Here is a 57671-nt window from a genome sequence, read left to right on the forward strand (position 1 = left end):
GTCCCTACAATATGCGCTTTATAATTGTGTCTAATTTGTGACATTTTTATACTAATTCTCTTTTAAAGCCTCAGTTCCTTCTTCTTTTTATAAAAAGACAGAATTTTCAATTTTATCAACAAAAAAAACGCAAAGAACTAAAATTCTTTACGTTTTCTTGGCTAATATATATAACTTGCATTAGTGTCCACTTTGTTGTTCTATCGTTTTCGAAACATCATATAATCCCGTCAACACTTCCGCCCTCATTTTTACAAGCTCAGGGAACTGATAGAAGAACGCAATTTTTTTATACTTTAACTCCGATCCTTCTTTCACCTTTTTGGAATCTTGTAAAATAAACGCTGTAAACGTATCTGCAATATCTTCCGCTACATTTGTCGTTCCATACTGTGATACAAACTCATCATGCCTTTCTTTAAAAAATTCAATTTGAGTTTCTTCACTTTCTTCTACTTTCTTTTCTGTCCACTCCTGCTCAATAGGCTTCCAGAAAGAGTTATAAAATTGATTAATATAAGATTTTCCCCTCGCACATCCCTCTTGTAAGAAAAGCGTTTCACATTTATTTCGGTACGTTGCAATATCTTTATCTTCTTCAAAATCCTTTACATAGTTTTCATCTACTGGTATTTGCTTATGCCCGAGCGTCAACACGTGAGCCGTCTCATGAATTAATGTTTTCATCACTTCATCGATATTTACCGCAGAATCAAGCGTATCTAAGCTAAGAACCCAATCTTTCGGATTCTCCATACTAGGCATAACGTGGGCAACAACACCGTCATAACCATCCGTTATTAGATCAAATTCTGTTATATTCTCGCGATATTTAGCCGGAATGAGCGTACGATACATATCCCATAAGTCTTCATGATAACCTCTATCTTGACGCTGTTGTAGCACCTCTTCTTTCGCTTCTTTATCTTCAGCGAATACTTTATTTAAACGTTTCCGTTCTATTTTTTCAAAATAAGGATCTACAATTTCATCACCATCAATATAATAAGAAGCTAAAAAGAAATAACTTTCATCATCGTCTTTCTTCTGCTCTGCCTCTTTCATATTCGCACTTTCATGCTCTTCTATATCATAATCTTCTACTGCTTCAAGCTCAGATAATCCATCTATTTTTTCATATACTTTTTGAAGTTTCTTATCTCCTATTTCCACGCATTCTTCTTCTGTTTTACAAATTTCTTTTTCTTTCACACTCTTCATAGAACTATCGCATCCTGCTAGTAAGCCGATTGCAACGATACCCCCTACTAACTTGCCATACAGTCTCTTCATACAATCCTCCATTATTCCATTCTACAAAAATATAATAATCTCTTTTTAACGAATATGCGATAATTAATTATATAAACTGTAAGGAGGTTTCCCATGATTCGAGCAGTGTTATTCGACTTAGATGGAACTTTATTAGATCGGTGCCAATCTCTAGAACAATTTATTCATGATCAATATAATCGCTTTTCCTTTCACTTAATGAACATAGAAAAATCCGAGTATTGTTCTCGATTTCTCGAACTAGATAATAATGGCTATACGTGGAAGGATACAGTATATGCTACTCTCCTTTCCGAATACAACATTACCACTTTAACACCAGAGCAACTGCTGCACGACTACATTACAAATTTTCAACATCATTGTATCCCTTTCCAAAACATGCATGAATTACTTCAACGTTTAACACAAAAAAATATTAAAATTGGTATTATTACAAACGGCTTTACTGACTTTCAAATGAACAATCTTCGCGCACTAAACATACATACGTATACAAATACAATTCTCGTTTCCGAAGCGGAAGGAATTAAAAAACTGCATCCTGAAATTTTCGAACGAGCTTTAAAAAAGCTAGATGTTAAGGCAGAAGAATGTCTTTACGTTGGGGATCATCCTGAAAATGATGTACTTGGTTCTGAACAAGTAGGGATTCTTGGTGTGTGGAAGAGAGATTCATTTTGGGATGACTTTGAGCATCCACGTGTAGTGAACGATTTGTTAGAGGTGCTTTCGTTTTTAGAGGTGAAGATGAAAACAATATGATAGTACAGGGGATTTTATTAGCGATATGGCAAGAAATATTAACTTATCAACAAAAAATCATAAGGGGAGGCCGTTATTCAAAAACGCCTCCCCTTCCTTTATGATTCATATACTGTAAACTGCGGTTTACTCGGATGATCTTTAACTTGCGCATCATCTGGAAACTTTGACACTTTTTGATATAAGGCAATGTCACCGATGCAACCTGCTGTTAGTAAAATCCCTAAAAATGAGATGGATTGCACATTCGTAGCTAATCCAATTACAATTGGTAAAATTCCAGTCGGTAAAAACGGCAACATTAATACTTTCTTCATTTGCTTTACTGTAATTTCTTTTTTAGAATGAGCGTATGCTACACCTAATTTCCAATTAACGCCCCATTTCAGTTCACTCCACGGAACGCCTCCGATATAGCGAAACCCTATTAAATGTATCGCTTCATGAATACAAACGAGAACAATCATTGCGATAATAAAAAGAAACAAGGTTGGTAACGTAATTTCAACTTGAATCCCGCCTGAAAGAAGTGAATGTAAAAAACTAACTCCAATCGCCAGAGCGAATGCTATACAACATGAATAGAAATTTAATTTAAACATCGAAACAGTAACAGTCGTTTCTTTTCTTTTATCCATCTTTCCCCTCCTAAAATGTAAATATATCTTTACAAAATTGTATAATATACCCAAAAATACATAAAGATATATTTACATTTATTTTTACGCAAAAAAAGAAATCGGCCACTTTACTTCGTAAAACAGCCGATTTCTTCTATATGTTTCATCGTACGCGCCAATACATCGTCGCGCATTATAAAGCTAAATTTTCTATCCGTTTTAATGTTATCAGGAATGTCTGTTAATAAAACAGATCCTTTCGTTTCTTCGTAATGCGTATGTTCTTCTACCGCACTAATCGTTGCAAAATAAATGTTTTTAATGATTATTTTGTCTTTTCCAGATACTTTATATTGTCCTAAGTAAGTTAAATCAGAAACTATGCCGCCGGTTTCTTCATGAACCTCTCGAACTGCCGCTTCTTCCGGTGTTTCCCCTAGTTCTACTTTACCACCTGGAAATTCAAGACCGCGACGTAAATGATGCGTTAATAACCATTGATCCCCGTACCGGCATACAACCCAAACATGCTTTGGCTCAGGAGAAAATGGATAACGTTCAAACGATAATTGTACAGTGTTGTGGTAATAATCTTTAAATTTGTACATGCCATTACTCCCCTATTGATGGTTACAAGTTTTTCCTACCACAAATTGTAGCATATTCTCGCTTTTCTGCATAATATTATCCAATTACAATCCATTGATTATTCCCATTTGCGCGACTAATTCTTTCGTCTCATGATTTCCTAAATCGTAAATCATTTTATATGCTTTTTGTAGTTGTTCATCATATCGGTCATTATTTGAATCGTGATGATACTCAACAAATGGAACGTGAGAACGTACAAATGAACCTAAATCCTCTACATATGCTTGATCAAAGTACTCTCTTAACTCCGTAATTTCCTCATCACTTGCGGAAATCTCAAAATTATACGTATCTGCCGTCTTCACTTGTGAAATTTGACCGTTTCCTATTGATATATAATATGTTTTTTTCTGCTCCATGTAACACCCTTCTTTCATCCTTTTAATTTCTATTGTTTTCATCAATTACAAAATTATGTAAAATAAAGAAAAGGAGGGATTCCATGTTCAAAATATTAATTATCGGTATTATCATCGTCCTAGTCATACTAGTACTCTCCGTCATGACGATTAATAAAGGATACGCTTATAAACATTCTGTTGATAAGCCAGAAGATAACCCTTATACAAAAAATAATAAGGAAGGTTCATAATACGCGTCATATACTACTTATTTTAACCCACATCATATCCAGCATTCGTTTACTGGCAGTTCAACATAAATTTCTACTACTTTCACAATTTCTATTAGGGACTTTACTATCCCTCATTGCCCTTAAACAAATAAAGAAAAAAGATTCAAGAATCGGATTTATTTAGATTTTCCTCATCATTAGCTATATAAAATAACAGGGGGGATATATATGCTAAAAGGATTACAGATTACTTTTGCACTCATTGCATTATGTATAGTAATCTATGGATATTTTACTGGTAATAGAGAAATGATGCCTTATATGTTCATTTTCTTAGGGTTGATGGCTTTCACTATAGGACTAGAAGAAATAAAAAAAGATAGAAAATCTAGTGGTATATTTGCTTTCATAGCTGGAGCTGGTGCTTTATTTCTTAGCTTCTCAGAACTATTCCGATAAATAGTCTATTTAAAAGGGGGATTTCCATGCTAACTGGATTACGGATTGTTTTAGGACTTCTCACGCTTCTCATAGTCTCGCTTTGCACTTATGCTCTTATTACCGATAATTTCACACTTCTCCCCTACACGCAATTCATCCTTAGTTGTTCATTTATTCTTCTAGGGATTAACGAACTGAAATCCGGACGAAAATCAATGAGTATTCCGTTTTTTTTCGTTTCTAGTCTTATATTCTTCTTTCTCATATCTAACTACTTTCGCTACATGTAGAATGAAATTCCAATCAATTTAGCATTTATAATTATTTTCTTTCTACTAAGGAAGGCTAAAATGCATATTAGACAAATACAACTCATCATCGTTTTTATTACTTTGATTTTATGTTTATACAGCACATTTACAATGAACTTTCAAATCTTTTCACCTATCATTTTGTTCCTCTTTAGTTTATATGACATTTTAGTAGGAATTGAGACGATTCAAAAACAGCAAAAGCAAATTGGAGTCATTAGCATCGGTTTAAGTTTTTTTATAATTGTTTTTGTTATTCCATTTATAATGTTCTTTTAAAAAAGGATTATATGTTTAAAAACATACGAGTTATACTCGCAACGATTGCCCTCATCCTCGCTATATTTAGCCTCTTTGCAAATATCCCTATACTTTTGTCATTCGTATTCATCCTTTTTGGAATTGATGAAATAAAGAAACAGGAAAAAGCATTTGTTTATTTTCTCGGTTCTGTCTTTGTTTTATATGTTGGGGTGTCTAGTATACTTTCATAACAAAAGAACATGGTCGCTCTTAACAAATAAAAAAACTGCCCTTTCACAGGCAGTTTTTCTTTTTATCCAAACACTTTCTCAAGTTCATCTTTATCTTGGCTTAACCAGAAGTTCATTAAGCGTTGTGCTCCTTCTAAGTCGTGAAGCTTCGCTTGGCCACATTGTGTTTCATTTGCAGCTGGAATTTCTGTAATTTGAACTGCATCTTTTAATGTTAGTTCTAATAAATCAATGATTTCTCGAACTGTTGGTGTTCCGCTTACTACAAGATAATATCCTGTTTGGCAGCCCATTGGTGAAATATCGATAATATCAAAATGCGGATAACGATCAATATATTTACGTAAATTAAATGCTAATAAATGTTCTAACGTATGAATAACATCTGGTTTCATTGCTTGTTTATTTGGTTGGCAAAAACGAATATCAAATTTATTTACAATACCGTCACTACCTACGTTGTGAACTCCGCAATGTCTTACATAAGGCGCCTTTACAATCGTATGATCTAATTCAAAGCTTTCTACTGATGGCATACAACATCTCTCCCGCTTTTAATTTAATTCCGTTATATCCAATATGATATAACGGAAATCAACATTAGTAAAGTATTATGTACAGTCGTGCTATAATACTTTAAGACTATGCTGAAAAGGAGACCATTATGAAACAGATTTTTATTGGGATTATACGCTTTTATCAAAAATTCATTTCACCAATGACACCACCAACATGCCGCTTTTACCCAACTTGCTCTCATTATGGATTAGAAGCATTTCAAAAGCATGGTGCCCTGAAAGGATTTTGGCTAACTTGTAAGCGTATATTAAAATGTCACCCTTTCCACCCGGGAGGATTTGATCCTGTCCCAGATAAAAAGGATGACAAAGTAAATTCTTAATTGTCGTAACCATTCACAACTAAATCTAATTTTCCTGTGTCAGGATCTATAACAAGACCGTGAACAGGTACTTCTTCAGGAAGTAACGGATGGTTGCGAAGTATTGATACGCTATGTTCTACACTTTCTTCTACACTAGAGAACCCTTGTAAGAATCTTTCTAAATCGATTCCAGAATAACGAAGTGTATCTAATTTCTCTTCTGTGATACCGCGCTCTTTCATCTTCTCAATCGTACTGCTCGCTTGAATTTTTGCCATACCACAATCGTGGTGACCAACTACACAAACTTCATCAGCACCAAGCTCGTATACAGCAACTAAAATACTACGCATAATACTTCCAAACGGATGTGAAATAACAGCGCCTGCTACTTTAATAATTTTCACATCACCGTTGCGCATATTCATCGCTTTCGGTAATAATTCAACAAGGCGAGTATCCATACAAGAGATTATTACCATTTTTTTATTTGGGAATTTTCCCGTTTCGTACTCTTCGTATTTTTTTTCTTCAACGAATTTTTCATTGTATTGTAAAATCTCTTCTAATGACTTCATAGTAAAGGACCCTCTTTTCTCTCATTTACATTACTTATATAGTGTACCAAAATATGAAAAACACAAAAAGTATATTGTATTATTATAAAATCAATATATTTTCAGATAACCGACATAATTCTTTCAAAATATACACACAGCTTTGTAACATGTATCACATACTCCACTCCTATTTTCACTATAAACTAATTGTAGATAATGTAAAAAAGGAGTGAGTATTTATTATGTCCGACGTTCTGTTACTGAGTCGTTTTCAATTTGCAATTACTATTTTTTATCACTTTTTATTTGTACCTTTGACAATCGGACTTGTTATTTTGGTAGCATGTATGGAAACTCAATACGCCCGCACATTGAATCCAACATACCGCAAAATGGCAAATTTCTGGGGTAAATTATTTACAATTAACTTCGTAATGGGGATTATAACCGGGATTACGATGGAATTCCAATTTGGAACAAACTGGTCTGAGTACTCCAAATATATGGGAGATATTTTCGGATCACCTCTCGCAATCGAAGCACTCGTTGCATTCTTCTTAGAATCTACTTTCATGGGAATATGGTTATTCGGTAAAGACAAAATTTCACCAAAATTCCGTGCCTTCTGTATGTGGATGGTTGCACTTGGAACAAATATTTCCGCCCTTTGGATTATTACAGCAAACGGTTTTATGCAAAACCCAGTTGGCTACGTCGTACGTAACGGCCGCGCTGAATTAAATGATTTCTGGGCACTTGTTACAAATCCATACGCTTGGAACATGTTCTTCCATACTGTAATTGGTTGTTATATCGTTGGTGCTTTCTTCGTTATGGCAATTAGTGCCTATCATTTATTACGCAAAAATGAAGTGGAATTCTTCAAAAAATCATTTAAGTTTGGTTTAATGTTAGGCTTATTCGCCGCAACTGTTACGCCGTTTATGGGACATCAATCTGGCGTATCAGCAGCTAAATATCAACCAGCTAAAGGTGCTGCGATGGAAGCAGTTTGGGAAACTGGAAAAGGACAAGGCTTCTCAATTGTTCAAATTCCTGATGTGAAAAACGAAAAGAACTTTGAATTCCTTACAATTCCGAAACTAGGAAGTTTCTTCTACACAAATTCATTTGATGGAGAAATTGTTGGTTTAAAAGATATTCCGAAAGAAGATCGTCCAAACGTTAACCTCGTGTACTATAGCTTCCGCTTAATGGTTGCACTTGGTATGTTCTTTATGGCATTAACTTGGTATGGCTTCTATTTAAACCGAAAAGGAAAACTAGAAAACTCAAAACGTTATTTAAAAATTACAATGTGGTCTGTTTTACTACCATATATCGCAATTAACGCTGGTTGGATTGTTGCCGAAGTAGGTCGTCAACCATGGACAGTTTATAAATTAATGCGTACAGCAGAATCTGTATCACCTATATCTGTTCCACAAATTTGGTTCTCATTAATTAGTTTAATCTTGTTCTACACTTTACTTTTAATCGCAGACGTATACTTAATGCTGAAGTTCGCGAAAAAGGGACCAGCAGCATTAGAAGAGCCTGCTACTAAGGGGGATGCAGCTCATGTCTCATGATATGCTTGCAATCATCTGGTTTGGTTTATGGGGCGTAATTTGGACAGTTTACTTCATTCTTGATGGGTATGCACTTGGTAACGGAATGATTTTTCCTTTCGTTGCGAAAGACCGACAAGAACGAAATCAATTACAAGAAGCAATTGGCCCGTTCTGGGGTGGTAATGAAGTATGGTTAATTACAGCTGGTGGCGCAACATTTGCTGCCTTCCCAATCACATATGCAAATATGTTTAGTTACCTATACACACCACTATTTTTAGTATTACTTGCACTGTTTGCTCGTGCTGCTGGACTTGAATTTATGCATAAAGACGATTCACCAATTTGGCAAAAAACTTGTAAATGGGCATTTACAATTGGTAGTTTCCTAATCGCCTTCTTATTCGGGGTTACGTTCGCTAACCTTTATTACGGACTACAAATCGGAAAAAATGGCTATGAAGGAAATTTACTTAGCTTACTAAACCATTACGGTATTTTGGGAGGTCTGTTCTTCACTGCTATATTCGTCGTATCTGGTGCCCTTTGGGTTATGATTAAAACGACTGGTGAAGTATCTGATCGAGCTTATAAAATCGCAAGACCATTTTCAATGGCAGCTGCTATCATTTTAGCTATCTTCTACGTAGCAACTGCAAATCGTACAAACTTATTCCAAAACTTTACGGAATATCCGGTACTATTCATCCTTCCAGTACTCGCAATGTTAATGAGTGTACTCGCACTTATTATGGTGTATAAACACAAAATCGGCCTTGCATTTACATTCGTTTGCTTAACAATCGCAATGTTTATGACAACTGGCTTTGCAGGTATGTTCCCAAGAATGTTACCATCTCGTATTAACGACGCGTATAGTACAACATTATACAACGCAGCTGGTAGTCAATTAAACTTAAAAATTATGTTCTTCGTTGCAATGGTTATGGTACCAATTGTTATTGGATATCAACTTTGGAGCTACAGTATCTTTAAAAATAAAATTCATAAAGACTCTGCTAAAGGATATCACTAAGATAAAAAAAGACACTTCGTTTGAAGTGTCTTTTTTGTACGTATGATTTTCGATAAGATGTTATATTTCCAATCTAACAACTATAATACAGAAGAATCATTAACAGCTCACAGTTAAATTGTATCACAGGACAAACGCATTACTTTATGCAACTTTGCATATAAAAATTATAACGTAGATTGGATTACTTGATCATACACATCGTTATCCCTTACATCCGCTGTACTAATACCACTAAACGTCCTCACATTAAATCCTGTATTCGATGATCCCGATCCATTATAAGCTTTCGTTTTTTCAATCGGCTGCACGTTATATTTATCCCCTAAATTAATCGTTCCATTACAGTTTTCAATAATAACCCCTTCCACAACTGACGGCATTTTGTCACCTACTTTCATCTCCTTACTTTCATTTTATGAAAAGCGCCTAAAAAAATAGCATGTTTCAATAAGAAAAAGCACTCAGTTTGAGTGCTTTTTCTTATTTACCTTTTTTCTTTTTCTCACAAGCAATTCCATCGCCATCACGATCTAAATGCTTACCATAATATGGACTATCTCTTGTAATGTCATAATATCCAGCATCGTTTGCTTCTTTACAATTAGCAAAACGTTTCGGATCTGGTTTCGGTTCTGGTTTCGGTTCTGGTTTTACTTCTGGTTTTGGTTCTGGTTGTTTTGCTCCTGGTCTTTCTTCAAATGGTAACGTTGCATTATATAAGAACTGAACGTATTGCTCACGACTTACATGCATTTTAGGTGCGAATGTACCATCACCAGTTCCAGCTGTAATATAATTTGATTTAATTGCAGTAATCGCAGGATTCGCCCATCCATTTCTATCTACATCCGGGAAATTATGATCCCCTCTTATTTGCAATTGGAATCCTCTTGTCAAAATTTGTGCCATTTCTTCACGAGTTAACGCATCTTTCGGTCTAAATTTTCCTGTGTTATCTCCAACGAATACACCCATCTCTGTTAAAGCAAGAATCTCTTTTTTAAACATAGTTGAACGATCCGTAACATCTTTATATGGATTGTTATACTGTTCTTTTACTGTCGGTTTTAAATGACGGAACATAAGAGCTGCAACTTGCTCACGTGTTACATTATCACCAAATCCAAAAAGCCCATTTCCGTATCCAGCAACAACATTTTTATTTGCTAAATCCATAATTGCCTTATAAGACCAATGATTGTTTGGAACATCTTTAAACTCTACACTTGCCTGCGCTGTTCCAATTGAAGTAAATGCTGTAGTTGCAACAAGTGCACCTGTTAAAATTAATTTTTTAAATCCCATAATTAAGTCTCCTTCTCTTTACCATAATAACCATTTAACAATATAACAAATTATAAAAATATAATTTGTCATATTCTGTCGAAAACAAAAAAGAATCCAGTAGGATTCTTTTTTGCTAAGCATGAATGGCAATTTTGGAGACAGTTGACTTCTTCAAAAATTTATTAGGGGTAATATTTTGAAAAAGAAAGCCTTTCATATGTAGGTTAACACCACTGGAATATATAGTAAATTGATAATATTTATACGGAAGATTGCTAATGTTTAGTATAGATAGTTTCCACTATGCAAACAGTAAAAACAAACTATACTAAACAACAAAAAGGTGCCTTTAAAGAAGACACCTTTCATAAACAGACATTATAAAACAGAATTATTTATTGTTATACGATTGTTAGATACAAAAAGTAGAGGGAAATGTTTGTACGAAATTCTGCTTTATATAGTCTGCCTGCCATTTATATTTTAATCCTCTTCACTTGAAAATAAATATAATATGCATAATTACATACCAAAAAGAAAAGACACTCCATAGAGTGCCTCTTCAACCATTTTACTTTTAATATATCGCTTTAAATACATTGTAACATATGTATCTATATATTTTATTGAGAAAATTCAAAATCCTTTTTCTTTCATATCCAATTATAAAATCATGTAATATAAAAGGTATGTCAAATTCTTATAAATATTGAGGTGTACTATATTATGTATTTTGGAATCATTCCCCTTATATTATTTATTATTTTTCTTATCTCCTATTTAAAAGATCCACGAAAAATAATAAACGGCTTTTTATTTAATGCCTTTTTCTGTTCATTTCTAATATTTTGCGCTATAGCCTCTTATGAGTCTGGTAGTAATTCTTTACATTTTATCGTTATTATTCCGATGTTAGCGCTAATTGTAATGATACCTTTTGCTATAGTCGCTTTAATGTTTGGACTATTTCTTAATGCAAAAATTTTAATGCAACGTGAAGGAAGACGCTTCACAAACTCTTTAACTTTACTTGCTGCTTTAGGGATTTTATTCTTTATAATGCTCCCTATTATAAATCCAGCAAGTTTATTCTCAGCGCATTTTCAATTTATTTTTGCTGCTATATCTCTTATAACTATGTATTTCTTTGTGCATTTATCTAACTTCTTAAGCGCGTATTTTTTATACCAATTCAATAGACCAAGACGTAATCAAGATTTCATTATCGTTCTTGGTAGCGGCTTAATTAATGATAAGGTACCGCCTTTACTTGCAAGTCGCATTAATAAAGCAATCGACTTTTACTGGAAACAAGCCGCTGTAAATACACCACCAACAATTATTTTCTCTGGTGGACAAGGTCCAGATGAAGGCCTTCCTGAAGCAGAAGCAATGCAAAAATATGCTGTTGAAAAAGGCATTCCGATTGAACATACAGTGCAGGAAAATCGCTCTGTCAACACATATCAAAACATGTCGTTCTCTAAAGAAATTATGAATTCTTTAAAACCAGAAGGTAAGTATAGAAGCATCTTTACAACGAACAACTTCCATCTTTTCCGCGCTGGTATATATGCAAGACAAGCTGGTCTTAATAGCCAAGGAATTGGATCAAAAACAGCATTTTATTACTGGCCTAACGCAATGATTCGTGAATATGTCGCAATTGTCGTTATGGGACGTAAGCGCCATATGAAAATATGTGGAACTATTTTAGGCTTTGCTGTATTCCTAACAGTCCTTAGTTTTATTCTTTCTTAACATTCTCCCATCCTTCCATAAGGATGGGATTTCTTATACTCATTTCAAAAATATTTTAAAGATAATATGGTGATAATATTCCCTGCATACATCCATTAAAGGAGAATTTTTTCAGATTAAATGTTAAAATGGAAGTTAGGTGTGAATTACGTAACAAATAAGAAACTAGTTTGAAACGAGGAAATTACATGGAGAAAATTATCAAAAACAAGCCCAATAAGCTAAAAATCGCTTCAAAAGCTTTGATGATTATTATTGGGGCATTTATCACAGCGTACGGATTAGAAGCAGTATTAATTCCAAATAACGTATCAGACGGTGGTGTGACTGGTTTAAGTATCGTTAGTTCAAGATTATTTGGATTACCATTAGGAGCTCTAATCGCAGTTATTAACATTCCTTTCGTTTGGTTAGGATATAAGCAAATCGGTAAAAGCTTTGCGATTTATTCCATTATCGGGATTGCTTCATTAGCAATAGGTACCGTTGTCATGCACGGAATACCAGCTATTATTGAAGGCGATACATTATTAGTTACAGTTGTTGGTGGTATTATTATCGGGTTTGGTATGGGACTAGCATTACGTAACGGTGGGGCATTAGATGGAATCGATATGCTAGCTGTATTGCTTTCTCGTAAGTTACCATTTGGAACGAGTGACCTTATTTTATTCTTAAACATGTTCGTATTTATTTTCGTATCAACAGTATTCGGCCTTCAAGGAGCTATCCTTTCGGCAATTGCTTACTTTATTGCTTCGAAAGTGATTCATATCGTTGAAGTTGGTTTAAGTGGTTCGAAAGCATTTAAAATCATTACAAAAGAGCCTGAATTAATGGTAGAAACAATTCGCGATCGTTTAGGCCGAAGTGCAACATATAACGAAGTATACGGTGGTTATTCAAGAGAGAAATTTAAAGAAATTTCTTGTGTAATTAACCGTTTAGAAGAAAGTAAAATGAAAGAACTTATTAATGAAATCGATCCAAATGCCTTTATTACAGTTTATGATGTAGCAGAAGTAAAAGGCGGTAACTTTAAGAAACGTGATATTCATTAATCATTATAAAAAAGAGGGTGCGCCAACAATTTGGCACACCCTCTTTTTATTATTACGTTGCGGTCGTTGTCAGTTTCTGTCGGTAAATCGATATGTTTCAGTAATCGCCGATATAATTTTACTTCCCCCATCTTCCTCCTCTCTTAATCCATGCTACGTATTTTTGAAAGGCGGGCACTTCATATTGAAAGCAGAGCGGAACATACAGAAAAAGAGTATATGTACATAGTATCCATAGAATACCTACTACAAAATGAAATTACATCGTTGCGCTAATAAATAAACTGAGAAATAAGACGAGGAACATAATTAAACTAAACCTTTTATATATAGTCATAATAATCTCCTCCTTATAACTTAATTCCAGCTACAAGGAATTAATTTCCATAATAAAAAAAGACCGAAAAGCAAATTCTACTTTTCGGTCTCTATCACTACCTTCTTTTCGTAATCTTTCCTGAACCACCAACCCTCGTTTTTGGGGGAGATGTATTCTTTGGCGGCGTTTTAATAGATGATTTCGGCTTCACATCTGAGCCGCTCGAGCCACCTGGTGTTTTCGTAATTTTCCCTTTGCTTCCGGTAGAAGGTGGAGGCGTCGTATTACTTCCTTTTTCCGTAATACTTCCCTTATCACCTACTGATGATTTCGGATCTACATTATCTCCTCGCTTAATGATAGATCCTTTCCCTTCCTTCGTAATTGGAGGCGGGGTTTTCTTTTCTTCTTTCGTAGGTGGTCTCTCTGGAATAACTGGTTTATGATTTTGTCTGTCATTATATCCTCGGTAATCACCGGATGATGATTTTCGTGAACCGAATATATCGTTTAATATACTTCCCATAATATACCCTTGCAGGAAGGATGGTTGGTAATTTTGACGGACGAATTCTTCATTACTCACTTCAATTAACGTATCAGATGGTTTCTCTTTATCCTTTTGCAAATTATACATTTTATCAGAATAAACGAGGAACATTTGATTTTCGTCTTCTTTAGATGCTTGCTTCGGTTTCCTTTCGGCTATAAGTTCCTTCGCGACTTCAGGAACTGACCGATTGGCGGCCCTATACACGTAAGATTCTTGTTTACCTTCTTTTGCGACAGACTCAAGCGGATAACGGTCTTGAATTGACTTCGCTTGACCACTTTGACAGCCTGATAAAGCATAACCAGCAATAACAAGTAATGTAACGATAGCAAGTATAGGGATTACGAACGATTTAATCATGGTAAACAATCGGTTTGACATGATTACGCCCCCCTTATGTTGCTCTTATAATTTGTACATCAGCAGGAATAATTGTTTCTCCCTCATACATCATTGTGCGACCATTCTGCCATTCAATACGTAATAATTTTCGGTTATCAGATTGGAATTCCCATACGTGCTGTTCTTCTGAAGCAGCGAATGGTGTTTTCCCCATGACAACAACACGTCCGTTATATTGCTCTTCCATATGGTACTCTGTATCATCCATTTCAATTGTCGTCGGAATTTCATCAATTGAATCTAAACGACCATCAATCGGTGTATATAATTTGTAATACGTATTTTCACGGTCTTCAATTTTTAAATAACGAATATCTTTCCCATCCTGCAGCGTTAAAACAATTTCTTTACGAGAATGCATACTCGTTTTCCCAGTTAATTCGTACATGACTAATGAAACTTCAATCATATCGCCAGGAGCTAACGTTAACAAACTTTTCTCTGGTTTCGGCGGCTCTGGGCTCTTCATTATATTTTTAATTCGTTTAAATAAACTCATGATTTACCCCTCCTTCTCTCTTTATAAACAAGCACCTAAAATAAGTGCACCAACGATATGTAATGATCCGGCCAACATCGCGTGTGCAACACTGCCTTCTTTCGTACCTTCTTCTAAATCTAAACCAGCCATTTTCTTTAACACGAATTCGATAAACATTTCTACTACTAACAAAATAACGAAAGAAACTGCTGATGCAAGTAGCGCTTGCCATAAATCATTTGCTTTCGTAATCGACTGAGATAAAATGTACCCTTGCGCGAATAATTTCATGACGAAACGAGTTGTTACAGCTGTATTCCCATTCTTTATTTCTTTTAAATCATTGTATTTAGTAAAAATTGAATCAACCCACATAATTGCAAATAAAAGTACTGCACTCGCTCCAGTCCATACAAGCATGGCCACTACATTCATCCATGTCATTGCAAAACCTCCTCTAAAAAATAATAGAAAACCGACATGAATTCTCTTCAGACATGTCGGTTTCTTTGTCTATTCTATATTATTTCTCATACTGCTTCATAATACGAGCTAATTCATCGTCAACAACAGAATTTTTGTTTAAGCTTGCGAATTCATCATCTAATGACTTTTCTTTTTTATACACTTCGCCGCTTGCTTCTGCTTCAGCCTCTAATTGAAGAGCTTTCTCTTCCATACGGCTTAAACCAGCTTTTGCTGAGTTTGAATCAAATCCAGACATCGCCTGATTAATATTCTTTTGTGCTTTCGCCGCATTTACACGTGCTACAAGTGTTTCACGTTTATTTTTCAGCTCTGTTAATTGCTTACGCATTTCTTCTAACTTCAGACGAAGATTATCAGCAGCAGCTTTGTTTTGCTCATAGCTTGCTTTATACTCATTCATCTTTTGCTCTGCATTTTGTTTTTCTTCAAGAGCGCGACGCGCAAGGTCAAGATTGCTTGCTTGAACAGCCATATGAGCTTGCTCTTCACGTTTTTTCACAAGTGCTTCTTGCTCTTCAAATAATATTTTGAATTTCTTCTCAAGCGCGATTTGAGCTGCTACACTTTTCTCAGCTTCTTGTACATCTGCTTGCATATCGCGTAAATATTGATCCGTCATCTTAACTGGATCTTCCGCTTTCTCAATTAATGAATACACATTCGACATTGTTAAATCTCTTAATCGTTTAAATACAGACATTCAAATTCCTCCTATGATATACCTCATATTTCAAATTCACTACTTGGAAAACTGAAAAATCTCCCTTTACAGTAAAGAATATTCATTTTTACAACCTATGTGTTTATTATAACAAAACTAAGATATCCTTACATGTTATTTCCAAAATACAGCCAATATAATATGACATTCCATATAAAACATTGTATTCCTAATATATTCTCATTCATTCTCTTTAGAATTGACTTATTTTTATGCACTTTCACTAAATTACATTATTGTAATGTTACTGTAAGCTAACTCGATAGTTACGTTTCCATATTTCTTATACACTAATACCAGAAGCAACAAACAAGCTTCTCATCATTTCAAAACTAATACAAAAAATGTATTTACTATAAAACATATAGAAGGAGAAATCATCATGAAAAAATTAATAGGAATCGGATTAGCAGCAGCAATTTCACTTGGAGCGCTATCAGGTTGTTCTTTATTAGGAGAGAAAGCGAACGGCTTTGTACTGTATGGATCAGAAGAGCAAGTTCAGCAAATTACAGATAAAAACAAAAAAGAAGTGAAAGAAAAAGACTTCTATAAAATGAAAATGACAACATTAGAAGGTAAAAAAGTTCTTGTCATGGATAAGAAAACTGGTGAAGAACTGGTGAAGAAAGAGTTACTGAGCAAAGTTTCTAAAAAAGACGACACAAAACCACTTGATAAATTACCAGCTGTAACAACAGAACAAGGTGTATTATTTGCAAAAGAAAAAGTAGAAAATGCTACACTTGATGGGGCTAAATTAAAATACGAAGGCAACACAATCATCGGAAGTGGCCGTGCATATGCCGACATGTTCGCGATTGTTGATGATGCAACTTACGGAAATGTAAAAGGTGAAGAGAAATCTGTTGGGGTATTAAAATTTGATAAAGATCCTAGTAAAGAATTCCCTGGTTACAACGGCATAGAAGCTTCTCAACTTGTAAAAATTAAAAAGTAAAACAAAAAAAGCTTTGCGAAATTCGCAAAGCTTTTTTCTATTTATGAGCAACTTGCTCCATATCAGGACTACAAGTTTGCGATTGACAGGACTTATTTAAAGAACATGCTGCGCATTTTCCCTTTTTACTTCTCTTTACAAAATTAACTAACGTGTATGCTGCATAACCAAAAATGATAGCTCCAATTATAATATTGACCATCATCACAATACATCTCCTTCTAGAATCCGAGTAGGGATCCAACTTGGTATATAATGAGCGTTAATACATAAGCAACAACAAGTGGATACACGACAGAGAAAATCGTCCACTTCGCTGAACCTGTTTCACGTTTAATAACGGCTACTGTCGCTAAACACGGAACATATAATAAAACAAAGAACATAAATGCATATGCTGATAGCGCCGTATAATGTGCTCCCATTACATTTCCTAGCACATCTTCTTTCACCGCATAAATAATTGCCATTGTAGAAACGACAACTTCTTTCGCTAAAAATCCTGTTAACAGGGATGCCCCAGCTTGCCACGTTCCAAAGCCGAGCGGTGCAAATAGTGGTGCGATAAATCCACCAATCATCGCTAAGAAGCTGTCTCCCATATCAACACCAAATCCTGATGGACCTGCATAATTTAATAGCCAAATGACAACAGAACCACCGAAGATAAATGTACCTGCTTTACGAACAAACCCTTTCCCTTTCTCCCACGTGCTTAGCCATAACGTTTTCACTTGTGGCACGCGGTAAGGAGGTAGTTCAATAACGAAAATAGATTTTTCTGCTTTTAAAATTGTAAGAGACATAATTTTTGTAACAAGTAACGCAAGAACAATACCTGCAACATATAAAGAAAATACAACAGTTGCCTGACTATTAGGGAAGAATACTCCCGCAAACAGTGCATATACAGGTAAACGTGCCGAACAAGACATAAACGGTGTTACAAGAACTGTAAGTAAACGTTCTTTTTCTTGTTCAATCGTTCTCGCTGCCATAATACCTGGAACATTACATCCAAAACCGATAATCATCGGAATGAACGCTTTTCCGTTTAAACCGAAGAACTCCATAATTCGATCCATAACAACTGCAATTCGCGCCATATATCCTGAGTCTTCTAGTAATGAAATGAAAAAGAATAGTGCAAAGATTTGTGGCACGAATACTAATACAGCACCAACACCAGCAATAATCCCTTCTGTAACGAGTGCTTGAATAAAATCAGAAGCACCAACACTTGTAAGTCCAGCCGTTACCCAATCCGTAAGCTGTCCACCAAAAAAGCCATCTAGCATATCCGATAAAGGTGTACCAATCCACGTAAACGTAACCTGAAAAATAAAAAACATAACTGCTAAAAAGATTGGAAGTCCTAAAATTTTATGCGTAATTAGTCTATCAATTTTTTCCGAAAAAGGAATTTTTCCTTCTTTCTCATGCTTCATAACATTTGTTTTTAACTTTTCAATATACGCTTCACGAGTTTTGTAAATGTGCTCTTCCAACGTACAATCAAGTTTTCCTTCTAAGCGAGATCGAACGGCTATGAGTTCCTTATAAATTGGTAGTGCTTTCATTTCTTTTTCTACTACTTCGTTATTGCTTAAAAATTGAAGGGCTAACCATCTTGGATGCTTATAATTCGCTGTCTCTAAAAGAGCTATAACCTCTCCAATTCCTTCATCCATTTGTACACCATATGAAATAACGAATGGTTTTTTCTCTTTTTTGTCATTTTCTTTAAGAGTCGCAAGTAGTTCTTCACAGCCTTTTCCGCTTCTTGCAACGACAGGAACAACTGTTACACCTAATAATTCTGATAACCGTTTTACATCAATTACAATTCCTCTTTGCTTCGCCACATCAACCATATTTAAACCAATCGAAACTGGTTTACCAAATTCAAGCAATTGTAATGTTAAATGCATATTTCGCTCGAATTGCGAAGAATCCACTATATTTAACATATGATGAAATTCGTCTGTTAGTAGAAAATTCGTAACGACACCTTCATCACGTGAAACTGGATTTAAATCATAAACGCCTGGTAAATCAATTAATGTTCCTTGCTTATCTTTTAATTTACCAACCTTCTTTTCTACTGTTACACCGCTCCAGTTTCCTACATACTCATAAGAACCAGTAAGTGCATTAAATAATGATGTCTTCCCTGTATTTGGATTCCCTAGCAAAGCAACCTTATTCACGCTAATTCCACCTTTATCATTTTCGCGTCACAATGACGAATACTAATTAACTGTCCACGACACTCCAATGTACAAGGACCTTTGAACATCGCTTTCTGCTTCATACGAAGTTCGCTTCCTTCAGAAAGACCAAAAGCAGCCAATCTTCTCTTTAGTAAATGATCTAAAGACTGAATACTTTTCACTAACACTTTCTCACCTATTTTAATATCTACTAAACTCATAACCTTCCCCCTCAGAAGAGAATGATAATTATTTTCAGAAAAATTATATCACACTCTATTTCACTTGGACTATATCTTTTTGCTTCATATTTATTAACATTTCAATACAATTATATTTCAATAATTGTCATAACAGATTCGTTTGCCATTCTCATCCATTTCGCTTACAATAAACAATAGCAAATAAAGAATCTCGTTATCACAGGGGGAGCCATGCCGCTGAGAGGGAACACTTCGTTCCGACCCTTCGAACCTGTTAGTTAATGCTAACGCAGGGATTGTGCAAACGTCCGAAATACATACCTCTTTTTTATTTACGTATTTCGTATCCTCCTATGATAATGTTCTTTTTTGTACAACTTGGATTTAGGGGGAAACAACATGCGTAACACCAATTTACAAGCGATGATCGAATCTGCTATTCTTGCAGCCTTCGCCCTGGTCATCGACATTTTTCCATTATTATCAATCAAACTTTCAACAGGCGGTTCCATTTCATTTGCTATGATTCCTATTTTTATTATCGCATACCGCTGGGGCTTCAAAATGGCTTTCTTAGGAGGCTTAATTTGGGGATTACTACAAATTGTCGTAGGCGATGCCATTATCGTCACACCAATTCAAGTACTCATTGAATACTTCGTTGCTTTCGCATTCATTGGATTTGCTGGACTCTTTTATAAGCCAATTCAGCAGACCTTAATTAATGGTGAAAGAAAGAAAACAATTTCCTATATTATCCTTGCTACATTTATCGGTAGTCTAGCTCGCTATTTCTTTCACTTTATCGCCGGTATTATTTTCTGGGGACAATATGCACCGAAAGGTCAATCAGCAGTTCTATATTCTTTAATATTTAACGGTAGCACAATGATTGGTTCCTATATTCTATGTACCGTTTTACTTATATTTTTATTTATCACTTCACCACGTTTATTCAAAAGCATCAATGCTTATCAACTAAACTCAAACAAAAAGAGCGCTTAATGAGCGCTCTTTTTTTCATATCGTAATATCAATTAAAAAAACAATAAATGCACAAAAGAAAATAAATACCATCACACCTAGCCAATTGCTATGCACGGTTCATCGACTCCTTACATAACCTCATTTTCTAACCAGATTATATCGCTTAAAAATAAAGATTAAGTAAAGATAATATGAAAATAATTTAAAAAAGCGTAGATCATATTGTCTACGCTTTTTTCGGTAAATAGAAGTAAAATAACACACCTTCTTCTGTATTCTTTACTCCATATTCAGCACCGTGTAGTTCTAAAATATTCTTTGAAATAGCAAGCCCAAGACCTGTTCCGCCTTGTGAACGCTGACGAGCTGCATCCACGCGATAAAAACGATCCCAAATTTTATCTAATTGCTCTTCTTCAATGTGAGTGCCTTTATTTTCAATACATACTTTTATACGATCTTTTTCATCTATTGTAGAAATAATAATATCTTCTTTATTTGGTGTATAACGTATGGCATTCGTAATGAAGTTCACGATGACTTGTTCAATCCGGCCTTGATTTGCGGCTACTTCAAATGGACCTATATTTTTATGAACACGAAGTTCTTTTTTCTCTATTTCTACAGAAAGATGTTCACATATATCTTCAATTACTGTATCGATATAAAATGAATCCATTTTCATTTTATATGTGCCTGACTCAAATTTAGCTAACTCAAGCATATCCAAAATTAACGTATCCATTTTGTCTACTTCTCGTTCCATCGCTTGAAAATAGTACTCTTTTTTATGCTCAGCTACTCCATCTTTTAAAATAGAAATACAGCTTTTCATAATACTCAGCGGTGTTTTTAGTTCATGCGAAACACCAGAAATAAATTCTTTTCGCGTATTTTCTAATTTTCTTTCCTTTTCAATATCTTGTTCTAGCTGCCCAATATGCGAATGGAGTTTATTGGATAATACATTAATATTTTTCGATAAATCACCAATTTCATCTTTTGAAGTAATTGGTATTTGTTCTGTGAAATCTAAATGCGCTATTTTCTTCGTTGTATCATTTATTTTTAATAATGGTTTTGCAATTTGTTTAGAGTAATAGAAAGAAGCTAGAAAAATGAGAACGACTACAAATGCAATGATGTAAATGTAGTAATCTTGCACCATTTGTACAGCTTCATCTACAGGTTGTAAGGAAGCCATCGCATATATATATGTGACCGATCCGTCTTTTTCTTTTATCGGTTTGATTAATAATTTATATTTTATATCATTTTTTTCATAGTCCATTGTCTTTGTTGAATACTCTATTTGATTACTCTCTTTTAGTACTACATCCGTTTGAAATTCTTTTATACTATCCAAAAATAAAGTGTTTTTATAAATTGGATTTACGGGACCTTTTACATCAGGGAATTGTACTTTCGTAACACGCCCTTCTATGTAAGCATCTGGTTCTTGGACAGCTTGCTCCTGAACTGCCGGCTTCTTTTCCTTACCAACTTGTTCCCCAGCTACTTTCTTTTTCTCCTGATCTAATTTACTCATTTTCTCATTAAATGCTTTTTCTAACGGTTTATTAGATCCGCTTAAATTCCGCTTAGATAATGAGAAAGAGAATGGAATAAAACTATCTTCTTTTTTCACTCCAGAAAAATAAATTTCTTGGCCTAAAAACTGATTTGATGGTTTATTATCAATCTCCTCTATATTGACGAGATTGTATAGGGGGATTTTGAATAGTTGTTGTCCAAAGCTCTTTTGTTGCCAACGATTTATCGTTACCTCAAAATAAAAATCATCTGCATGCTTTAAATTCCCGTTCTGATCTAATGTCGTAATCCACGTATTATTTTCTCTTAAAAAGTCTTGCTCCAGCTTCTGAATTCCTTCTGCACTTCCCGCATAGTTCAAATAATTCTTTTCGAAGGAATTTAAATTCACTTTAATATCTTCCACTTTTCGATTCGCATAATATTGTTTAAAAAATATCGTTTGTCCAATAAATATCGTCGCTAAAATTAACATACATAATGCTGTTGTGAGGGTAAATAGTTTTAGTACAATCCCTTTTCTCATACATTTCCCTCAAATTTATAACCTGTTCGTACTACAGTTGTAATGTACTTTGCTTTCTCTCCTAATTTATTTCTTAAATTACGAATATGACTATTAACCGTTCGATCGTCACCAGCAAATTCATATCCCCAAATTCTTGAGATGAGTTGCTCTCGTGTTAAAACAATCCCTTGATTTTTCATAAAATACGCTAATATTTCAAATTCTGTATGTGTTAAATTAATGTCTGTTCTATCTACCGTAACAGTGCGCGACGGAAAATGAACGTGAATACCGTGGATTGATAATGTATCATCTTCATTCTCTAAAAGTTGCTTTGTCACTTTTCTACTTTCTAACAATCTTTTCGCTCTTGCTAATAAAATTGGAGGACTGTATGGCTTTGTCACATAGTCATCCGCTCCAAGTTCAAATCCAAGTAACGTATCATCTTCATCTACACGTGCCGTCAGCATAATAATAGGAACCTCAGATGTTTTACGGATTCTTCGGCAAACGGACCACCCATCAAGTTCCGGCAACATAATATCTAAAATAACTAAATCAACCTCTTCTTCCTCAAATACAACTAAAGCTTCTTTCCCGTCTCTCGCTTCAAACACTATATATTGCTCACTTAAAAAATAATCTTTTAATATTTCACGTAATATATCTTCATCTTCCACAATTAAAATATTTATTGCCATAACTTATATATCCCCTCCTACTTTCAAAAACTATCACTTCATTTTGAATAACTAGCAGTTAACTCCGCCTCGATAATATATCTATCCGGTGCATCCCCTATATAATCAAATGGATAGCAAGTCGTCAGTGTTAATATTGGTTCTTCTTTTTTTATAATAACAGTCCGATCATCCGCATGGGTAATCCATATCTTTTGAATTTCATATGTGTAAGTTTTATTATCATACTCTAAAACAAGAGTGTCTTTTTCATTTAACTCTCCTAAATCTGTAAATACAGTATCCCGGTGCCCACTTAGTACAGTATGCCCCCCTCCAGATGGCGTTGTCGTTAAATCACTAACGAACATACCAACTCCCTTTTTCAGCGTTGCATCATTTGCTCCCCAATATATAGAAAACTTCTTTTTTATTTTCGGTATATTTAACATTGCTATCTTTTCTCCTTCTTTATGCTCTGTTTGAGAAGAAGGCACTTGAGAAGTTACGGGGGTCTCATGTGAAAGTTGATTATGTTGTATATTGGTAAGGCTCTTTATTTCTTCTTTCGTTAATTGTTGAGCAGAGCTTTTTCCTTTATACCATTCCATAGCGTAATATGATCCCATGAATAGCCCGACGGCCATCAATATGATTCCGATATAATTAAGTAATTTCACATTTCATCCCTCCATGACAAAAATGGTAGGAATAACCTACCATTTTTAATATATGAAATTATCCCACTCTTTATAGGACAATATTTTATTTACGCCTTAATTTTATTACGACGATTCAAACCAAATAATGTACCTATTGCTACAAGACATGCGCTTAATCCCATCATTGCTACATTATTTGATGCTGTATTTGGTAATTTTTCACCTTGTACAACTGGCTTCGCTACTTCTTTTTTTGCCGCATCATTTTTTGTTTGTACTTGTGCTTCTTCTTTTTTCCTTACTTCATTCTTTTGTTGCTCTTTTATCGCTGCTTCTTTTTTAGCCATATCACTTTTTTCTTGTACTTGCGCCGCTTGCTTTTTCTCTTCTTCACTTTTTTGCTGTTCCTTAATCGCTGCTTCTTTTTTCGCTTTATCTTGTTGCAGTTGCGCTGATTCTTCCTTTGTTACTGTTCCAGTATCCGCGCTTGCTACTGAAGAATATCCTACTGTTAAAAGTGCCATTGCACAGATTGGTAATAGTTTCTTTTTCATTTTATATCTCTCCTTTTATACGTTTTACATCACTTCGCATCGGATGTATCACTAGAATAAACAAGAGATATAAATATAAGATGCAGATGAAATATATTTCATTTAAAGATTTCATTGTAAAAAAATAAAAAAACATCGCAATATATACGATGTTTTTTCGGGTGTGTGTCTCAATATTTACATGTTACTTTCGCGTGATTTAGAAGTAGAACGGGCCGGAGCGATAACTAATTGTCTCGGCTCAGTTTTCTTTAAGTGATTTTTGACGTTACACTTACGACGTTGAACAACCCATGCTTTAATAGGGTTTGTCAAAATAATCTTTTGCCCTTCGTTAGGGGTCTCTTCTTCAAACCTACAACTTTCGCTCCATTTATTCCATCTCATTGTAAATTTAGAAGAAGAATGATCATCTTCTCGATCAAACAAGTGCAAAAAATCCATTTCGCCAGCTAGCATTACGGTGTTGCTAGTTGCTAAAAAAGAAAAGGTTGTCCAACGTTTCTCCATGCCCTCCTACTCCTTTTTCACATATAGAGTGCCTAAAACTTAATTTACCTAAAATATGCTTGCCTTTTACCTTACACCCATAGTGTATCCAAAATACTTTTATGCAACTATCGATTTGCCTTACAGCTACCTTACATTTTTGTAAGAAACGAAAAAACCTTCACTCAATATACGTGAAGGTTTCTTATTTCTCATCTATATGATCTTTCATATGATTCACTCCTGCTTCTTGCAGCTGCGACATCATACCATGGGAAATTGCGCCTAATACTAAAGTCATTCCAATTAGTGAAATCCGAATCGCTGGTACATCAATTATGTAAGCCAAACTACCAAGAACAATTGTTAAAAGTAATGCTTTTATAAATGTTGCACTTGTGTACTGTTTCTTCTTCATTATCATCACCCTTTATGGAAGCGTTTTCTTAATATGATTAGTATATCATATCATCAGATGATTTTGTGGGGATTTCTGTAAAAAAACTTATATCTTCTTTGACTTTTTCCTTCCTATCCTTTACAGTCGAAATGTTCACAAGTTTTACACTGTAGGAGGACTCCAATGAATATTGAAATAAAAGACACTTTAATTTCTGAAGAACAATTACAAGAAAAAGTAAAAGAACTAGCACTTCAAATCGAACGTGACTTTGAAGGAGAAGAAATCGTAGTAATCGCTGTATTAAAAGGATCTTTCGTATTCGCTGCTGATTTAATTCGTCACATTAAAAACGATGTAACAATCGACTTTATTTCTGCATCTAGCTACGGCAATCAAACAGAAACAACTGGGAAAGTAAAACTATTAAAAGATATCGATGTAAACATTACTGGAAAAAACGTAATTGTTGTAGAAGACATTATCGATTCTGGTTTAACACTTCACTTCCTAAAAGATCACTTCTTTATGCATAAACCGAAGGCACTCAAATTCTGTACGTTACTTGATAAACCAGAGCGTCGTAAAGTGGACTTAAAAGCTGAATACGTTGGCTTCCAAATTCCAGACGAATTTATCGTTGGCTACGGTATCGACTGCGCAGAAAAATATCGTAACTTACCATTTATCGCTTCAGTTGTAACGGAATAATATAATAGAATAAACTTTCATCAATTACTGGTGGAAGTTTATTTTCTATCACGATTCGTAAAAGACAAAGGGAGAGAAAAAAATGACAAAGACAAAATTTGAAAAAGTACTCCTCATCGTAAATCCACAAGCAGGGCAAGGCGATTTACATACGAACTTAACGAAAATCGTACCACCTCTTGCGGCAGCTTTTCCTGACTTACATATCCTTCATACGAAAAAGCAAGGTGATGCAACAAAATATTGCCAAGAGTTTGCTAGTAAAGTAGATTTAATTATCGTCTTTGGTGGTGATGGAACAGTATTTGAATGCACAAACGGCTTAGCACCTCTTGAAACTAGACCTACACTTGCAATCATTCCAGGGGGAACTTGCAACGACTTCTCTCGCACACTTGGTGTTCCGCAAAATATTGCAGAAGCAGCAAAACTTATCACAAAGGAACACGTAAAACCAGTTGACGTCGCAAAAGCAAACGGACAGCATTTCTTAAACTTCTGGGGCATTGGACTTGTCTCTGAAGTATCAAACAATATTGATGCAGAAGAAAAAGCAAAGCTTGGAAAAATCGGTTATTACTTAAGTACTATTCGAACTGTCAAAAACGCTGAAACATTCCCAGTAAAAATTACGTACGACGGACAAGTATATGAAGACGAAGCTGTCCTTGTTATGGTTGGAAATGGTGAATATCTTGGCGGTATCCCGTCCTTTATCCCAAACGTAAAGTGCGATGACGGAACACTTGATATTTTCGTAGTCAAATCAACAGGCATTCAAGCGTTTAAAGATTATATCGGAAAGAAACTATTTGAAGACTCAAATGAAAATGATATTTTCCACGTAAAAGCGAAATCCATTCATATTGAAACCGAAGAAGAAAAAGAAGTAGATACAGATGGAGAAAGCTCGCTTCATACACCTTGTCATATTGAATTATTGCAAGGGCACTTTACGATGATTTATAATCCTGCGGTTGTATAAGAAAAAAACGAGTGATATCACTCGTTTTTTCTCTTCTAATCTAGTTATGTTGTTGAATCATTTCTTGTATTTCTTTAACTCTCTCCAAAGTAATTCCATTTCTTTGTTCTATCGCTAAAGGGTGTTCGGTTGGTTCCAATTCAACATACGGTGCCATTCCTACTTCTCTTATATGTACATTTGTCTTCAAATTTAGTGTTTCCAGATAAACTGGTATTTCTACAGATAACCAGCCGAAATAAGGATCACTATTTTCTCGTCCTCTCTCATCCCACTTTTCTAGCACTTTATCATAACTTTCTTTGCTAAGTGATACCCACACAGTCCATATGAAATTTTCGTGATAATCAATGATAGGAATCTCTAAACATCCTCTAATAAAGTAATGTTCATCGTCCATTACGCAAAGATCTGATGTTAAATGGAAGCGTTCCTCTCTTTCATGAGACGCTACCTCGTAATAATAATATGGTGCTTCACTTCCGTAGCATAGAGGAAGTGTAAAGCGGTTCATTTGTATCTTTTCTCCGGATTTTCTTCTTCTTTTCATTTATTATTCTTTCTCCTATCCTTTTCAGTCACAATCAAACTCTACCCAATTTCTCCAATGCGTATTAGAATCCTTCTTCACAATAACACTTGGATCTTTCTTCTCTATTGCAGCGGCTACTGATTGGAAGAATTCATTTTCACTTACTTTTTCGTCTTCAACATGTTTCCATTCTTCCGTTTCATATGCTACTTCCCAATTACCTTCTAAACCGAACTCTTCCAAAATCTCTTCTTTACTCCACCATAATAATGTTCTAACTTCTTCATTAGTAGCAAGCATACGCATAAAGTATGTTGGATAATGCTCTGTCGTTTGTACTTCTATTCCATTATCTCCATACTCTTCTTCTGTAAATTCATATTCAAAATGATGCTCACGTATTTTTAAACTGCCAGTATAAATATCTGGTATAAAATTACCTTCATCATCAAATAGTTCATAATCTCCATCATTTAATTGCAAAATACCATCATCACCCATTGAATGAGTAATTCTATCGCCATATACTTGAATATCATTAAATACACCTAATGAACCTACACCAACAATTTGAAACACCATTAGCCAATCCTTAGTATCTTTAAAGAAAAGAGAGAATTTCACTTGTGAAATATCCATATATTCATTATCAAAGGCAGGAAATTCATAGTTACATTGTTTTTTATCTAATATATTTAAAATATCTTTTGGCATATACATCACCTTTTCCTCAATATAATCATGTTTTAATTTCACTAGAGTATAACATAGACATACTTGCCTTTCACTTTCTAATAATACTACTAACAAAATAGAAGAATGACCTGTTTGCATGCCCTATTTCTTTTTAGGTACAATGAAGGAAAGTAGCAACCTGATACAAGGGAGAGGAAAAGCTGTGTTCAACCAACAGTTAGTTAATTTACGCATTGATTTTGCATTTAAACAATTGTTTGGTACGAATGGTAGTGAAGATATTCTAATTGCATTTTTAAACGCTATGTTACAAGAGTCTTTAGAGTCACCCATTGCTTCTCTACAACTTGAAGATCCACATTTACACAGGGCATATGAAGAAGATAAGTTATCTATTTTAGACATTTCAGCGACATTAAACACAGGTACAAAAGTAAATGTAGAAATACAGCTCAATAATAATCACGATATGATGAAACGCAGTTTATATTATTGGGGAAAATTATACACATCTCAATTACAAAAGGGCATGCCATACAGCGCACTTCATAAAACCATCACCATTAATTTATTGAACTTCATAATGTTTTCAGATCACAAAGAATTTCATACAACGGGAACATTATGGAATACACAACAACAAAAACTCCTAAGTGACGACATAGAAATCCACATTGTAGAAATTCCAAAGTTAACCGAACAATGGCATGAAGAAAAAGTCAATCCGTGGAAAGACCCGTTTGCTCGTTGGCTTTTATTACTTTCAGCAAATGAGGATGAGCACTTAACTAAAACATTGGAGGATATTGCTATGAACCAAGATCCTATTTTACAAAAAGCGATAAATAATTGGGAACGTATGAGTCAAGATTCTTCTTTCCGACAAGCCTATGAAGCACGGGAAAAAGTTTTAATGGATGAGGCTGCAAAATTTGCCCACGCAGAGAAAGAAGGAATAAAAAGAGGAATGGAACAAGGCATTAAAAAAGGGATTGAACAGGGCATTGAAAAAGGTCGAAAAGAAGGGATTCAACAAGTAAAGACACAAATGATTAAAGATATGTATGAACTTGGTATGCCACTTGAAACGATTGCTAAAGCAAGTAAATTAAGTGTGCATGAGGTTGAGCGTATTTTAGGACATAAATAGTGATAAAAAAGAGCTTGAATTGTTTCAAGCTCTTTTTTATCAACTTTCTTCAATATCATCTAATTGAGTCTTATAATATCCATCACACTCTAATACATTCGGAAGAATACCTCTTTTATCTGGTAATAAAACTCTTAAAACCTCCCGATTTAGCTCTATGAAAGACTTCATACTGACTGGATAACCTTCAATAATATTTGTGTACTCTATTCCTTGTTCAAACTTTTTTCCGCTCTTTATTTCTTCTATTACTCATTAATAACGAAACTACAATTTCATAAGAGATAACTATTGCTAATACTTTTAGCGCAAATAAAATGCGCTAAATTTCAACTACTACTGGATATACTCAGCAATTACTCATATTAAATCTATTTTAATTCAGTTTTCTTAATTTTTTTTGGGGAATAGTATACTTATTGGCATTCAACGATGATTTATAATCCTACTTTTGTATAATAACTATTTCGATATAACTTAAATAATTACTAAACTTCGCATTTTTCAAAAAAATATAGTATGATGAATAAATAAAAGGTTGTTAACAAAAAACGTTAACAACCTTTTTTATTTGTTCTAAAAAACTTTTCAATTTAAAGGAGCGATCACATGTATTGGAGAAAAAATGATAAACCTGTAGAAGAACCCGAAGCAATTGCTGTGTGGGAATGCGAAGCAGACGACTGCCTTGGATGGATGCGTAAAAATTTTTCTTTAGAAGATAAGCCGCAATGCCCATTGTGTAAAGGTGACATGAAAAGCGGCGAACGATTACTACAGAAGTTATAATACCTTTCCCTCTTTATCTTTTATATACTGAAAAAATAGAGGATTTTGTTTCTCCTTATCTACAGTACAAGTTGCTTCCTGATTATAAATAACGAAAGAAGCAGCTATTACGTAGAATAGCTGCTTCTTTGAATTTATAACTTCTTCATCGCTATAAATTCCATATGATATTCCCAAAAATTTGTTTCTATTCATCGTCCCCCTTACTCACTACGTGCTACATTTCTTTCGGAAGAACAATTTTTTTATACAGTTGAACTGTAATGAAATAATAAACCACGTAAATGAATAAGAAAATAATAATCGGCAGCCAAATACGGAAATATGGATTATCTATTAAGAACGAGAACATGTTCATTCCGACTAATACATGCATTATACCTACGATCGCTGGGAACAAGAAAACTAAAAGTAACTCTTTATAAATTGATTTCGTTAATAGCTCATAACGCACACCAATTTTACGAAGCATTTGATAGCGAATAATATCTTTTGAAGCTCCAGAAAGAATTTTAAACATTAAACAGCTTGCCAGCATCGCTAAGAAAGCTATACCTAAGAAAAACCCCATAAATACTGTTCCACTGTAAGTACTGTAATATCCTTCGTATAGCATATATTTACTCAAAAGATGTACGTCCTTCATATCTTTATATTTAGCTAGCTCTAATTCATCAATTTTTTTCCATTCTTCTTTATACGTTATAAAATTGTCCGTTTTCCCCAGTATTATAATTTCTTCTTTACCTTGTATCCCGTCATACATCTTTTGATCTACAATTTTTATCTTTTGACTAGCATTCATATATGTCTTTTGAAGAGACCTTAAAGCATTTCCCCACTCTTCTGGAATTACATTGGTATTATCCACATTTCTTTCTTGCCTATGGCTTAAAACGGCTCCGACAATTAGCTCCCCCGAAACAGGAACGAATCGGCTACTATTCTCGGCTTTTCCAGTAGGTGTTAGCGGACGGTTTCTTTCTAAATCTTCTTTCAATTGATAAATAAACTGCTCATCTACTTTGTATCGATATTCATTCTTTTCTTTAAATGTAATACTATCTAATATTTTCTTTTCTTCTGCTGTGGGATTTTTAATTTCGACATCATAGTATGCTGCATTCTCCACCATATTTGTGACATTATTTTTTAACGCCATACCACTGGAGATTGCCCCCGCACCGAGAGCCACTAACATAGCAACTGTCGCTAATACTTTCGTTAAACTATTAATAGAAAAACTTAACTGTGCAAACGTAAACGCATTGATTCCTTTTTCACTACGATTTTTATTCGCTTTTAGTTTGTTAATAATAATGGGAAGGAATGATGCAAATAGCATGTAAGTTCCTAATGTTACTGTAATTGTAGCAATGATAAACCCTGATTCCTTTAACTCTTTCATATAAATCATCGAAGCATAACCAACTGCTAATAAAATAATTGATAAAAGTGCTACTATATTCGTTAGTTTTCCTTTAGTAGGCGTACGCTCTTTGTGACCATTGGAGTGAACGAGTTGTAATAACGAATTACGCGCTAGTTTCATACCATTCATAATTGCGGACAACATAAATAATGCGATGAAAAAGATGAAAGTAACAATGATTGATGGTACATAAAATGCATGATAACCACCACCAGTAAATTCTAGTTCCTTCATTAGCAAATGGCCAACACCTTGCGCCAAGATTATACCGACTATCACACCTACTATAAGAGATACTATTCCTAATACGATGGTTTCAATAAACATGAGCAATGTAATTTTATGCTTTTTTGCCCCTAATACCATATACATACCAAATTCTTTTTGCCGAAGTGATAATAAAAATGAATTGGCGTATAAAATATAAAACAATGTAATAGACCCTAATAAAAATGAGCCCGTTTGGAAGACCGAAAAAATCCCATCCATAGAATTCCCTTCGATAAATGTTTTATTTAACGCTAACGTTTGAAACATATAAAAAATTGAAATAGACATAATAAGCCCAACGAATAAGACCATATAGTCTTTTCGTTTACTTTTTAGTCCTGACATGGAAAGTTTGAATAACATGTTGAACCTTCTTTCTTATCCTTTTTGTGTGCCTAAATCTGCAAGCACATCTAAAATTTCTTTATAAAACTCGTCACGAGTACCTCTGCGATGGATTTCTTTATACAATTCTCCATCTTGGATGAATAAAATACGTCGGCAATAACTTGCGCTTAACGGATCATGTGTAACCATCATAATTGAAACATCCTGTTCTTCATTTAAGTTGGTCATCGCCTCTAATAAACTTTTCGCATTTTTAGAATCAAGTGCCCCTGTTGGCTCATCTCCTAAAATAATTGCTGGCTCATGTACAAGTGCACGAGCCGCTGCCGAACGTTGTTTTTGTCCACCAGATACTTCGGACGGATATTTTTGAAGAATCTCTGAAATCCCTAACATCTCTGCTACCTTTTTCACCTTTAATCCAATTCTTTTCGAATGAACACCTTGCAGGGAAAGCGGTAATGCAATGTTTTCATAGATTGATAAATTTTCAAGTAAGTTAAAATCTTGAAAGATAAACCCTAGTTTCTCTGAGCGAAAATCAGATAATTCTCCTTGCTTCATTTTCGTAATATCCGTTCCAGCAATTTCAACAATTCCATCTGTCGTTTTATCTAATGTAGAAATTACATTCAATAATGTTGTTTTTCCTGAACCAGATGGTCCCATAATCCCAACGAATTCACCCTCTTGAATCGAGAACGATACATTCTTTAGTGCATGCGATTGGCTCTCACCTTTTTTACCGTATACCTTCTGTACATTCTTTACTTCTACAACTGATGCTGTCATTTATATCCTCCTACATTTCTTTTTCCTATTTTTATTTTCCTTACATATTTTCCGAGCGTTTCTTAACCCATTTCTAAGTATAGATAGCATTTCTTAATAAATAGCAGCGGATATTCTTAACATTTCTTTAAGAATATGAAAAAGCCCCAAAGCTAATCTCTTGGGACTTTTTCATATTCTATTTTTACTCGTTTATAGAAATCTAATTTCTCTTTGTTATTTTCTTTTGTATATCCATTAAAGCTCTCTTTTGCAAGAACTTCTTTTCCTACTAATTTTTCACGATTAGCACTGTTTTTTATAGATTGCAATTGCTTCGTTACTATCTTTACCATCCTCTAATTACTTTTAAAATCCATTACTTATTTATACTAAAATGAAACATCACTCTAGTTTTTCAAGCCTTCCCCGTTATCTATTCTATCTTTCCTTTGGAAGGACAATCCTCTTATATAATTGAACAGTAATCAAATAATAGATTCCATAAATGATTAGAAATATACAAATCGGAAGGACAATATTCACATATGGATTCACAAAGAATTTAACAAATGTAAATATGTTCATTCCTACCAAAACATGTATGAGCCCCAATATTGCTGGGAAAAGGAATACAATACCTAATTCTTTATAAATAGACTTTATAAGTAATTCTTTACGTACTCCAATTTTCCGAAGCATTTCATACCGTCCAATATCCTTCGTAGCCCCAGAAAGAATCTTAAACATTAAACAACTCGCCATCATAGCTAAAAATGCGAGTCCTAAGAAAAACCCCATAAATGAAGTCCCTTTCGAAAAGACGAGCATAGATTCATAGTCACCATAGTTTGTCATTAAAGATATATTTTCTTTCGGCTTATTAATAGAAGCAGCTACTTTTTCAATTTGACGATTATCCATCTCTTTTAACTCTGTTTTATACCGTAAAATATTATCGACTTTAGCGATAAAAAACGTATGCTCATTCCCTTGAATTGATTCATACCGGTTTTTATCTACGATATATACAGGTTTACGATTGTATACAGTAATATTAGATTTAAAGTCACTATCCATAATCTTACTCCACTTCATCGGTAACTTAAAACTTGATGGATCAACTTCTTTCCCTTCAAACATCGTATAGCTCGAAGATGGAAGTTGTTCAGTGATACGAGTTGTTTCTTTCTTTCCAAACAAAAGTGGTGGATTGTCTAATAATTCCTCCTTTGAATAGTAAACGGCTTGATTATCAACTTTATATTGATACTGCTTTTTATCTACAATTTTCATTTTTTCCATAGCTTTATAATCCGTTACATCTGGATCATGAAGTGTAATATCATATCCTGGCATTCTTTCTGCTGTAAGAATTACATTTTTCTGTAAAGACATACCACCAGCCATCGCTCCTACACCTAGTCCAATTAACATTGTTACCGTACCTAATATTCTCGCCAAACTACTTACACGGAACTGCAGTTGTGCAAATGTAAATGCATTTAATTTTTTCTCATTTAAATAGCGCATTTTCTTTAGTCTCTTAACAAACACAGGCAAAAGCGAAATAAATATAAGATATGTACCCATTGTAATCGTAAATAATGGAAGCAAAATGGCGCCAGCACCCTTTATTCCTACAAAGATTACGAAATAATACCCTACAGCTAGTCCTAACAAACTACATACGGTTAACAGTGTTGCCACAGGGCCTTTTAATCGTATACGCTCCGTTTGCTGTTCTATACGAATTAAATCTAATTCTGTTTTAAGTGCTATACGAATCATATTCACAACGGATGTAATCAGAAACAACACACTAAAGAATATAAATGTTATTTTGAATGCAGGACCATAAAATGCTTGGTAACCCTCCGCTGATATTTCTAATTGCTTTGTTAAAAATTTGCTAACGAGATTAGAAAGAATAGCCCCGCATACGCTACCTAGCACTAGTGAAATCATTCCCATAATGAACGTCTCAAAAAATATAAGTTGACTAATTTTACTCTTTTTTGCCCCTAATACAAGATACATGCCAAGTTCTTTCCGCCGAAGTGAAAGGAGAAAAGAGTTTGCATAAAAAATATAAAAGAATGTAATAAGCGCCACCAAACCAGAGCCTATTTGAAATACAAATACAATTGAACCAATGATACTGTTATTCATTGTAAATTCTTTATTTAATGCAAGTGTTTGAAACATATAAAATATAGAAATAGAAATTACAAGACCTATTAATAAAACAATATAATCCTTACTCATTTTTTTCATGCTGGAAATAGAAAGTTTGAATAACATACTTTACACCTACACTTTTCTACACTATGGTGTAATACGTTCATTCTTTTACGATGTACTTTTTGTACAATGTTCACATCAAATATTGAAATTTTCATATTACCTCCATACTATTTTTATAGCCACTAATAATCATTTTATCTTTTATTTACAAATCGAAATATTGATTCCTCTTACATTTTCCTTACATTTTTGTAATGGATGAATGGACTAAGTCCAAAAAACAATATATAAAGTTTCAAAGATTAGAAGCGCGTTTCATCTACTCTCACACTAAGATGACATCCACGCTACTTTCGAATAACCATTATTCTCACACTGAAATAATGCATTACAAATACAAAGCATGTTGTGCCCCTCTATCAAGAGTGATTCCCCCATACCAATCTTCTGCTACATGCATTACTACTGTAGCTTGAATTAAATTGTATTTTCCTTATTCCTTTACTTCTCTCTTTTGTTGATAAGTTAAGTAAGGGGTTCTTTCTCCTTACTTAACTTATGTACGTTACTCTTTAACGATTCTTGATGTTCGATTGTTTCTTTCAATAATTGATTCTCTTTATATACCTTATAAACGTCTTCTATATTGTGAATAATATTCTGTACATGCCTATTATTCATACATCATCAATACATTCAGAAGAACAATTGAAAGAAATAATACTATTTTCTTCTTAGAAAACTACATAATTATCCCGCTACTCTTTATCATTTTTTATCTACATACTAAAGAGTGCTAGTGATTGTATACAGAATAAATGCAGCTTAGATAAAGTTCAGCTAAACTTTATCTTCTTTATAAAAAATTTTAAACTTATCATATACTGCCACTATATCTGAAACTTGCTCGTTACTTTGTTCATTGAATGTAACTTATAATTTCTATAACTAATTATGTGTTATTATTACTTGCTCTTTGACTTTAGTAGGTATTTCATCTACTTGCACTTCTTCCCATTCCATACCATAACTTCCTTTAGATCTGACTTTTAAATATGCCCCTATCCTTAAATGTTTTGAAGAAGTCATCGTAATCTTTTGCTCTTGACCGGATTCATTATATCCTTTGAATTTATATTCCCATCTAGCAAAACCTTTGTTTTCAGCCCCATATTTCCCATCATTATCAACAACGGCATAATAAATATCTTCTTTAATAAACGGATTGAGTTGATCTACAATCGGTCCACCTTTTACCATAAGTAATGTCATTCCAACTATAATCAATACGATAAACGCACTTATTTTTTTCATGAAACTTTCTATTCCCCTCTTCTCAAATACATTAATTAACTTCCACTTAAAGGACCTGTTCTAAATCAATCGCGCGCTATCACTTATTCTTATCTATTAAAATGTAACCAAAATTCCTAATGCTCTTCTAATTCAATTGGCAATAAGATAATAAATTGAATAACCCCATTTTCATATTCCGCTCGAATTTCTCCTTTGTGCAATTCAACAATACTTTTTGCAATTGCAAGACCCAAGCCTGAACCTTCTACAGCTCTACTTCTAGATTGATCTTTTTTATAAAAACGCTCAAATAAGTTCTCTAACTCTTTTTTTGTAAATTCTTCACTATGATTTGTTATTGAGACTTTAATATGACGTTCTTCCCTTTGAATGGAAACTTTAATTTCTCTCTTTTCTATACTATATTTGATTGCATTTATTAAGAGATTTTCAAACACACGTACCATTTTTTCCGAATCTACAACAGCATATATACGGTTTCCCTCAAAATTTTTCACAAAAGAAAGATTATGTTCCTCCGCTTGTGGTACTAACTCTTCTATTAATTGATCAAGTAGTTCATTCATGCACACTTCTTGTAAATCTAATGCCTTATTTTCATCTGTTAGTTTTGTATACTCAAACAAATCTTCTATTAACATCTTCAACTGTTCTGATTTTGAAAAGGCAATTTTTATATACTCATCATGCTGTTCTTTATTTTCATATTTCGCATCACCTAGTAAACGTAAATATCCCATAATTGAAGTAAGTGGTGTTCTTAAATCATGTGATACATTTGTAATCAATTCACTTTTTTGTTTCTCTATTTGTTTTTCTTTTTCTATATTAGCCAAAAGCTTTTCTGCCATTTGATTAATATTTGAAGTCAATAAACCTATTTCATCTTGACCCGCCTGTTTGATTTTGTATTGTAAGTTCCCTTTCGAAAACTCCCTTACTCCTTCTGCCATCGCTTCAATCTGATTCATCTTCCTTTTCGTTACATAAAAAAATGAAAGTAGAAAAGTAATGAAACCTAGTAAAGATGGAAATGGGCTATTATCCTTCACTATATACTTCACATTTCCTTGTGGTATACCACTTGCAATGATATACATATTTTTCGTATTAACAGTAACCGGATAAAAGGTTGTAAACTCCTTACGCGTTTGTTCAGTTCCGTCTTGAATTAAATTCTGCGCCTCTACATATCGTACTTGATCCATTTTAAAGTCCATCACATTACGCATCGTCTCATGAAGATTAATCTGTTCTTCCGGTGCTCCCTTTGTTTTATAAACGACTTTCCCATTCTCATCTATTATTAAAACCTTCAATTGATTTTGATGATTTAACTGATCAAGCAGTTCTTGTATATTAATTTCCTTGCCTTCTTCTGTCATACTTTCAACAAGCCTTTGTGTCTGTCCATCAATGGCTTCCATACCTGATGCATAATCAATGATAGACATTTTATTCGCATCCTCGAAAAAGGAAGTTGAAGACCAGCCTACTAATACACCAAGTAATGTACAGAAAGTAAATGTAGTAATTAGCTGTACCCGTATGCTCCTTTGCAAATAACTCACTGTTTTACCTATCATTTTTTTAAAAACTTGATTCATCCATACTATCGGTTTAAATATCTTTCTCAATCTTGTAGCCAACTCCCCATACCGTTTTAATGTAACGAGGCTTTCTTGGAATTGCCTCTATCTTTTCACGTATTTTCCGAATATGTACCATCACAGTATTATCGGATTGGAAAGCTTGCTCTTTCCATACTCTTTCATAAATTTGCTCTGCATTTAATACCATTCCTTGATTTCGTGCAAGCAATTCTAACACCTCAAACTCTCTCGGTGTCAATTTCACCTCTTCATTTGCAATAATGACCTGCCGTGTTACTATATTGATTTTCATATCCCCAATTTCAAATACATTTTCATCCTGTACACTTGCCCCACTCATTTTCATATATCTCCGAAGTTGTGATTTAATACGAGCGATGAGTTCAAGTGGATTAAATGGCTTTGCCACATAATCGTCCGCCCCAGTTGTTAATCCTAAAATCTTATCCATATCTTGCGTTTTCGCTGATAGCATAATAATGGGCATTTCAGCTATTTCTCTTACTTTCATACACATATGGATACCATCTATTTTCGGCATCATAATATCAAGTACAATTAGATGCACGTCTCTTTTCCTTACTATTTCTAACCCCTCTTCACCATCTCCAGCTTGTAATACTTCGTACCCTTCATTCTTCAAATAGATGGCGATAAGTTTTCTAATTTCCTTCTCATCGTCCACGATAAGTATCGTTTCTTTACTCACAAAATCTCCTCCAGCATCATTTACCAAACTATGAATGTTGCTTTACTTCACTCACTACTGCATTCTTCTTATGCATATACACATAAGAAATACTAGAAACTATGATAACGATGCCACCAAAATATATACCATACTCGGTCACAAGGGTTACTATCATTTCTATGTGCTTTCCAAATATAGATCCTAGTACAAAGTAAACTAACGTCCAAACAAATCCTGTCACATAAGAATAAATCGCATACGTTTTAAATGACATGTTATTCATTCCTACTAAATACGGTACGATATGTCTCACAACGGGGATAAAATAACTTATTACTAATGCATAATGACCATATTTCCCTACTATCTCTTGTGATTTTAAAAGGTACTTCGCCTTTTTCTTTTTCCTCAATTTTTCAATTACTTTTATGCCAAATATTTTCCCTAGTATATACCCTAAAGAAAGACCTGATACAACACCTAAATATGTTAATAAAAAAGCTGGAATCACACTTAATATACCCATCGATGATACAAACCCACCACTCATAACAATCATTTCATCAGGAATCGGCATACCGACGATTCCGAGCCATAAACAAAAGAATAATGCCCAATAACCGTATTGCTGAATGTACGATAATAATTCATGTAATTCCATTATGCATACGCTCTCCTTAGTTCTTTTTTACAACTAAAGACATAAGCTGGTGGGAAATTAAGCCACACTTTTTCTAGTGTAATTTCAGGGAAGAAATGCTGTATAAATCCTTTTTTCACAAGTGAATATTGAAATGTAATAAATTCACCTTTCTCATGTATCGCTTCCATTACATTGTTTAAAATGCACTTTGAAACTTCTTCTGGTAAAGAAGTAAAAGGTAATCCCGATAAAACGTAATCCACGCATTCTATATGAAATTCTTCCATATACTTCTTTATATTTTCAGCTGAACCGTGTACAACAATGACGTTCTGTTCATCTTTAAACTTTCTTGTTAACTCTTTGCAAAACACTTCATTAATTTCAATAAGAAGAAATATTGTCTCCTTCTTCTTTCTCTTCATAATTTCTTTCGTAAAAACTCCTGTACCAGGCCCTAACTCTACAATGCATTTCGCTCTATGAAAATCAATTACATCTACCATTTTCTTTGCTAATATTTTTGAACTTGGCGCAATAGCGCCAGTATGTTTCGGATGTTTAATAAATTCATGTAAGAATGTTATGAGTTGCATGTAAACCTCTCCCCATTCGTTCAATAGTTTTTAACTTGTGTCTAAGTATAACTATCGTTTCTTAACAAAAATTGAGGAGATTTCTTAAGATTTTATGAAGAATGTATCATTTATTCTTATACATATAATATTTATTGTTCAGTATATAAAAATACATTTTATATTCATTAATTTGGTATAATGGATATAAAATGTATTTTTATGTAAGGTACCATCACTACATCTATTTTCATACAACATCTGTGGAAATTAATCTGTAAATCACCTTTCACTCTTATCCAATATATGTAATCATTTTCATGTGCGCGAAAAAATTCAAATAATAAGGAATTTACACCTTATAGAGACGAATGTATATTTAAATATTAATATTTAGTATTTCAAAACTATTTAAAAGGAGAAGGTAATGAATAACTCCATCGACCTACAGCACTTATGTGACCTTGTACATATCACTTTTCATGTACCTGTTCAATTTTTATCTACTGATAGAAAAATTGTGTATGAATCTACTTCTCATACGAGTGGTAGTCCGTTTTATTCTTCTAAAGAAGAACATCTGAATGAACTTTATCAAGAAAACGCTCCTTGTAATTTTCCAGTTTTCAAAGGGAATAAGTATCTTGAGAATTTCATTAGCATCCATATAACAGATCATGAACATATAAAAGGAACAATTATAATCGGACCTACTACCTATCCAAAAGTATCAGATGAAATGGCGATTAAACTTATGAAATATTTCAACTGTAATAATAAAATGCAACAAGGAGTAGACTACTATCAATTTCTACCCGAGATAAAGAAAAGTACGCTAATTGATATAAGTATTTGGTTACATTACGTAATTTTCAATGAAAAATTAGATCGCGATATTGTTTGGGAGAAAAATAAATTACTCGAAGACGTTTCTTATAAAATCGTAAATCCTGATCTATATATTTCCAAACGTCGCCGGCATGATCCGCAAAATTATGACATATCATTGGAACGTAAATTTTTTTCAGCAATTAAAGAAGGCAATAAAGAAAAGGTCATACAATATGCATATTCATTCCCTCAAGAAGATGCGGCAATATCATCCAAAGGCAATCAACTGAGAAACCAAAAAAATAACGGTATTATCGCAATTACGCTAGCTATTCGATATGCGATAGACGGTAATCTTCCATCACATATTGCTTTTTCACTCGGTACTTTATATATACAAACGATTGAAAAGTTAGATAACATGTATTCCGTAAATAGATTAATTGAAGATGCATTATGTACTTTTGCAGAACGTGTAAAAGAATATAGTAATCAAGCATATTCTAATTCCATTACTACGTGCCTAAATCATATTCACAAACATATTTACGATGAAATATCTCTTAATGACCTTGCTAACCTTTTACATATCTCCCCTACTTATTTATCAAAATTATTTAAAAAAGAAGTGGGAATTCCTTTCATTGAATACATTCAGAGAGAACGAGTAGAAGAAGCTAAAAAATTATTAACATTAACAACCTATCCATTATCAGATATTTGTGCCTGGCTTAATTTTAATGATCAAAGTTATTTCACAAGAGTCTTCAAAAAAATTACTAGTATGACGCCTAGACAATATCGTGAAAATCATACTGTCATATAAAAACGCTTTCCTAATAGAAGGTGAGATAGTTGTCATACTATCTCACCTTCATCAAATCCATTTATTCTCCTTCAAATTCACCTTAATATAGTTTTAATCCCATTCAAAAAAGTACAAGAATGACAAATAATTACTATAAATAAGTTATTAACTTTGGTAATTTTTTAGTACTAAGCAAATTTGACTCCCAATCATACATAATAAAACGAACATAAGGTACTTCTGCATGATCAGTAGTACCTACTTCCATAGTGATTAACCTTCCTATATAGAAAATATATTGTTAGGAGAATAGAAAGTATGAGTAGTACAAATATATCAAAACCGGCTGACATGAAAGAATCGCGAAAAGTATCACCATACGATGATAGAGAAAGAATTGAAGATACTTTATTACGCTCATTCATTTCAGAAAGAGAAATATTGATCACTTATTATAAAGATGGTTATTTCCCTACAATCTATATGACTGTAATTGAATTAAATCCTTTGAAACGTTCTTTAATATGCATAGATGCCTTTGACCGGAAACATACTTTTAGTTTTATAGATATAATTGATGCGCGTTAATTATTTCTATAAAACTAAAAATAGCCATTTACCTCATAAAAAATGAGGGAAATGGCTATTTTATTTCCTTACAGCTTCACTTATTATTTCGCACTCACAATCTTATAATAAGAACGAACTGTGATAAAGTAATATCCAATATAAATAACACTATATACTCCGATACTAATTAGAAGGGGAATCATAATTTCAAATGGTAGTATGTTCCCTAAACCTTTTAATGCAAACAAGCTGTGCAGGATTCCGATTACTAATGGAATCGCAAAGATAAAGCTTACTTGTTTTGCAATAGCTTTTTTCATTTCTTGTTTTGTGACCCCTATTTTGTGAAGGACAACATAACGCTCACGATCAGCATTTGCTTCTGTTAATTGTTTAAAGTAAATGATGGAACCTGTTGCTAGTAAGAATACAAGACCTAAGAACATTCCAATAAACATCATTAATCCTGTTCCTTCAAGCCCCATATGGAAACCAGTGTAGAAATCTCTAAATGATGGCACCATTTCTGATTCACCAGCTGGCATCACTTTTGTTAATTTTTCTGTTAACACTTTACTATCTTTTTCATTTTTCACATCAATATTTTTTACAACGCGTGTTCCAAATGCTTGCTTCGCTTGCTCATACATTTCATCTGAAACAACAACAACTAATTCACCTAAATTTGTCATCGCAACGTCATTTGCGCCTTGGATTTTTAATTGCTTCGTTTCGTTTCCAATTTGGAATACTGCTTTATTTCCTTTATATTGTGGACTAAACTCATGCCCTTCAATATATGAACTATCATATATAAATGCTTCACCAGCAGCTACATTTACTGTTTCTGCGTCGATTTTTTTAGCAAGTTTATTAAATTCCGACTGAGACATAAACTGATATTTCTCTGAAATCGTATAGTTCATATTTAGAATGAAATCAACTTTTTCTCCGTCAAACTTCCCTTTTACAGGAACTGTCTCAATTTCAAATTGATCTTTGATTGGGTGATTTTTCTTCTCTTCTGCAAAAATTGCATTTACTTTCTTATCAAGCGCTGCATCTTTTTTCTCATAAGAATAGCTATATGGTGCAACTGCTTTTGATTGCGTAAATGTGTTGTAATACATCGTAACTGATGTACCAACCGCTGTTAATGTTACCGCGCTTAAAATAGAAATTGTCGCAAGTGACTTTGCATTTCCTTTAATACGATATAGTAGCTGTGACGTCGTTACCATATTCATACCGTTATAAAACGATGATTTATTAGTTCTGGCACGTTTCAATACGAATACTGTAAAGAACATAAATAGTAAGTACGTACCTAATACTGTCGCCAGTAAAATATAAAGTGCAACTGCCATAAAGTCTGCATATTTAACTGCCTTCATGAACATTAATGCTAAGAAATAACCTGAACCGATTAAAACAACTGAAATTAATGCCATCACTACTGACCCTTTCGGCATTGCTTCTCCTTCACGTTCTGCACGGAAAAGTTCAATTAACTTAAATCGATAAATTAAACGATATCCTTGAAGTGATGTATACAAAATAATCACAAAGAAAATAAGTGCTGTATCGATAATGGCAGCCATCGGTACTTCAAAATGAACATTTAAGTTTAATCCCATCATATTTACTAATAATTCAAGGAATAATTTTGAAAGGACACTACCAATCGCAATCCCGATTACTAATGACATTAATCCCATTAACATATTTTCATAAAAGAGCATTTTACCGATTTGTCTTTTTCGAATACCTAATAAGGAATATAATCCAACTTCTTTTTTACGCTTCCTTGTAAAGAAACCGTTTGAATATATAATGAACACTGCCACGAAAATAATTAGCATGACACTTGAAACTTGAAATGCACCGCTAATTTTTTTAGAAGCTTCCGCAGCTTTTTCCATTTGTGAATTATACTGCAACGCCTTAAATGTAAAATAAATAACGATACTAAAGATCATAGATGCAAAATATACAAAGTAGTCTTTAAAATTCCGCTGTATGTTGCGGAGGGCAATGCTAGATAAGGTCATCAGCCATACCTCCAGAAATAGAAGACATTACGTCAACGACTTGTTGGAAGAACTGTTTACGCGTTAACTCGCCGCGGTGCAATTCTTTATATAACTCACCATCTTTAATGAAAATAACTCGTTTACAATAACTCGCCGCAAACGCATCATGCGTTACCATTAAAATTGTAGAATTATCATATTCATTTAACGACTTCATACTTTCAAGTAAATCTGTTGCAGATTTAGAATCAAGCGCTCCAGTTGGCTCGTCCCCGAAAATCATACTTGGATTCGTAACGATTGCACGTGATGCCGCGCATCTTTGCTTCTGTCCACCAGATACTTGATATGGAAACTGACTCAAAATATGATCAATACCAAATTTCTTTGAGATTTCAAGAACGCGGCGATCAATTTCATTTGCCTTTACTTTCGATAACGCAAGAGGTAACGCAATGTTCTCTTTTACCGTTAACGTATCTAATAAGTTATAATCTTGGAAAATGAAACCTAAATGATCGCGGCGGAATAACGCTAACTTATCATCATTCATTTTCACGATATCTTTTCCATCAATTAAAATTTCACCGTTCGTCGCATTATCAATTGTAGAAAGAACGTTTAGTAAAGTCGTCTTACCCGAACCAGAAGGTCCCATAATTCCAACAAACTCACCTTCTTTTACTTGTAAGTTAATACCTTTTAACGCTGCAAATTTATTACCACCCGTGTCATATACTTTTTCAATATTTTTTGCTTCTAACACTGTTTTCATCTCGACATCCCTCATTTCTTCTATTCTCTATCTTCAACTATATACACTCTCTACTCTTGCCACTATCGATGTTTCTTACACAAACATGACAGTTATGTAAGGCACATAAGTAAAGACATCAAAAAGTTAACGTAATGTATCAAAGTACTTTGTTACTATAACATTGGGATATCATGCCATCCATTCATTCTCCTTACAGGAACATTACAATTTTGTAAGGTACAAAATGTACCCTACAAAGTTGTGCACGAAATGTCGGATGGAGCTATTTCGTTCCTGCTATTCTATGTACAGAGGAGGTCATAATATGGATTCACTTACAAATATGAATGCGGCAATGCAGTATATTGAAGATAAACTTACACACGAAATTCATTTTAAAGAAGTGATAAAAATAAAAGCAGCTTTTCCATGAAAGGAAAAGCTGCTTTTATTTACATTTTTAATTCTTTTTTATAAGCAACATATGAATAGCCCATCGTTAATCCTACCGCCCCAATAATAATTCCTATCATTAAGAAGGCTTTCCATGCTGCCGGTGCAAAAATACTTAAAATCATAATAACACCTAATACAACAAACACCTTTCCACTAAAACGGTGCGTCTTTCTCCACACTTCTTCGTTACTTAACGTCCACGGTGTTTTTATACCTACAAAGTAATTTGGTTTACATTGTGGTAAATAGTTTCCGATGACTATAAATAAAAGGCCAACAAGAATATACGGTGTACTATTCATCGGAATGTCATAACCTAATCCTACCCCAATCACAAGCATGTTTACTAAAAATAATACCACTAATACGCTATAATTCATTATCATATAACTTCTAGAAAACTTATCGTAATTCTTTTTCTTAGGATCAATTTTAGGGGTAACTGTCAATAAAACATAAGTGAAAATCATAATTCCAAGTAGCAACAGCATTGCATTAAATTTGGAAGCAAAGCCATTCACACCTTCAGTCCCCCAATGAACTGCCATTGTGCCAGGCAAATTCGGCCAGGCAAATGCCCAAGCTAAACAAGTTATAATAATTAATAAGATTGCAAAAAGATGTTTTCTCATTTCCCCTCTTCCCCCTTATTCGTAAACGTAAACACCCAAGTCAACAAATCTTGAAATACAGTTGTATTCAAAGAGTACATAACGAATTGCCCTTTCTTTTCATCTTGAATAAGTTCAGCATTTTTAAGTGCGTTTAAGTGGTGTGAAATACTTGGCTTTGTCATATTAAAATGTTCAGCAATTTCCCCAGCGGTTAAATCACTTTCTTTTAATAAATCTAAAATCTTTCGCCTTGTTGGATCTGCTAATGCTTTGAATGCTTGATTCAATGTCTTTCTTCCTTTCACTAATTAGACATTTAGATATTTATCTAAATCTTAAAATGATTTCAGTTAATTGTCAATTATACATACGCCCTTTTTACTTTTCACGCTTTTGACCTATACTGTTTACTAGCTTATCTTTCAACATAATGAAAAGACTTGAAACACATGATACACTATAGCTACAATTGTTTTTTTAGGAGGAATATACATATGTATAAAATTTTAATCGTTGAAGACGATCCAAATATTTCATCATTACTACAATCTCACATTCAAAAGTATGGCTATGAAGCTGTTGTTGCAGAGAACTTCGATGATATTATGGAATCGTTTAACGCTGTAAAGCCACATCTTGTTTTACTTGATGTAAACTTACCGAAATTCGATGGGTTCTACTGGTGCCGCCAAATTCGTCATGAATCTACTTGTCCTATTATTTTCATTTCAGCACGTGCTGGTGAGATGGAACAAATTATGGCGATTGAAAGCGGTGCGGATGATTATATTACAAAACCGTTCCACTATGACGTTGTAATGGCAAAAATTAAAGGTCAATTACGCCGTATTTACGGTGATTATGCGCCAAATATTTCTGAACGTATCGTTGAAGTAGAAGGACTAAAATTATTCCCAGAACGTCCAGAAATTCATTTTGGATCTGAGCAAGTTCTTTTAACGAAGAAAGAAGCTATTTTAGCAGAAATGTTATTATCTAAATTCCCGCGTACGGCGAGCCGTGAAGATTTATTAGCTGCCCTTTGGGATGACGAGAGCTTCGTTGAAGAAAATACATTAAACGTAAACATCACGCGTCTTCGTAAAAAATTCAATGAGCTTGGTATTGAAAATGCTATTGAAACAGTACGTGGACTTGGGTATCGTTTTAACGCAACTTGGAGTGAATAAGCATGAAGCTATTTTTACGTGATCATTTTGCATTTTTTCTACTGTACGTATTAAACTTCGGTATCATCTTCGTTCTTTATGATGCAGTAGATGGATTCCAAAACAATAAATTTTACTTCGTCGTTTTAAGTTTATATTTATTCATTTGTTTCCTCGCTTATCGTTACGTTCGCAATCGTAGAATGTACCATAGATTAAGTGAGCAACCAGAAAAAATGGAAGATGCGTTTATTGAAAGAGCAACTGCTCCGATGCCTCACGGTGTAAATGAACTCGTGCGCACACAATATCGTCTATTCCAAAAAGAACTACAATCGTACGAAGTAAAACAACAAGAACATCAATTGTTTATTAATCACTGGGTGCATCAAATGAAGACACCTGTTTCTGTTATGCAACTTATGGTGCTCGAAATGGAAGATGAACATTTAATTCCAAAGTTTAAGCAGGAATTAGATCGTCTGAACCAAGGGCTTGATATGGCTTTATACATGGCAAGATTAAATAACTTCCATGAAGACTTCCATGTCGAGACGATTTCATTAAAAGATACGGTAACAAAAAATATTAATGGGTTAAAAGAACTATTCATTCGAAACGGAGTCTTCCCTGTTTTAGAAGTACATTCTGATTTAAAGATTGCTTCTGATGCAAAATGGCTAAAATTTATCATCTATCAGTTAATGACAAATGCCGTTCGTTACTCAGGTGAGCGTGGAAAGAAAGTCTTCTTATCTGCTTATCGAAATGGAAAAGATATTATTTTAGAAGTTCGTGATGAAGGCGTAGGTATTCCGCAAGAAGATATTCGAAGAGTATTTGAACCATTTTACACTGGAAAAAACGGTCGTGCATTCGGAGAATCCACTGGTATGGGGCTTTATATTGTAAGTAAAATTTGTGACTATTTAGGACACTCTGTCAAACTAGATTCTGAAGTTGGGAAAGGAACGACGATTAAAATCATCTTCCACAACGCTGCAAATAATCAAGTAGAACATGCGGAGAAGGTGACCGAAGCATGATCGTGACATATGCTAGCAAAATGTATGAGAACTTACTCTCATACATTTTTTGCAATAAAACTACATATGTGCCTGCTAACGGGAGGCACATATTATGACATTTTGGCAATTTGCATTTAAAAATGTAACGCGCAACTCAAGAGCTTATTTTGCTTACTTTATAAGCAGTTCCTTTTCGATTGCTGTTTTCTTTTCGTTCGCTGTTTATTTGTTTCATCCGAAATTACAAAATTTCAGTATGATCTCTGAAGTTTCAGGATTAATGATGTTTTCAGAAGTTGTTATTGTTTTGTTCTCGTTCTTTTTTCTACTCTATTCAATTGGATCGTTTTTAAAAGTTCGTAAAAAGCAATTTGGTATTTTAACTATTTTAGGTATATCAAAAAAACAATTACACCGACTCGTTTTCACTGAAAATATGTTAATTGGTATTTTATCTATCTTTTTCGGTATGCAGTTTGGACTTGTCTTTTCGCAGTTTTTCTTATTAGTAACAGCGAAAATTACACATCTACCAGGGATATATTTATATCCCCCTACGAATGCTTTCATTTTAACAACGATTGTGTTTCTTAGTCTCTTTATCGTTGTATCTTCATTTACACCGATGCTAATTCGTACGAAAAAAACAGTACATCTTTTACAAGCTAATAGTGGCAAACAAAAAGTAAGAAAACCATCCATATTCGTCTCTCTATTTGGTGCTATCTGTTTATTAGGTGGTTATATTTTAGCGGCAAACCCTAAATATTTCTTCTCAATAAATCCGCAAGTAGGCGTTATATATATGGTTTCAAGTATTTTTGTGATTCCAACACTCGTTACAATCGGAACATATTTTTTCTTTTCTCAAATTAGTTTCTTACTTATTTATATTTTAAAGAAAAGAAGAACGTTTTATATGAAACGGATTAATATGCTTTGGATTTCGGATTTAGCAAGCCGCATCCGAACGAATATTAATATGCTATTTATTGTAGCGATGCTATCTACAATTGCTTTCACAATGATTACGTTCCTATATGGAGTCGGAAAGTTTACAAAGCTAGAGGTTACGCGAAGCTCACCTTTTCCATTCTCTTATTTTTCTTATGACGCAAATCCTTTTGTGGACGATCATTTAAATTGGCTTGAACAACAATTGCAAAAAGAGAATTTCTCTTATAAAAAAATAAAGGCTGATTTATATGAAACACCACTGAAAGAAGATAAAGGTATAACAGCTTATAATGACATATATGCAATGAAACAAAGTGACTATAACAAACTTGCAGCTTCCTTACGAATGAAACAACTATTCATGGACGAAAATGAAGCATATGTCTTAACAGGTAATGCTTATATAACCTTATTCAGCGAGTTTGAGCCAAGTTACAATAGAAAGTCTATTACGCTTTCTAGCACAAATACGATATTACAAGTAAAGGGCTATGAACAAGTAGGGGCCATTCCCTCTAACTTTTCATATCAAACTTTAATTTTACCTGATGTTGTTGTAAACAACTTACCAAGTACAACAAAGCGTGTATCAGCGTACAATTATAACGTACAAAACTGGGAAAAGACGTATGAAATTGCTAATGGTTTTATGAAAAAAATACAAAAAGATCGAGAGGCATTCCAATACGAAGGCCCCCTTATACGCTCCTATGAATCAGCAGACTCATTATATAGAATTACATCAGGAAGTGCTGCATACTTCCTAATCGGGACATTCTTAGGTGTCATTTTCTTTATTGGAGCAGGTAGCGTTCTTTATTTCAGAATGTATACGGATTTAACGAACGAACAAGAAAAATATGTAGCAATTTCAAAAATTGGTGTAACAGATGCAGAGATGAAAAAATCTGCAACCATTCAACTTAGTATTTTATTTTTCGTTCCGTACATTATGGCATCCATTCATACAATGTTCGCAACGAAAATGCTACAAGATGTAATTGGTTTATCTCTGTTCAAAGAAATTTCAGCTGTTCTTATTATTTTTGGCGTCGTTGAAATTGTATTTTTCTTATTCATTCGTTCGCTTTATATGCAAAAATTATCACAGTATACGAATGGACAAATTATTTAAAACAAACTTGATGAAAAGAGTATTTCTTATGCTTTTCTCATCTTCACCCCATTAGGAGGCTAGGTGAATGACATTTTGGCAGTTTGCATTTAAAAACGTGACGCGGAACGCCAGAGCTTATTTCGCCTATTTTGTAAGCAGTGCGTTCTCCATCGCAATCTTTTTCTCATTTGCAGTTTATTTATTTCATCCTAAATTGCATATGACAGACGTGAATTATTCTCTGAACATATTAATGACAATTTCAGAAGTTGTCATTGTGTTCTTTTCATTTTTCTTTTTACTGTATTCAATCGGTACGTTTTTAAAAGTACGAAAAAAACAGTTCGGGATTTTAACAGTACTTGGCATATCTCAAAAACAATTAAAACGACTCATATTTATAGAAAATATGTTAATTGGTGCTCTTTCTATATTTTTTGGCATTCAACTTGGAGTCGTCTTTTCACAGTTCTTTTTATTAGTTACCGCCAAAATTACACACGTACCTGGTTTATATTTATATCCGCCTACAAGTGCTATCGTTTTAACTATCATCATCTTTCTTGGGCTCTTCATTCTCGTATCATCTTTTACACCGATGCTCATTCGTACGAGAAAAGCTGTACGACTTTTAAAAGAAGGAAAACAACAAAAAGAAAGAAAAGCATCCGTGCTCATCTCTCTATTTGGTGCGACGTGTTTAATATCTGGATATGCGTTAGCCGCAAATCCGCTGTATTTTATGTCGCTAGGTGACATCATTGGGCTTTTATATGCCGTCTCTAGTATATTTGTCATTCCATCGCTTATTGCAGCTGGAACATACTTTTTCTTTTCACAAATTAGTTTTTTACTTATTCGTATTTTAAAAACTCGAAGAAAGTTTTATATGAAACGAATTAATATGCTTTGGATTTCGGATTTAGCAGCGCGCATTCGGACAAACATTAACATGCTTTTTATTGTAGCGATGCTATCGACGCTCGCTTTTACAATGATTACATTCTTATATGGATTCGGTAAGTTTACAAAATTTGATGAAATTAGGAAAAATCCTTTCCCGTTTACTTATTTATCTCATACTGAAAATACGTTAGCTGATGAACATTTAAACTGGTTAGAACAAAAATTTAATGAAGAGCACTTTACTTATACAAAATTTAAAACGGATATATATGAAGTATCTTCAGCTGAAGATACCACGCAGCTCTATTATGCCATTAAACAAAGTGACTATAATGTACTTGCTAAGGCTTTAAATTGGGAAACACTCACGGTGAATAAGAATGAATCTTATATTCTTATGAAAGACTTAGATGATCAGGTTATTGGAACGCTTCATAATCAAGAAAAGAAAAATACTCTTACACTTACTCAAAACAATTTACAACTACAAGTGAAAGAATATAAAGGTTATAACCCATTCCCAAATCGCTTAATATACCAATTGCTCATACTATCTGATGAAAATGTAGAAGCATTATCCACCGTTTCAAAACAAATGAGTGTATATAGCTTTAAAGTTTACGATTGGGAAAAAGCACATAACATCGGTTCGGCATTTACAACAAAAATTTATAATGAAAGTGACGCGATCAAAGCAGAGCATCCTCCTTTCCACGCAAGTGAAGCGAGTGATTCTCTATATAAAGCAAAATTAAATGTCGCTTCGTTCTTCTTAATTGGTACTTTCCTAGGAGTTATTTTCTTTATCGGTGCTGGTAGTGTTCTTTACTTCCGAATGTATACAGATTTAACAAATGAGCAAGAAAAGTATGTAACGATTACAAAAATTGGTTTAACAGCAGCTGAGATGAAACGTTCAGCGACAATTCAGCTTGCTATTTTATTCTTTGTTCCATACATTATGGCATCGATCCATACGATGTTTGCCACAAAGATGCTACAAGACATATTACATCTCTCGTTCTTCGCTGAAATTACAGTCGTACTTATGATTTTTGGAACAGTTGAAATTTTATTTTTCCTTTTAATTCGTTCCTTTTATATGCAAAAATTATCACAGCACATTAAGTTTTAAAAATAGAAAGGTGATTACTATGGAAGAAGTATTACACATCAAAAACGTCTCAAAAGTGTATGAGGGGAAAGTCCCCCATACCGCTTTAAAAAATATAAATTTACATGTAGATAAAGGTGAGTTTGTTGCAATTATGGGGCCGTCTGGGAGCGGGAAATCTACGTTTTTAAACGTTATTTCCACAATTGATTCTCCTACTTCTGGTGATGTCGTTATTAACGGAAAAAAACCGCATACATTTCGTAGAGAAAAGTTAGCTATTTTCCGCCGACAAGAGTTAGGATTTGTTTTCCAAAACTTTAACCTACTAGATACACTAACAATCGGCGAAAATATCGTACTACCTTTAACATTAGATAATGTTCCATTAAAAGAAATGGACGAAAAGCTTGATCACATTTCAAAAAAACTTGGAATTGATCATATTTTAGACAAGCGTATTTTTGAAGTTTCTGGGGGACAAGCACAGCGTACCGCAGTAGCACGTGCTGTGATTCATCATCCGTCTCTTTTACTAGCTGATGAACCGACAGGAAACTTGGACTCAAAAGCAGCTATTGATGTAATGGAGTTATTTACGAAGTTAAACAAAGAAGAAGATGCAACAATTTTAATGGTTACACACGATCCGTTTGCAGCAAGTTATTGTAACCGCGTCATTTTCATTAAAGATGGCGAGCTTTACAACGAACTACACCGCGGACTATATCGCGAGAAATTTTATCAAGAAATTTTAGATGTTTTAGCATTATTAGGAGGAAGACGTGGATGACATTTTGGCAATTCGCATTTAAAAATGTCTCGCGTAATTCGAAAGCATATTTCGCTTATTTTGTAAGTAGTGCGTTTTCTATCATGGTTTTCTTTTCATTTACTGTATACGCGTATCATCCACGCTTACAAATTATGAATAAATTGCAGGAACAAGATCCGCTCATGAACTTGGCTGGCATGGCACAGTTTGTTATCGTTTTGTTCTCGTTCTTCTTTCTCTTATATTCTATTGGGACATTTTTAAATGTACGGAAACAACAATTTGGCGTTTTAACTGTTCTCGGTATTTCACACAAACAATTAAAACGGCTTTTGTTTACTGAAAATATGATTATTGGAATACTAGCTATCTTTGCTGGTATTCAAGGCGGTCTTGTGTTCTCTAACTTTTTCTTACTCGTTACTTCTAAATTAACAAATGCAAAAGGCCTCTATTTATATTGGCCAACAGAAGCAATTATCGTTACTACAATAACTTTTATTATTTTATTTTTCATCGTTTCTACATTTACACCGATGTTCATTCGTACTCGGAAAACAACTCGATTAATTAAAAATAATAAAAAGGAAAAAGACGAAAAAAGGCCGTCCATACTCGTTTCATTGTTTGCCTTAATTTGTTTAGGGCTGTGCTATTATATCGCTGGTTATCCGCAAGGCTACATAACAGAAAAAAATGCACAAAATGGATCTGTATACCTTATCATGTTATCTATTTTACCGCTCGTAATAGTCGGAACATATTTATTCTTTTCACAGACGTTTCTCCTCTTTATCTTTATCTTAAAAAAGCGAAGAAAGTTTTATATGAAACAAATAAACATGTTATGGATTTCAGATTTAGCTAGCCGTACACGTAGTAATATTAATGTGCTCTTTATCGTTTCTATGTTGTCAGCACTTGCATTTACAATTATTACTGGGTTATTTGCTGCTAATAATAATACGAAAGCATCGATATTAGAACGATATCCTTTCCCCTTCACGTATACGTCCAAAGGTGAAAATCAATTGGAACAAAAGCACATTGCTACAATTGAAACGGAGCTTACAAAGGCTAATTTTCAATACAATAAATACAAATCTACAGTATTAAAAGATACAGCTTTAAAAGAGGACGTTGTTCTTATGAAAATGAGTGACTATAACATACTCGCCAAACAATTAAAGAGACCAGAAATAACTCTTGATTCTACACAAGTTTATATTATTTCTCGTTACTCGCCCGAACTCTTAAATCTTGTATCAAATCCATTTGCAAAGCAAAATACAATTACACTTGGATCAAATAAAAAGGAATTCTCTATTAAAGGATTTATTAATAAAGGGATAGAGCCTTCTTTTTTATTACCCCATTTAATTGTTATTCAAGATACTGTAATTGATAATTCGATTCCTCATATTGAAACAATAACGCTATATAATTATTTTGTGGAGAACTGGGAAAACTCAATTACTCCGACAAAAAACATTTCGCGGACTATAAGTGAAGATGTGCGTGATTTTTATGAAAAACATAAAGAAGAAGATGCTCGAGCCCCTTTTTCCCTTTCTACAGCCGCGGTGGATCTAAACTACAGTAAAGGCAATTCAATTGCCACTTTCTTTATTTGGACATTTCTCGGCTTTATTTTCTTTATCGGAGCAGCTAGTGTTTTATACTTCCGTATGTATAATGACTTAACGATTGAAAAACAAAAATACATTACGATTACCAAAATCGGTCTAACAGAATCGGAAATGTTTCGTTCTGCAACGATTCAATTAGGAATTTTATTTTTCATTCCTTATATCGTTGCTGGTATTCATACAATATTTGCGATTCAGTTTTTACAAAATATGTTTGCTTTCTCTTTATTAAAAGAATTAATCATTATACTTACATTGTTCGGGATTATCGAGATCATTTTCTTCTTCTTAATCCGTTCTCTGTACATTAATAAATTATCACAGCATATCAAAATATGAATAAAATGGCCTTGTGCAATATGCACAAGGCCATTTTCAATAGTTTTTAATAATTAGCAGCAATATCCACCATAGCCGCCTGCGTAACCGCCGTAACCACCATAGCCACAACCGCCTCCGCCTCCGCCGAAGCAGCTAGCACCGATGATGATTAATAAAATAAACAATACGATTAGAAGCGCAAAACCGCCGCCGCACCCATTTCTGCGGTTACAATCATCATGTCTGTGTTCACACTTTTCGCTCATTACTCTATTCCTCCTTTAGTATCATTCATAACAAGTTCTCCTTGCTCTAAATGAGGGGATTCCATTTATAGTATGTTTTCAGGGCGAATAGGAAGCTTGACCTTATTAAAAACGGGCTTGTTTTTGGAAATGGGCTTCATCAAAAAAAGATACCTGTTAAGGTATCTTCTAAATAAACATATTCAATAAAAGTGCAAAACCAAATGCGATAAATGATAATAATGTCTCCAGTACCGTCCATGTCTTAAATGTTTCCTTCACCGTTAATCCTAAATACTCTTTTACAAGCCAGAACCCCGCATCATTTACGTGAGAAAACATTAATGATCCTGCTCCGGTTGCAATAACGAGTAACTCTAAATTCACACCAGACATATGCTGAATAACTGGTGAAACAATTCCTGCTGCTGTCGTTAATGCTACTGTCGCTGAACCTGTTGCAATTCGAATTAATCCAGCTACCATAAAAGCTAATACAATTGGTGATAACGATATATGTTCTGCCATTTGTGCAATCGCCGTTCCAACGCCGCTTTCAATTAATATTTGTTTAAATCCACCGCCTGCACCGATAATTAAAATAATGGAACCGACCGGTAGTAAACTTTCGTCCGTTAATTTTTTGATGACCTTTTTATTAATTCCTTGTCTTATTCCAAGTAAATAAAATGCTGCGAAACATGAAATAAGTAAAGCAATTACTGGACTTCCTATAAATACGAAAAATTCAGTTATCTTTTTCGGTAATGAAATATACGGTGCAACTACTGATAAAATCATTAATACAACTGGTAATAAAATAATAAAAAATGAAACTTTACGACTCGGTAAATCAGTTGATACAGTCGTAACTCGGATAAGCTCTGGTTCATTTTCAGGTATAACCCTTTTATGTACCCACTTTGCAAATATCGGTCCTGCGATAATAGCTGTTGGTAACGCGATAATTAATGAATATAAAAGTACCTTTCCTAAGTTCGCGTTATAAATACCGATTGCTGTCATCGCCCCTGGATGTGGTGGCACGAGCCCATGAACGATAGATAATCCAGCGATAACAGGTAACGCAATTAATAATATGTTTTGCTTCGTCGTTTTTCGAATGGAAATAACGAGAGGTAATAAGATGACAATTCCCACTTCAAAAAATACTGGAATCCCTATAACAAATCCTGCAAATAACATAGCCCATGGCAGTTTCTTCACACCGAAAAATCGAATAAAGAAATCTGCCACTTGCATGCCAGCCCCTGAATCGGACATCATTTTCCCTAAAATTGTTCCGAGAGCTAAAATACCAACTAAATGCCCTAGTACACTACCAACACCAGTTTCATAGGCAGTCACTATCTTCGTTAAATTCAGTCCAGACATGATGGCTAAAAATAAACTAGCAACTGTTAAACTAATAAATGCATGCCATTTCCACCATGATACCCCTAAAATAACAATCGCGATTGCAAATAACGTGACGATTAATAAGTATATATCCATCTCTCATTCCCCTTACTTTATAAAAAAAGAGGGACAATCCCCTCTTTTTATACGTCATAATTCACTACATAATGCTGCATTTCTGTATTGTAGTAGCCTTCGCTATATTCAATTACTTCGCCAACTTCATCGTAAGAATAGCGCATTCGCTTTAATAACGCTGTGCCCTCTTTTTCACCTAATGCTTCTGCAACGAAACTAGGCGCAAGTCCAACAGCGAATTCATCTCTGAAGTTTTCTAAATGTATACCTCGGTCCTCGACTAAATCGTAAAGCGATTGTAAATCAAAGTCCGATAAATCTGTACTTGCCATTTTAGCTGAGAAATAGTGCGTATAATGAATGTACGGTGCATCATTTAACGTATATAAACGTTCAATACGAAAACTCTCTTTACCGAATAATCGAAATGGCACTGTTCCTTCTTCATTCTGAACGATTTCTGCTTTTAGCAATTTCTTCTGTACTTTATATCCTTCTTCCACTAACACTTCAGTAAATTTCTTACCCTTTGACAGTTTTGTCGCAGAAGTGTTACGGATG

64 protein-coding genes, 4 pseudogenes and 1 riboswitch (1 of these 69 cut by a window edge) are annotated in these 57671 nt (G+C 34.0%); of the genes and pseudogenes, 25 read left to right on the forward strand and 43 right to left on the reverse strand.

Features of this window, described 5'->3' with window-relative positions:
• Positions 1-180: 180 nt before the first annotated feature.
• Positions 181-1305, reverse strand: a complete 1125-nt coding sequence (locus tag KZZ19_RS23395; protein WP_237981523.1) for a recombinase family protein — start codon at positions 1303-1305, stop codon at positions 181-183.
• Positions 1306-1386: 81 nt separating this feature from the next.
• Here KZZ19_RS23395 and KZZ19_RS23400 point away from each other — a divergent pair, with 81 nt between their 5' ends.
• Positions 1387-2058 (forward strand): HAD family hydrolase, encoded by a 672-nt coding sequence (locus tag KZZ19_RS23400; protein ID WP_237981522.1) that lies wholly within the window; start codon positions 1387-1389, stop codon positions 2056-2058.
• A 98-nt stretch (positions 2059-2156) separates the two neighbouring features.
• Here KZZ19_RS23400 and KZZ19_RS23405 read toward each other — a convergent pair whose 3' ends face one another.
• The 3 genes from KZZ19_RS23405 to KZZ19_RS23415 form a co-directional block, all read right to left on the reverse strand.
• Positions 2157-2696 carry a DUF3267 domain-containing protein gene (locus KZZ19_RS23405; protein ID WP_237981521.1) on the reverse strand — a complete coding sequence of 180 codons (540 nt, stop codon included), beginning with the start codon at positions 2694-2696 and terminating at the stop codon, positions 2157-2159.
• 110 nt (positions 2697-2806) lie between these two features.
• Positions 2807-3286 (reverse strand): antimutator 8-oxo-(dGTP/GTP)ase, encoded by a 480-nt coding sequence (gene mutTA / locus KZZ19_RS23410; RefSeq protein WP_000276386.1) that lies wholly within the window; start codon positions 3284-3286, stop codon positions 2807-2809.
• An 84-nt stretch (positions 3287-3370) separates the two neighbouring features.
• Positions 3371-3688 (reverse strand): hypothetical protein, encoded by a 318-nt coding sequence (locus KZZ19_RS23415; protein WP_000435821.1) that lies wholly within the window; start codon positions 3686-3688, stop codon positions 3371-3373.
• Positions 3689-3771: 83 nt separating this feature from the next.
• Between KZZ19_RS23415 and ytzI the strand changes: the two genes are divergently transcribed.
• The 4 genes from ytzI (at position 3772) to KZZ19_RS23435 (ending at position 5149) form a co-directional block, all read left to right on the forward strand.
• Positions 3772-3921 carry a YtzI protein gene (ytzI, locus tag KZZ19_RS23420; protein WP_237981520.1) on the forward strand — a complete coding sequence of 50 codons (150 nt, stop codon included), beginning with the start codon at positions 3772-3774 and terminating at the stop codon, positions 3919-3921.
• Positions 3922-4131: 210 nt separating this feature from the next.
• Complete coding sequence (locus KZZ19_RS23425) at positions 4132-4362, forward strand: YczI family protein (protein ID WP_237981519.1); 231 nt, start codon at positions 4132-4134, stop codon at positions 4360-4362.
• 332 nt (positions 4363-4694) lie between these two features.
• Complete coding sequence (locus KZZ19_RS23430) at positions 4695-4934, forward strand: hypothetical protein (protein WP_237981518.1); 240 nt, start codon at positions 4695-4697, stop codon at positions 4932-4934.
• An 11-nt stretch (positions 4935-4945) separates the two neighbouring features.
• The gene (locus KZZ19_RS23435; RefSeq protein WP_237981517.1) at positions 4946-5149 is read left to right on the forward strand and encodes a DUF3953 domain-containing protein; all 204 of its coding nucleotides are present in this window, start codon (positions 4946-4948) and stop codon (positions 5147-5149) included.
• A 62-nt stretch (positions 5150-5211) separates the two neighbouring features.
• Here the strand turns inward: KZZ19_RS23435 and luxS are convergent, their stop codons facing one another.
• Positions 5212-5685: an S-ribosylhomocysteine lyase LuxS gene (gene luxS, locus KZZ19_RS23440; protein WP_001141371.1), complete on the reverse strand. Its 474-nt coding sequence runs from the start codon at positions 5683-5685 to the stop codon at positions 5212-5214.
• Positions 5686-5813: 128 nt separating this feature from the next.
• Here luxS and yidD point away from each other — a divergent pair, with 128 nt between their 5' ends.
• The gene (gene yidD / locus KZZ19_RS23445) at positions 5814-6050 is read left to right on the forward strand and encodes a membrane protein insertion efficiency factor YidD (protein ID WP_000809334.1); all 237 of its coding nucleotides are present in this window, start codon (positions 5814-5816) and stop codon (positions 6048-6050) included.
• Here the strand turns inward: yidD and KZZ19_RS23450 are convergent.
• The gene (locus KZZ19_RS23450) at positions 6047-6610 is read right to left on the reverse strand and encodes a beta-class carbonic anhydrase (RefSeq protein WP_000838167.1); all 564 of its coding nucleotides are present in this window, start codon (positions 6608-6610) and stop codon (positions 6047-6049) included. The genes yidD and KZZ19_RS23450 overlap by 4 nt on opposite strands.
• Positions 6611-6834: 224 nt before the next feature.
• Between KZZ19_RS23450 and cydA the strand changes: the two genes are divergently transcribed.
• Positions 6835-8184: a cytochrome ubiquinol oxidase subunit I gene (cydA, locus tag KZZ19_RS23455; RefSeq protein WP_226544884.1), complete on the forward strand. Its 1350-nt coding sequence runs from the start codon at positions 6835-6837 to the stop codon at positions 8182-8184.
• Entirely contained in the window at positions 8174-9202 is a 1029-nt protein-coding gene (gene cydB / locus KZZ19_RS23460) for a cytochrome d ubiquinol oxidase subunit II (protein ID WP_061677536.1), read from the forward strand. The genes cydA and cydB overlap by 11 nt, the downstream gene beginning before the upstream one ends.
• Positions 9203-9369: 167 nt before the next feature.
• On the opposite strand, the gene KZZ19_RS23465 is transcribed toward cydB, so the two are convergent.
• Positions 9370-9603: a spore germination protein gene (locus tag KZZ19_RS23465; RefSeq protein WP_098341958.1), complete on the reverse strand. Its 234-nt coding sequence runs from the start codon at positions 9601-9603 to the stop codon at positions 9370-9372.
• Between the two features lie 82 nt (positions 9604-9685).
• The gene (locus KZZ19_RS23470; protein ID WP_237981516.1) at positions 9686-10510 is read right to left on the reverse strand and encodes an S-layer homology domain-containing protein; all 825 of its coding nucleotides are present in this window, start codon (positions 10508-10510) and stop codon (positions 9686-9688) included.
• A 708-nt stretch (positions 10511-11218) separates the two neighbouring features.
• Between KZZ19_RS23470 and KZZ19_RS23475 the strand changes: the two genes are divergently transcribed.
• Together KZZ19_RS23475 and KZZ19_RS23480 are read left to right on the forward strand one after the other, a co-directional pair.
• Positions 11219-12253: a YdcF family protein gene (locus KZZ19_RS23475; RefSeq protein ID WP_237981515.1), complete on the forward strand. Its 1035-nt coding sequence runs from the start codon at positions 11219-11221 to the stop codon at positions 12251-12253.
• Between the two features lie 188 nt (positions 12254-12441).
• Complete coding sequence (locus KZZ19_RS23480) at positions 12442-13314, forward strand: YitT family protein (RefSeq protein ID WP_000411241.1); 873 nt, start codon at positions 12442-12444, stop codon at positions 13312-13314.
• Positions 13315-13432: 118 nt separating this feature from the next.
• On the opposite strand, the pseudogene KZZ19_RS23485 reads toward KZZ19_RS23480, so the two are convergent.
• The 5 genes and pseudogenes from KZZ19_RS23485 to KZZ19_RS23505 form a co-directional block, all read right to left on the reverse strand.
• Positions 13433-13651 (reverse strand): annotated as a pseudogene (locus KZZ19_RS23485) (hypothetical protein).
• 97 nt (positions 13652-13748) lie between these two features.
• Positions 13749-14567, reverse strand: a complete 819-nt coding sequence (locus KZZ19_RS23490) for a DUF4247 domain-containing protein (RefSeq protein ID WP_237981514.1) — start codon at positions 14565-14567, stop codon at positions 13749-13751.
• Positions 14568-14580: 13 nt separating this feature from the next.
• The gene (locus KZZ19_RS23495; protein WP_016095930.1) at positions 14581-15087 is read right to left on the reverse strand and encodes a DUF4178 domain-containing protein; all 507 of its coding nucleotides are present in this window, start codon (positions 15085-15087) and stop codon (positions 14581-14583) included.
• A 21-nt stretch (positions 15088-15108) separates the two neighbouring features.
• Entirely contained in the window at positions 15109-15513 is a 405-nt protein-coding gene (locus KZZ19_RS23500) for a DUF350 domain-containing protein (protein WP_000220090.1), read from the reverse strand.
• A gap of 79 nt (positions 15514-15592) precedes the next feature.
• Positions 15593-16258 carry a PspA/IM30 family protein gene (locus KZZ19_RS23505; protein ID WP_088098127.1) on the reverse strand — a complete coding sequence of 222 codons (666 nt, stop codon included), beginning with the start codon at positions 16256-16258 and terminating at the stop codon, positions 15593-15595.
• A gap of 403 nt (positions 16259-16661) precedes the next feature.
• Here KZZ19_RS23505 and KZZ19_RS23510 point away from each other — a divergent pair, with 403 nt between their 5' ends.
• Positions 16662-17240 carry a lipoprotein BA_5634 family protein gene (locus KZZ19_RS23510; protein WP_237981513.1) on the forward strand — a complete coding sequence of 193 codons (579 nt, stop codon included), beginning with the start codon at positions 16662-16664 and terminating at the stop codon, positions 17238-17240.
• Positions 17241-17277: 37 nt separating this feature from the next.
• Here KZZ19_RS23510 and KZZ19_RS23515 read toward each other — a convergent pair whose 3' ends face one another.
• Genes KZZ19_RS23515 through KZZ19_RS23525 form a run of 3 tightly spaced genes read right to left on the reverse strand, consistent with a single transcriptional unit; the run spans position 17278 to position 19674 of the window.
• Positions 17278-17445: a FeoB-associated Cys-rich membrane protein gene (locus KZZ19_RS23515; protein ID WP_000989599.1), complete on the reverse strand. Its 168-nt coding sequence runs from the start codon at positions 17443-17445 to the stop codon at positions 17278-17280.
• Positions 17446-17461: 16 nt separating this feature from the next.
• The gene (gene feoB, locus KZZ19_RS23520) at positions 17462-19450 is read right to left on the reverse strand and encodes a ferrous iron transport protein B (protein WP_237981512.1); all 1989 of its coding nucleotides are present in this window, start codon (positions 19448-19450) and stop codon (positions 17462-17464) included.
• Complete coding sequence (locus tag KZZ19_RS23525; protein ID WP_088098130.1) at positions 19447-19674, reverse strand: FeoA family protein; 228 nt, start codon at positions 19672-19674, stop codon at positions 19447-19449. The genes feoB and KZZ19_RS23525 overlap by 4 nt, the downstream gene beginning before the upstream one ends.
• Positions 19675-19868: 194 nt before the next feature.
• Positions 19869-19970: riboswitch (TPP riboswitch) on the forward strand.
• Positions 19971-20034: 64 nt separating this feature from the next.
• Between KZZ19_RS23525 and thiT the strand changes: the two genes are divergently transcribed.
• Positions 20035-20661, forward strand: a complete 627-nt coding sequence (gene thiT, locus KZZ19_RS23530) for an energy-coupled thiamine transporter ThiT (RefSeq protein WP_237981562.1) — start codon at positions 20035-20037, stop codon at positions 20659-20661.
• Between the two features lie 208 nt (positions 20662-20869).
• Here the strand turns inward: thiT and KZZ19_RS23535 are convergent, their stop codons facing one another.
• The 6 genes from KZZ19_RS23535 to KZZ19_RS23560 all read right to left on the reverse strand — a co-directional run bounded on the left by KZZ19_RS23535 (position 20870) and on the right by KZZ19_RS23560 (position 25514).
• The gene (locus KZZ19_RS23535; RefSeq protein ID WP_237981511.1) at positions 20870-22723 is read right to left on the reverse strand and encodes a sensor histidine kinase; all 1854 of its coding nucleotides are present in this window, start codon (positions 22721-22723) and stop codon (positions 20870-20872) included.
• Positions 22720-23409 (reverse strand): response regulator transcription factor, encoded by a 690-nt coding sequence (locus tag KZZ19_RS23540; RefSeq protein WP_088098133.1) that lies wholly within the window; start codon positions 23407-23409, stop codon positions 22720-22722. Before KZZ19_RS23540 ends, KZZ19_RS23535 begins: the two co-directional genes overlap by 4 nt.
• Positions 23410-23447: 38 nt before the next feature.
• Positions 23448-24068, reverse strand: coding sequence for a class D sortase (locus KZZ19_RS23545; protein ID WP_237981510.1), 621 nt, complete (start codon positions 24066-24068; stop codon positions 23448-23450).
• An 89-nt stretch (positions 24069-24157) separates the two neighbouring features.
• Positions 24158-24604, reverse strand: a complete 447-nt coding sequence (locus tag KZZ19_RS23550) for an LPXTG cell wall anchor domain-containing protein (protein WP_237981509.1) — start codon at positions 24602-24604, stop codon at positions 24158-24160.
• Between the two features lie 177 nt (positions 24605-24781).
• Positions 24782-25114 carry a hypothetical protein gene (locus KZZ19_RS23555; protein WP_237981508.1) on the reverse strand — a complete coding sequence of 111 codons (333 nt, stop codon included), beginning with the start codon at positions 25112-25114 and terminating at the stop codon, positions 24782-24784.
• A gap of 184 nt (positions 25115-25298) precedes the next feature.
• Entirely contained in the window at positions 25299-25514 is a 216-nt protein-coding gene (locus tag KZZ19_RS23560) for a hypothetical protein (RefSeq protein WP_098341979.1), read from the reverse strand.
• A 162-nt stretch (positions 25515-25676) separates the two neighbouring features.
• Here KZZ19_RS23560 and hpt point away from each other — a divergent pair, with 162 nt between their 5' ends.
• Both hpt and KZZ19_RS23570 read left to right on the forward strand, forming a co-directional pair.
• Positions 25677-26204, forward strand: a complete 528-nt coding sequence (gene hpt, locus KZZ19_RS23565; protein WP_001019304.1) for a hypoxanthine phosphoribosyltransferase — start codon at positions 25677-25679, stop codon at positions 26202-26204.
• Positions 26205-26286: 82 nt separating this feature from the next.
• On the forward strand, positions 26287-27189 hold the full coding sequence (locus KZZ19_RS23570; protein ID WP_237981507.1) for a diacylglycerol/lipid kinase family protein: 903 nt from the start codon (positions 26287-26289) through the stop codon (positions 27187-27189).
• Positions 27190-27229: 40 nt separating this feature from the next.
• On the opposite strand, the gene KZZ19_RS23575 is transcribed toward KZZ19_RS23570, so the two are convergent.
• A complete protein-coding gene (locus tag KZZ19_RS23575) occupies positions 27230-27739 on the reverse strand; it encodes a DUF2199 domain-containing protein (protein WP_237981506.1) in 510 nt (169 codons plus the stop codon).
• Positions 27740-27763: 24 nt separating this feature from the next.
• Positions 27764-28435: a DUF7003 family protein gene (locus KZZ19_RS23580; protein ID WP_237981561.1), complete on the reverse strand. Its 672-nt coding sequence runs from the start codon at positions 28433-28435 to the stop codon at positions 27764-27766.
• 184 nt (positions 28436-28619) lie between these two features.
• Here KZZ19_RS23580 and KZZ19_RS23585 point away from each other — a divergent pair, with 184 nt between their 5' ends.
• Positions 28620-29567: an Rpn family recombination-promoting nuclease/putative transposase gene (locus KZZ19_RS23585; RefSeq protein ID WP_237981505.1), complete on the forward strand. Its 948-nt coding sequence runs from the start codon at positions 28620-28622 to the stop codon at positions 29565-29567.
• Positions 29568-29606: 39 nt separating this feature from the next.
• Here the strand turns inward: KZZ19_RS23585 and KZZ19_RS23590 are convergent.
• Positions 29607-29819, reverse strand: a pseudogene (locus KZZ19_RS23590) (DUF4262 domain-containing protein); the annotation flags it as partial.
• 357 nt (positions 29820-30176) lie between these two features.
• Between KZZ19_RS23590 and KZZ19_RS23595 the strand changes: the two are divergent.
• Positions 30177-30356, forward strand: a complete 180-nt coding sequence (locus KZZ19_RS23595; protein ID WP_002015777.1) for a cold-inducible protein YdjO-related protein — start codon at positions 30177-30179, stop codon at positions 30354-30356.
• Here KZZ19_RS23595 and KZZ19_RS23600 read toward each other — a convergent pair.
• The 11 genes and pseudogenes from KZZ19_RS23600 to KZZ19_RS23650 all read right to left on the reverse strand — a co-directional run bounded on the left by KZZ19_RS23600 (position 30351) and on the right by KZZ19_RS23650 (position 40284).
• Positions 30351-30551, reverse strand: coding sequence for a hypothetical protein (locus tag KZZ19_RS23600; RefSeq protein ID WP_088098139.1), 201 nt, complete (start codon positions 30549-30551; stop codon positions 30351-30353). The genes KZZ19_RS23595 and KZZ19_RS23600 overlap by 6 nt on opposite strands.
• 22 nt (positions 30552-30573) lie before the next feature.
• Positions 30574-32421: an FtsX-like permease family protein gene (locus KZZ19_RS23605; RefSeq protein WP_237981504.1), complete on the reverse strand. Its 1848-nt coding sequence runs from the start codon at positions 32419-32421 to the stop codon at positions 30574-30576.
• A 15-nt stretch (positions 32422-32436) separates the two neighbouring features.
• The gene (locus KZZ19_RS23610) at positions 32437-33198 is read right to left on the reverse strand and encodes an ABC transporter ATP-binding protein (RefSeq protein WP_237981503.1); all 762 of its coding nucleotides are present in this window, start codon (positions 33196-33198) and stop codon (positions 32437-32439) included.
• Positions 33199-33350: 152 nt separating this feature from the next.
• A complete protein-coding gene (locus tag KZZ19_RS23615; RefSeq protein ID WP_237981502.1) occupies positions 33351-33533 on the reverse strand; it encodes a hypothetical protein in 183 nt (60 codons plus the stop codon).
• Positions 33534-33618: 85 nt separating this feature from the next.
• Positions 33619-35481, reverse strand: a complete 1863-nt coding sequence (locus tag KZZ19_RS23620; protein WP_237981501.1) for an ABC transporter permease — start codon at positions 35479-35481, stop codon at positions 33619-33621.
• 340 nt (positions 35482-35821) lie between these two features.
• Positions 35822-36112: pseudogene (locus KZZ19_RS23625) on the reverse strand (rod shape-determining protein MreC); the annotation flags it as partial.
• 260 nt (positions 36113-36372) lie between these two features.
• Entirely contained in the window at positions 36373-36738 is a 366-nt protein-coding gene (locus KZZ19_RS23630; RefSeq protein ID WP_237981500.1) for a YxeA family protein, read from the reverse strand.
• Positions 36739-36854: 116 nt separating this feature from the next.
• A complete protein-coding gene (locus tag KZZ19_RS23635; protein ID WP_237981499.1) occupies positions 36855-38378 on the reverse strand; it encodes a sensor histidine kinase in 1524 nt (507 codons plus the stop codon).
• Positions 38362-39063, reverse strand: a complete 702-nt coding sequence (locus KZZ19_RS23640; RefSeq protein ID WP_237981498.1) for a response regulator transcription factor — start codon at positions 39061-39063, stop codon at positions 38362-38364. Before KZZ19_RS23640 ends, KZZ19_RS23635 begins: the two co-directional genes overlap by 17 nt.
• Before the next feature lie 28 nt (positions 39064-39091).
• Positions 39092-39706 carry a DedA family protein gene (locus tag KZZ19_RS23645; protein ID WP_237981497.1) on the reverse strand — a complete coding sequence of 205 codons (615 nt, stop codon included), beginning with the start codon at positions 39704-39706 and terminating at the stop codon, positions 39092-39094.
• Positions 39706-40284 (reverse strand): class I SAM-dependent methyltransferase, encoded by a 579-nt coding sequence (locus tag KZZ19_RS23650; RefSeq protein WP_237981496.1) that lies wholly within the window; start codon positions 40282-40284, stop codon positions 39706-39708. The genes KZZ19_RS23645 and KZZ19_RS23650 overlap by 1 nt, the downstream gene beginning before the upstream one ends.
• Before the next feature lie 406 nt (positions 40285-40690).
• On the opposite strand from KZZ19_RS23650, the gene KZZ19_RS23655 reads away from it, so the two are divergent.
• Together KZZ19_RS23655 and KZZ19_RS23660 are read left to right on the forward strand one after the other, a co-directional pair.
• Positions 40691-41920 carry a helix-turn-helix domain-containing protein gene (locus KZZ19_RS23655; protein ID WP_237981495.1) on the forward strand — a complete coding sequence of 410 codons (1230 nt, stop codon included), beginning with the start codon at positions 40691-40693 and terminating at the stop codon, positions 41918-41920.
• A gap of 300 nt (positions 41921-42220) precedes the next feature.
• On the forward strand, positions 42221-42490 hold the full coding sequence (locus tag KZZ19_RS23660) for a YolD-like family protein (protein WP_237981494.1): 270 nt from the start codon (positions 42221-42223) through the stop codon (positions 42488-42490).
• A gap of 83 nt (positions 42491-42573) precedes the next feature.
• On the opposite strand, the gene KZZ19_RS23665 is transcribed toward KZZ19_RS23660, so the two are convergent.
• The gene (locus KZZ19_RS23665; RefSeq protein WP_226544878.1) at positions 42574-44523 is read right to left on the reverse strand and encodes an ABC transporter permease; all 1950 of its coding nucleotides are present in this window, start codon (positions 44521-44523) and stop codon (positions 42574-42576) included.
• Entirely contained in the window at positions 44510-45280 is a 771-nt protein-coding gene (locus tag KZZ19_RS23670) for an ABC transporter ATP-binding protein (protein ID WP_000859653.1), read from the reverse strand. Before KZZ19_RS23670 ends, KZZ19_RS23665 begins: the two co-directional genes overlap by 14 nt.
• 286 nt (positions 45281-45566) lie before the next feature.
• On the opposite strand from KZZ19_RS23670, the pseudogene KZZ19_RS23675 reads away from it, so the two are divergent.
• Positions 45567-45677: pseudogene (locus tag KZZ19_RS23675) on the forward strand (AraC family transcriptional regulator); the annotation flags it as partial.
• Positions 45678-45714: 37 nt separating this feature from the next.
• On the opposite strand, the gene KZZ19_RS23680 reads toward KZZ19_RS23675, so the two are convergent.
• Together KZZ19_RS23680 and KZZ19_RS23685 are read right to left on the reverse strand one after the other, a co-directional pair.
• Positions 45715-46350: an SdpI family protein gene (locus KZZ19_RS23680; RefSeq protein WP_088098150.1), complete on the reverse strand. Its 636-nt coding sequence runs from the start codon at positions 46348-46350 to the stop codon at positions 45715-45717.
• Positions 46347-46619 carry an autorepressor SdpR family transcription factor gene (locus tag KZZ19_RS23685; RefSeq protein ID WP_064056391.1) on the reverse strand — a complete coding sequence of 91 codons (273 nt, stop codon included), beginning with the start codon at positions 46617-46619 and terminating at the stop codon, positions 46347-46349. Before KZZ19_RS23685 ends, KZZ19_RS23680 begins: the two co-directional genes overlap by 4 nt.
• A gap of 207 nt (positions 46620-46826) precedes the next feature.
• Between KZZ19_RS23685 and KZZ19_RS23690 the strand changes: the two genes are divergently transcribed.
• The 6 genes from KZZ19_RS23690 (at position 46827) to KZZ19_RS23715 (ending at position 55386) form a co-directional block, all read left to right on the forward strand.
• Positions 46827-47522 carry a response regulator transcription factor gene (locus KZZ19_RS23690; protein ID WP_000276737.1) on the forward strand — a complete coding sequence of 232 codons (696 nt, stop codon included), beginning with the start codon at positions 46827-46829 and terminating at the stop codon, positions 47520-47522.
• Between the two features lie 2 nt (positions 47523-47524).
• The gene (locus tag KZZ19_RS23695) at positions 47525-48547 is read left to right on the forward strand and encodes a sensor histidine kinase (protein ID WP_237981493.1); all 1023 of its coding nucleotides are present in this window, start codon (positions 47525-47527) and stop codon (positions 48545-48547) included.
• Positions 48548-48641: 94 nt separating this feature from the next.
• Complete coding sequence (locus KZZ19_RS23700; protein ID WP_237981492.1) at positions 48642-50621, forward strand: FtsX-like permease family protein; 1980 nt, start codon at positions 48642-48644, stop codon at positions 50619-50621.
• Between the two features lie 67 nt (positions 50622-50688).
• Positions 50689-52644: an ABC transporter permease gene (locus tag KZZ19_RS23705; RefSeq protein ID WP_088098153.1), complete on the forward strand. Its 1956-nt coding sequence runs from the start codon at positions 50689-50691 to the stop codon at positions 52642-52644.
• A gap of 19 nt (positions 52645-52663) precedes the next feature.
• A complete protein-coding gene (locus KZZ19_RS23710) occupies positions 52664-53416 on the forward strand; it encodes an ABC transporter ATP-binding protein (protein ID WP_237981491.1) in 753 nt (250 codons plus the stop codon).
• Positions 53413-55386 carry an FtsX-like permease family protein gene (locus KZZ19_RS23715; protein ID WP_237981490.1) on the forward strand — a complete coding sequence of 658 codons (1974 nt, stop codon included), beginning with the start codon at positions 53413-53415 and terminating at the stop codon, positions 55384-55386. The genes KZZ19_RS23710 and KZZ19_RS23715 overlap by 4 nt, the downstream gene beginning before the upstream one ends.
• A gap of 53 nt (positions 55387-55439) precedes the next feature.
• On the opposite strand, the gene KZZ19_RS23720 is transcribed toward KZZ19_RS23715, so the two are convergent.
• The 3 genes from KZZ19_RS23720 to KZZ19_RS23730 all read right to left on the reverse strand — a co-directional run.
• Positions 55440-55634 carry a YjcZ family sporulation protein gene (locus KZZ19_RS23720; RefSeq protein ID WP_088098155.1) on the reverse strand — a complete coding sequence of 65 codons (195 nt, stop codon included), beginning with the start codon at positions 55632-55634 and terminating at the stop codon, positions 55440-55442.
• Between the two features lie 168 nt (positions 55635-55802).
• Entirely contained in the window at positions 55803-57128 is a 1326-nt protein-coding gene (gene gntP / locus KZZ19_RS23725; protein WP_237981489.1) for a gluconate permease GntP, read from the reverse strand.
• A gap of 47 nt (positions 57129-57175) precedes the next feature.
• On the reverse strand, positions 57176-57671 hold the 3' portion of the coding sequence (locus KZZ19_RS23730; protein WP_000539282.1) for a GntR family transcriptional regulator. The gene runs 230 nt beyond the window's last position; only the last 496 of its 726 coding nucleotides appear in the window; the start codon falls outside the window, past its right edge — the gene reads right to left on this strand; the stop codon is at positions 57176-57178.

It is taken from the genome of Bacillus thuringiensis, assembly GCF_022095615.2.
GTDB classification, from domain to species: Bacteria; Bacillota; Bacilli; order Bacillales; family Bacillaceae_G; genus Bacillus_A; species Bacillus_A cereus_AG.

Coding starts and splice junctions, on each gene's coding strand:
- KZZ19_RS23395 (WP_237981523.1), bottom strand. CDS start 1,305: ATGGAGGATTGTATGAAGAGACTGTATGGCAAGTTAGTAGGGGGTATC.
- KZZ19_RS23400 (WP_237981522.1), top strand. CDS start 1,387: ATGATTCGAGCAGTGTTATTCGACTTAGATGGAACTTTATTAGATCGG.
- KZZ19_RS23405 (WP_237981521.1), bottom strand. CDS start 2,696: ATGGATAAAAGAAAAGAAACGACTGTTACTGTTTCGATGTTTAAATTA.
- mutTA (WP_000276386.1), bottom strand. CDS start 3,286: ATGTACAAATTTAAAGATTATTACCACAACACTGTACAATTATCGTTT.
- KZZ19_RS23415 (WP_000435821.1), bottom strand. CDS start 3,688: ATGGAGCAGAAAAAAACATATTATATATCAATAGGAAACGGTCAAATT.
- ytzI (WP_237981520.1), top strand. CDS start 3,772: ATGTTCAAAATATTAATTATCGGTATTATCATCGTCCTAGTCATACTA.
- KZZ19_RS23425 (WP_237981519.1), top strand. CDS start 4,132: ATGCTAAAAGGATTACAGATTACTTTTGCACTCATTGCATTATGTATA.
- KZZ19_RS23430 (WP_237981518.1), top strand. CDS start 4,695: ATGCATATTAGACAAATACAACTCATCATCGTTTTTATTACTTTGATT.
- KZZ19_RS23435 (WP_237981517.1), top strand. CDS start 4,946: ATGTTTAAAAACATACGAGTTATACTCGCAACGATTGCCCTCATCCTC.
- luxS (WP_001141371.1), bottom strand. CDS start 5,685: ATGCCATCAGTAGAAAGCTTTGAATTAGATCATACGATTGTAAAGGCG.
- yidD (WP_000809334.1), top strand. CDS start 5,814: ATGAAACAGATTTTTATTGGGATTATACGCTTTTATCAAAAATTCATT.
- KZZ19_RS23450 (WP_000838167.1), bottom strand. CDS start 6,610: ATGAAGTCATTAGAAGAGATTTTACAATACAATGAAAAATTCGTTGAA.
- cydA (WP_226544884.1), top strand. CDS start 6,835: ATGTCCGACGTTCTGTTACTGAGTCGTTTTCAATTTGCAATTACTATT.
- cydB (WP_061677536.1), top strand. CDS start 8,174: ATGTCTCATGATATGCTTGCAATCATCTGGTTTGGTTTATGGGGCGTA.
- KZZ19_RS23465 (WP_098341958.1), bottom strand. CDS start 9,603: ATGAAAGTAGGTGACAAAATGCCGTCAGTTGTGGAAGGGGTTATTATT.
- KZZ19_RS23470 (WP_237981516.1), bottom strand. CDS start 10,510: ATGGGATTTAAAAAATTAATTTTAACAGGTGCACTTGTTGCAACTACA.
- KZZ19_RS23475 (WP_237981515.1), top strand. CDS start 11,219: ATGTATTTTGGAATCATTCCCCTTATATTATTTATTATTTTTCTTATC.
- KZZ19_RS23480 (WP_000411241.1), top strand. CDS start 12,442: ATGGAGAAAATTATCAAAAACAAGCCCAATAAGCTAAAAATCGCTTCA.
- KZZ19_RS23490 (WP_237981514.1), bottom strand. CDS start 14,567: ATGTCAAACCGATTGTTTACCATGATTAAATCGTTCGTAATCCCTATA.
- KZZ19_RS23495 (WP_016095930.1), bottom strand. CDS start 15,087: ATGAGTTTATTTAAACGAATTAAAAATATAATGAAGAGCCCAGAGCCG.
- KZZ19_RS23500 (WP_000220090.1), bottom strand. CDS start 15,513: ATGACATGGATGAATGTAGTGGCCATGCTTGTATGGACTGGAGCGAGT.
- KZZ19_RS23505 (WP_088098127.1), bottom strand. CDS start 16,258: ATGTCTGTATTTAAACGATTAAGAGATTTAACAATGTCGAATGTGTAT.
- KZZ19_RS23510 (WP_237981513.1), top strand. CDS start 16,662: ATGAAAAAATTAATAGGAATCGGATTAGCAGCAGCAATTTCACTTGGA.
- KZZ19_RS23515 (WP_000989599.1), bottom strand. CDS start 17,445: ATGATGGTCAATATTATAATTGGAGCTATCATTTTTGGTTATGCAGCA.
- KZZ19_RS23525 (WP_088098130.1), bottom strand. CDS start 19,674: ATGAGTTTAGTAGATATTAAAATAGGTGAGAAAGTGTTAGTGAAAAGT.
- KZZ19_RS23535 (WP_237981511.1), bottom strand. CDS start 22,723: ATGAGAAAAGGGATTGTACTAAAACTATTTACCCTCACAACAGCATTA.
- KZZ19_RS23540 (WP_088098133.1), bottom strand. CDS start 23,409: ATGGCAATAAATATTTTAATTGTGGAAGATGAAGATATATTACGTGAA.
- KZZ19_RS23550 (WP_237981509.1), bottom strand. CDS start 24,604: ATGAAAAAGAAACTATTACCAATCTGTGCAATGGCACTTTTAACAGTA.
- KZZ19_RS23555 (WP_237981508.1), bottom strand. CDS start 25,114: ATGGAGAAACGTTGGACAACCTTTTCTTTTTTAGCAACTAGCAACACC.
- hpt (WP_001019304.1), top strand. CDS start 25,677: ATGAATATTGAAATAAAAGACACTTTAATTTCTGAAGAACAATTACAA.
- KZZ19_RS23570 (WP_237981507.1), top strand. CDS start 26,287: ATGACAAAGACAAAATTTGAAAAAGTACTCCTCATCGTAAATCCACAA.
- KZZ19_RS23575 (WP_237981506.1), bottom strand. CDS start 27,739: ATGAAAAGAAGAAGAAAATCCGGAGAAAAGATACAAATGAACCGCTTT.
- KZZ19_RS23580 (WP_237981561.1), bottom strand. CDS start 28,435: ATGCCAAAAGATATTTTAAATATATTAGATAAAAAACAATGTAACTAT.
- KZZ19_RS23595 (WP_002015777.1), top strand. CDS start 30,177: ATGTATTGGAGAAAAAATGATAAACCTGTAGAAGAACCCGAAGCAATT.
- KZZ19_RS23600 (WP_088098139.1), bottom strand. CDS start 30,551: ATGAATAGAAACAAATTTTTGGGAATATCATATGGAATTTATAGCGAT.
- KZZ19_RS23605 (WP_237981504.1), bottom strand. CDS start 32,421: ATGTTATTCAAACTTTCCATGTCAGGACTAAAAAGTAAACGAAAAGAC.
- KZZ19_RS23610 (WP_237981503.1), bottom strand. CDS start 33,198: ATGACAGCATCAGTTGTAGAAGTAAAGAATGTACAGAAGGTATACGGT.
- KZZ19_RS23615 (WP_237981502.1), bottom strand. CDS start 33,533: ATGGTAAAGATAGTAACGAAGCAATTGCAATCTATAAAAAACAGTGCT.
- KZZ19_RS23620 (WP_237981501.1), bottom strand. CDS start 35,481: ATGTTATTCAAACTTTCTATTTCCAGCATGAAAAAAATGAGTAAGGAT.
- KZZ19_RS23630 (WP_237981500.1), bottom strand. CDS start 36,738: ATGAAAAAAATAAGTGCGTTTATCGTATTGATTATAGTTGGAATGACA.
- KZZ19_RS23645 (WP_237981497.1), bottom strand. CDS start 39,706: ATGGAATTACATGAATTATTATCGTACATTCAGCAATACGGTTATTGG.
- KZZ19_RS23650 (WP_237981496.1), bottom strand. CDS start 40,284: ATGCAACTCATAACATTCTTACATGAATTTATTAAACATCCGAAACAT.
- KZZ19_RS23655 (WP_237981495.1), top strand. CDS start 40,691: ATGAATAACTCCATCGACCTACAGCACTTATGTGACCTTGTACATATC.
- KZZ19_RS23660 (WP_237981494.1), top strand. CDS start 42,221: ATGAGTAGTACAAATATATCAAAACCGGCTGACATGAAAGAATCGCGA.
- KZZ19_RS23665 (WP_226544878.1), bottom strand. CDS start 44,523: ATGACCTTATCTAGCATTGCCCTCCGCAACATACAGCGGAATTTTAAA.
- KZZ19_RS23670 (WP_000859653.1), bottom strand. CDS start 45,280: ATGAAAACAGTGTTAGAAGCAAAAAATATTGAAAAAGTATATGACACG.
- KZZ19_RS23680 (WP_088098150.1), bottom strand. CDS start 46,350: ATGAGAAAACATCTTTTTGCAATCTTATTAATTATTATAACTTGTTTA.
- KZZ19_RS23690 (WP_000276737.1), top strand. CDS start 46,827: ATGTATAAAATTTTAATCGTTGAAGACGATCCAAATATTTCATCATTA.
- KZZ19_RS23695 (WP_237981493.1), top strand. CDS start 47,525: ATGAAGCTATTTTTACGTGATCATTTTGCATTTTTTCTACTGTACGTA.
- KZZ19_RS23700 (WP_237981492.1), top strand. CDS start 48,642: ATGACATTTTGGCAATTTGCATTTAAAAATGTAACGCGCAACTCAAGA.
- KZZ19_RS23705 (WP_088098153.1), top strand. CDS start 50,689: ATGACATTTTGGCAGTTTGCATTTAAAAACGTGACGCGGAACGCCAGA.
- KZZ19_RS23710 (WP_237981491.1), top strand. CDS start 52,664: ATGGAAGAAGTATTACACATCAAAAACGTCTCAAAAGTGTATGAGGGG.
- KZZ19_RS23715 (WP_237981490.1), top strand. CDS start 53,413: ATGACATTTTGGCAATTCGCATTTAAAAATGTCTCGCGTAATTCGAAA.
- KZZ19_RS23720 (WP_088098155.1), bottom strand. CDS start 55,634: ATGAGCGAAAAGTGTGAACACAGACATGATGATTGTAACCGCAGAAAT.
- gntP (WP_237981489.1), bottom strand. CDS start 57,128: ATGGATATATACTTATTAATCGTCACGTTATTTGCAATCGCGATTGTT.